Raw genomic sequence first — 56,151 nt, forward strand, 5'->3', positions numbered from 1 at the left:
CGAACGGCGCTGTGCTGGAGATTGCCAGCATTATGGGATCCGCCGTCGCTTTCACCGCCCTGACCAATGCGAAGCCGCCGGTCGCTGCTTCTGTAGGGCACAGCATCGAAAACGGCGATGTTTTGCTGGTCGACTCCGGTTGGGCGCTGATCAATGACCGCGCAGTAAAGGCGTCCGGCGTTACCGCCGATGCATTTGCGTTGGCCGGTCTCAATACCACCAACACCGACAAATTCACGGTAGGTGCAGGGTCTGGCTCCGTGATCCCGGTGTCCGGATGGACGCAGATCTCGAAAGTCACTTCTTTCACATCCTCTGGCGGCGAGCAGCAATATCAAACTGTCGGCTATCTGGAAGATGACGACGACAAGCAATTTCCAACCAACCGAAACCCGACCACGATCACTATCGTGGTGGAGGATCAGCCGACCGCTCAATACGTCGAGACTGTCGAAGGCTTCGATGACACCAAAGAGCTGGCCGTCGTGCGCATGAAGTTGCGCAATGGCGATCAAATCCTCTACCCAGGCTATGTGAGCATCACTCCTGATCCGACGATGGAGCGAAACAACGTCATGACGCGAACCATCAGTATCGGGCTTTCGGCTCGCTCGCTCCGTTACCTCGCCGGCGCATAAGGATTTCCCATGGCAAAGATCAGGATCGCTCAGAACCCTACGTTCAAGGCTCTCGTGCACATACCCATCGTTGGGTGTGAGCCCGAGGCAATCGAGTTCACCTTCAAGTATCGCGATCGCCCGGCTCTCGCCGCGCTGTTCGACGAGTGGAACCTCAAGGCGAAAGAAATGCGCGAGGGATTCGGGGAAGGCACCACATTGTCGGATGTCGTTGCTGCCGAAACCGAGTATCAGGTGCAGCAGATCAAGGATCTGGTCGCGGGCTGGGGCTTCGATGACAAGTTCGACGACAAGAGCATCCTCGCCCTTGTGAAGTCATGCCAAGGAACTGCTGAAGCGGTGGTGAATGCCTACCAGAGCGCATTCAATCAGGCCCGGCTGGGAAACTGAGGGCGGCAGCCGCAGCGTTGTACGAAAGCGGACCATCTGCTGAGCAGTTGGCAATCCTCGGGCTGACGGCTGCCGATTTGTCCGGTGACGACGTAGAGGTCTGGCCATGCAACTGGCCGGCCTTCCTCCTGTTCAACCGAATGTCCACGCAGTGGCGGGTCGGCGCCGGTGGCGCAATCGGCCTCGATTACAACTGCATTCGCGACGTCGCCGAATTCCTCGGCATCAAGAAACAGAAACTCGCTGAAATCTTTCCTGACCTTCAAGTGCTGGAAGGCGAAGCCCTGCGCGTCATGGCGGATGAAAGGGAAAACAGCCCGTAATCACGGGCACTTATTCAAGGTGAGTCGATGAACATTGCAGAACTCGGCGTCAAGATCGACTCGGCCGATGCGATCGAGGCCAAAACGAGCCTGGATGAGATGGCGAAGGCCGGCGGCCGGGCCGAGCAGTCCGCCGTTTCGCTGATGAACGAAATGCAGGCGCTGGAGAAGTCGCTCTCTACCAGCGCCAAGACTACGCAGGAGCTTGCCAACCAACGCGATGCGTTGGCGAAGCTGACCAAAACTGGCGCCTATGGCGAGGCTGAGGCCGCGAAGATCTCGGCGCAGCTCGACAAGCAGCAGGTCGCTCTGGCCAAGTCGGCCATGGATGAACAGAAGGCACTGAACAGCCTGCTGGGCGCCATTGACCCGGCTCGCGCTGCGCTGGCGAAGCTTGATACCCAGGTGGAGCAATTGGGCAAGCACCTGGATGCCGGTCGGATCAGTCAGGACGAGTACAACACCGCCCTGAGCAAGATCGACAAGGACTACGACAAGCTCAACAGAACCACCACCGGTTTCGACAAATTGCGACTCGGCACGCGCCAGGCGCAGGAAAACGTCGTGCAACTGGGGAATGCGCTGTCTTCGGGAGACTGGGGTAGCGGCGTTCGCGCAGTCGCACAATTGGGCGCTGGTGCAGGTGAGGGTGCGGCGGGACTGCTTGCCATTCTTGGCCCGCTTGCGCTGGCCACCGCTGCCGTGGGTGGACTGGCATACGCTTTTTACAAGGGCAGCGAGGAGCAGGACAGCTACAACAAATCGCTGATTCTTACCGGCAACTACGCCGGCGTGAGTGCTGGACAGCTTGGCGACATGGCGCGCCAAGTGAGCGCCACAGTTGGTACCACCGGCCAAGCGGCTGAAGTTCTGTCGCTGCTGGCGGGCAACGGCAAGATCGCCGGCGAGAGTTTCACCGGCATCACGCAGGCCGCCGTGTCGATGCAGGAAGCAACCGGCAAGGCCGTTAGCGAGACTGTCGCCGAGTTCTCCAAGCTCGCAGACGACCCGGTGAAGGCGTCTGCCGCGCTGAATGAGCAGTATCACTACCTTACTGCTTCGGTTTACTCGCAAATCACCGCGCTGGAGAAGCAGGGCGATCATGCTGGCGCTGTGAAGCTGGCAACCGAATCTTTCGCCGACGCAATCAACGAGCGCACCCCGCGCATCCTGGAAAACCTGAGTTTCTGGGAGAAGGGCTACAACGCTGTTGCTCGGGCTGCTGATGGCTTGAAGAATATTGGGCGTAGCGATATCGGCGCCGATATCGAGCAAGCTCAACGAGACTTGGCGGGCGCTCAGGCAGGCAATGTCGGCCTGTTCCAGAACAAGCAGGAGATGATTGATCTCTACCAGAATCGTCTCAACATGCTTGAGGACCAGAAGGCTGCGGAAGCCGATATCGCCAAATGGGAGGGCGAGCAGGCGAAAGCCCAAGGGGCTGCTGTTTCGTCGATGGCGAAGATTGACGCTCTTACCAAATCCGCATGGACGAATGAGCAGAAGCGCACCGAGGCGATCAAGGATTACAAGCGGCAGCTCGAAGACATCCGCAAGGTCGCACCAAACGACCCGCGACTGCATCAGGCGGCGATCGACAAGAATCTGGCGAATATCAATGACCAGTTCAAAGATGCGAAAACGGCAGGCACTCAGGTCGATCTGACCGGCTTCAACAACGCCAAGAATAACTTGGCAGCCATCAGCGAAGAGTACAAAAACGCCCAGAAGGAACTGGACGCCGCGCAGAAGGCCGGACTCGTTTCTCAAGCCGACTATGCCCTGAAACGCGAAGCGCTGATCGGCAACGAGCGCGACGAAGTGACCGCAGCCTACGAGGCTGAGATCTCCGCGCTAGAAGCCGCGAAGGCGAAAAAGACCACCTCTGCCGCCCAAAGCATCCAGCTTGATCAGAAGATCGCCGATGCGCGCGCCGGCATGGTCAAAGCGCAGAAGGACGCGGACACCCAGCTCGAGGTTCTTGCCTCGAACGAGACCGGCCGTCTCGCCCGACAAGAGCGTGCGATCACGACCTACGTTCAGGCGTTGGCTCAGCAGCAGCGAGCGCTGGAACTGGCAGGGCAGCGAGCCGTTCTCGGCGTCGGGCAGGGCGATCGCCAGAAAGCACTCAACAATGAGCTGAACAGCCAGCAGGATCGGTTCGCACAGCAGTCGCTGGAGCTGGCAAATCAGAAGTCCGACCCGTCGCGGAATATGTCGGAGGAGGAGTTCGCCCGTAAGTCGCAGGCTCTCGCCGATGCGAACAAGGCCGCAACCGATCAGATCCGGCAGAACTACGCCGATGTCGAGAAAGCTCAAGGGGACTGGACCAAGGGCGCAACGTCGGCTTGGGCCAATTACCTTGATTCGGCGAGCAACATCGCCGGCCAGACAAAGACCCTGTTCGGCAAAGCCTTCAGCTCGATGGAAGACGCTGTCGTCAACTTCGCTATGACCGGGAAGTTGTCGTTTGCGGATTTCACCAAGTCGATTCTGGCGGACATGGCACGGATCGCGACCCGTCAGGCCAGTTCTGCGTTGCTTAGCAGCCTCGTCGGCGCTGCCACCAGTTACTTCACTGGCGGTGGTGGCGGTAATGGGCTGGCGGCTAGATCAGCAGGTGCGACGTCGTCGAACCTCGGGGCGTCCTCGGCGGGTTACTCCAGCAGCTATTTCCCGCAGGCGCTCGGTGGTGCCTGGTCGTCGGGCGTGCAAATGTTTGCCAATGGCGGCGCCTTCACCAACAGCATCGTCAGCACGCCGACCGCCTTCGGGATGGCCGGCGGCCGGGCGGGCGTCATGGGGGAGTCAGGACCGGAGGCAATCATGCCGTTGACCCGGACTTCCAGCGGCAAGCTTGGTGTTCTCGCGGCCGGCGGTGGCTCCGGGACTGCAATCAGCATCAGCGCACCGGTAACGGTGGTGACGCAGGATCGAGGCTCCGAAGGGATGCAGATCGACCAGCAGGCACTGTCGAGAAACCTGCAATCGCAAATGCAGGCCGTGGCCGAGAAAGCCGTCGCTGACTCTTGGCGCGCGGGCGGTACCAGCTTCCGAAATGCAAATGGGAGGGCCTGATGGCCATCGAGAAATTCACTTGGTCAACCGAGCGTGGGGAAGCGCCCGATATCAATTATCGGGTGCGCACCTCAAAGTTCGGCGGTGGCTACGCGCAGACTGTTGGCGACGGACCAAATAACAAAGAAGACTCATACCCGATCACCTGCTCAGGCCGGAAGGCCAAGGTACTGGAGATCATGGCGTTCCTTGACCGTCATGCAGGAGCGAAGGCGTTTCTGTGGACATCGCCTCTCGGCGAGCTCGGTCTCTTCACCTGCAAAAATCCCGCTCCCACTCCAATGGGCGGCGGCGTCTTTAAGCTCACCGCCACTTTCGAGCGGGCTTTTCATCCATAAGGGGGCAACCATGCCGCTGATCAGTGACATCCAGGTGCTTGAGCCTGGCAGCGAAGTGCTGCTCTTTGAATTGGACGGCACGGAATACGGTGCGGACGTGCTGCGCTTTCATGGGCACGCGATTCCGCATACGCCGGCCGAACTGATTGCGGCCGGCGCCGATGCCGACCAACTACCGGCGAAGGCGATCTACTGGCAGGGCAACGAGTACAGCGCTTGGCCAATGCAGATCGACGGCATCGAGGCAAACGGCGACGGGACTGCGGTTCGGCCCACTCTATCGGTGGGCAACGTCAACGGGCGCATCACTGCTCTCTGTCTGGCGTTCGAGGATTTGCTTGAGTTCAAGCTGACCATGCGTCACACGCTAGGCACCTACTTGGACGCAGTGAACTTCCCAGGCGGCAACCCGACGGCAGACCCAACCCAAGAGACGATCGAGGTCTGGTACATCGACCAGAAAACGAACGAGGACGGGGGGACGGTCAGCTGGGAGCTGGCCAGCCCTGGCGACGTCGGCAACGAGTCAATCGGTCGACAGGCCACAACCCTTTGCCATTGGTGTCTCACCGGCGGCTATCGCGGGCCGAACTGCGGCTACACCGGCCCGTACGTCACGAAAGACGGCGTCATCACCGATAACCCTGAACTGGACCAATGCGACGCCACGCTGGGCAAGGGTTGCATCCCACGTTTCGGCGAAGGCAACCCGCTGCCGTTCGGTGGATTTCCCGCAGTTTCTCTCATTGCCCGGAGCTGACATGCGCAAACACATTTTGAACGCGATCCAGGCGCACGCGCGGCAATGCTATCCCGCAGAATCGTGCGGTCTGCTGCTGGCCGTGGGCCGCAAACAGCAGTATTACCCGTGCCGCAACGTCTCGACCGAGCCGAACGAAGAATTCCGGATCGATCCCGAGCAATACGCAGCGGCCGAGGACGTCGGCGAGGTGATCGGTGTGGTGCACTCGCATCCGGACGCGACCAGCCGGCCGTCACCGCGCGACCTGGCCATGTGCGAAGCGACCGCGTTGCCCTGGCACATCCTGAGCTGGCCCGAAGGCGATTTGCGAACGGTCATGCCGTCCGGTGAAGTGCCGTTGCTGAAACGCCCCTTCGTGCACGGCGCCTGGGACTGCTGGCAGGTCTGTGCAGACTGGTACAAACGCGAGTGGGGGCTGGAGTTCGAAGCCTTCAAGCGCGCCGATGGCTGGTGGGAGAGCAAGGACAGCGCCAGTTTGTACGAGGCGAACTACGAGGCGGCCGGCTTCTATCGAGTCGACCAGCCGCAGCGCGGCGACATGATCGTGATGGAAGTGGGACGCACGGTTTACCCGAACCACGCCGGGATCTTCCTCGGCTCTGATCCTGCGCTGCCTGGCGAGGATGCCGCTACGTTCGGCCCCGGGCCGTTCCTGCTGCATCACCTATACGGAAGACCGTCAGAGGTCATTGTCTTCGGCGGGCCGTGGTGGGAGAAAACAAGAATAATTCTACGCCACCGAAACGCCTTATAATGTCAATGCGCGGCTAGACCGGCCAGTTGAAAAGCACTTACCTCAGTGCCTGCCGCGCTCCCATCTGAGGTATCGAATAGAGGTGTTCGATATGCCGGCAAAATTAGAGTTGAGCGGCAAAAGGTTTGGCAGGCTCGTAGTCATTGCCGAGACGGCAAGAACCGGAAACTCAAGCAAATGGACGTGCTTGTGCGATTGCGGGGTGCGAATCGACGTGATTACTCCTAGCTTAAGAAACGGTAACACTTCTTCTTGCGGATGCATTCGACGAGAAATGCTATCAAAAAGAAATTCCGACTCAGCCCCTCACAAGGTAAAAAAGAATCCGCTGTATAAAACCTGGTCGTCAATGAGGGCGAGGTGCGAGAACCCAAATGATATCGAATATGCCAATTATGGGGGCAGGGGGATTCAGGTTTGTGATCGCTGGGCGGATTTTTTGAGTTTCGTCGAAGATATGGGCGATAGGCCGGCCGGTATGACGCTTGATCGTCGCGACGTAAATGGCAATTACGAAAAAGATAATTGCCGGTGGGCAACTGGTAGCGAGCAATGCAGAAACAAGCGAAACAACAGAATCGTCGAGCACCTTGGCGAGACTCTGTGTATCGCCGAATGGGCCGATCGGACAGGCATTAATAAAACAACCCTGAATGATCGTCTGAATGCCGGATGGACAACGTCCGAGGCGCTGACGATAAGGCCCGGGGAAAGAAAGTCCGCGGCTCGGCAAGCTCCAGCGCTCAATGCTACATTGCCAGCTTTCCCACAGGAGTGACCTGAGATGCGTGCCCATTCAGCTCAACGCAAATCTTCGCTCTCAGCTTGGGCATCGGAGCAGTCAAACAGCTCAAGAAGCATCTGATCATGGGTCTTCTGAGAAACTGAGTAGAGCATGCATCGGTCTAGAAGGATTGTCTTCATGCTGCGAGCCGAGCCCATGTGTTTGGGGTCGACTGAGATCGTCGCAGTCTTGCCGCTCCGGGTATCGGTGACTTGCAGGTTGTAACGTGCAATCAAACCGTCATCACGTTTGATGTGACCAAGGCATTTGAAGGTGAGGGCTGCTTCGGGCACATTTTTCTCCAAGTGGATGTAGGGTCTGCGTCAAAGTATCTTCTCTAAAGTACCGACATCAGTATTTACGCGAACATATCCTTTACTCTCGTACCAGCAGGCTAATTCTTCGTGAGTTCGTTCGCTCCAATCAAGAGATCTAGCGTCTAATCTGATCTTTGTATTACCAAGTTCAGCCGCAATACCCTCCGCTTGTGACAAGAGCCAGTTCCCGATACCCCGTTTTCTGAAATTACTCAGTACGAAGATCTCGTGGATGAAGCCCTCGGGATGTCCCCAATCTTCGTAGATTAGGAGCCCTGCTTCTGCGTCACCTGAAAGCGCAATGAAGTCGTGAGTCTTCGGACTTGAGCCCTTGTGGTAGCGCTCTTGAAGCGCGGCGCTGTAGATTTCTTGTTGAATACTGATTTCCTTTAATTCGAACATACCTTGTCCTAGTGCGGGCGGGGGGCAAGAGGCTACTATCCGAGAACGGCGGGGTGTTACTGAGGATTCGTACAGGCCGTGATATCGTTATGCATTTAACATTGGAAGCAAACGATGAAGGTGACGAGTTGGGAAGGCTGGGAGCCTGAATGGCTCAAATTGACAGAGCATTTTCAAAATGCTCCGTCATTGCCGGGTGTCTACATTATCTGTACCTGCAAGAACATTCAGCGGGCAGTGGGCAGTGATGAATATGGTGTTTTGACCATCGGCGAGTCAGACAACCTACGGCGCCGTCTAAGCGCCTTCATGCGTTGCGCTAGTCACTCTGGCAAGGCCGGTCATATGGCGGGCTGGAGATTCAATTACTTTTCCTTTGAAAAAGTTTTTCCACTTGAGACGCTGTGGGTCAGTTGGTTCCCGACTGCGAATAAGGCTGCTGCTTACGCAAAGGAGGGAGAAATGCTCGCACTCTATCTGGCTGAGCATTTCGAACTGCCGCCTCTTAATTACAAGTTCAACTGGCCGAAACTGGAAGCCTGAGAGCGCTGGCCTTACAGCGCGTCCTTTCCCACAGGAGTGACCTGCATGAAATTGATCGTAGGAGCTGTTTTGTCCATGGCGTTGGTCGGGTGTCTCGACCAGAGCAAGCGGCCAGAAGGGCTTGTTAACGCAACGAAGCAGGCAGAAGGAATCGTGATAGCTGCCAAATCCCCTGATGCAGCTGTTAAGTCGTGGTGGGCAGTCAGAGACGCGGGCATAGCCCTTGATCGTGAGGCTTGTTATGAATTCGAGAAGATGAAAAGCCCTACGATCAAGAAACTAAAAGCACTGGCTTCGAAAGATCTCCTAGTCCCGGAAGTATGCATCGTCGACGATCCATTGTCGTTTGACCGAAAAATCACCAAGGTTGAAATTGAGTCTGATACTAGATCAGTGGTCATGGCGGTGATTAAAAACTCCACCCCTCCGGACCCTGGAGCAGAATTTGACGATAGCGATAGAGAGGCCAAAGAGTCTGGGGAGAAATACCGGTATACGCTTGAGCGGAAAGACACATCAGGCAACTGGCAAATCTCAAGGATTGAGAATTTCCCCTCCTATGCTCGGGATTGGGAAGATGCATATACAGAGCCTAAACCATCAATCAACCGGTACGTTTACGATCAGTACCAGTAATTAAGGGAGTGACCTGCATGAAATTGATCGTAGGAGCGCTGACGGTAGCGCTGTTGGCGGGGCGTTACTAAGGATTTCTACAGTCTTAAAAAAGGCGGCAGAACCTAGACTACTCTTGGAGTACAGCAGGCGGCGGATCAAGAGGCTCGAGCAGCATCTAGTTGTTTGACGCCCGCGTTGTTCTGTAGAACATGCACCGGTCTAGAAGGCAGCCGCGGTGATAGATGCTCGGTAAGTTGAAGCTGGCTGGGTTGCTACTTACGATCAAAAGGTTTTTTTATGCTCAAGTCGATCAAGGCAGGTTGAAATCAAACCGGAAGGCCGCTGGGTTCGTGAGCGCAACAGTGGGATTATTTATGTGCCAAACGGTCGTAGGGTGTCTGTTGTCCGCGTGCAACACATACCCGTCGGGCCTTGCATGACCGTTTGCAGGCACGAAATTTACAGTGGCCGATAGGATGATATGAACGTGTACCTTGGCCTGGTTGTCATTGCGCAGCACGCCGACACCATGGTCGAGACAGATTTCCAAGCCGAAGGTCAGCTCCCTTGGCGTTGGTCCGCTGGTGGTGATGCTGAAACGGCCTGGAAGGACACCCGGAGTGAAGGTCGTATTGCTGGCGCCCAAGGTTTCGTGGAAGTCGCCGTGCTTGTTATATTTGTGAATCAAGCGGCCGTTGTAGAACACATACGCGGTGTTACGTCCGATACCTCCAACAGGCTCATTAAAATAACCAGCGACAACCATGTCATCTATTTTTTCTTGGTGAAGCTTCGGGTCTCTACCGTCGAAAGCCCCCACCGTCCCTGGAAAGGCATTCGCGTACCGTTCCACGGCCTCCTGCGCTTTTTGGGGGCGGCTCTTCGTTTTGAGTTGACCGGCGTTCAATTTGCCTGCTCCGTGCTGAAGTTTTGCCCCCGTCCGCGCAAGTGGTTTATCCCAAGCGACCGTGCCAGGAATGATGATCCAGCGTGGGAAATGTTGGCTAATCCGGCTTAAATCTTCGAGCAACCTGGTTTTCATCGCTTCATTAAGATATCGGTCGTTGACTGCTCGGTGGATACCGCCTTGCACAGGTGAGCAGAACAGGTACTCCGGTGCTATCAGCAAACCCTTTGGGTCCAAATCGTCTAGCGCAGCGTATGCTTCCACCTGTTGTAGAGCCTGAACCAGCAAATTCAGCCGGTCAGGCAAGCTCAACTGTTGTTGAGCAAATGTATCGATGTGCATCGCACACGCCAAGAGTGATTTTTGGACCATCGGATGTTGCCTCCATGGACTTTAACGGCGCTGCCTGTGTGGGTTTCGAGGTTACGTAAGCAGCTCGTCAAGTCGTTTGCCAATACGGCTTCCAAGCCGTTCGGATAATCTGCTAAAACCGAAAACAACAAAAAGTAGGGCTGTGTTGTAGCATCTCTCGAATTTCTTCTTGCAATTTTGGAAATTTAATCAGGTTTTTTGTACTCTAGGCTCCAAGCTTAGCCTTTAACGGATCACTGTCCACCCGACGTCGAGGGCTGTTGTGCGCGCAAAATGGGCGGACACCATCGCTTTTAATGCTGGGGTTCAGAAAGTGTGTTCGCCGAGCACTTACTGATATCTCTAAAAGGAAACGATATGACGCTGATCGTTGATCGTAGGGCGATGTGGGGCTGAGGGCTGCACCTGATTGTCATCGGGGTTGTAAATGGAGCTATTTCGCTTGAACGAACTCTTTTTTCGAGCACAATTGCGTAGCTTCGATGAAGCTCGAATTGGTGGATTTCGAATACAATCTCACGTTGACTAGGTCGTCCACCAAACGCCCAGAAATAGAGGGCGTGACGGCTGTTTTTCGTAACTTTAACGCACTGAATCTAAGCAGCTTCGGTGGCGAACTAACCCAATTCATGGACCTCGTCGTGACTCGCATCGACGATGGTCTGGATAGAATCCGGCACGAATTGAGGAATATTGAGGAAGTAGAAAAATTTCGTTCTATTTTTTCACCGTCAGCGTGCGAGACCACAAGGAGTAAATATGCGGATTTTTATAGGAGCGTTGGCGGTAGTGCTGTTGGCGGGGTGTGCGACTTCTCCAACGCCTTCCAGTGAAGCCAAGCAGGCGCCGGTCAGTCAGCTGTCGGCATATCAGGCGAAACCATTAGGGGCATACGGGACACTGCAAGTGATCCGAGACTCTGGGCAGACCGGGAGCCTTTGCGCGATGGCGGTTTTTATCAATGGCAAACAGGCTGCCAAGCTCGAGCCGGGTCAGAAGGCATCGTTCTACCTGCCGCCTGATTCGGTTTCAGTCGGCGCGGCTTACACCGGCTCTGGCATTTGCTCCATGGGCGCGGCCCGAGTGGAGCGGGAAGCGATCGTGAAAGACGGTGCAGTCAAGAAATACCGAGTTTTCACCGGAGGCGATGGGCAGATCGACATACTGCCCACGACTCTCTGAACAGACCGCCTCCGGGCGGTTTTTTATTGCCTGGAGAATGGCATGTGCTCAGCAATTACCTACACGCCAATGACGAAAGTCATGTTGTCCGGCTCGCTTGCAAAGAAGTTTTTTCGAAGCAAGCCTTTCCTTCTAGACGGCGGATCGGCCGTGGAGGTGTTCCGTGCGCTCAATGCGACCATTGATGGTTTCGCCGAGGAAATTAAACGACTGGAGCGCCTTGGACTGAAGTTTGCGATCTTCCGGAATCGCGCAAACATCGGAATGGACGGATTCGATCTCGGCGGTACACGGGAAATCCGCATTGTTCCAGTGATTGGTGGCAGTAAGCGTGCTGGGGGGTTACAGACCATTATCGGCACAGTGATGATCGCCGCAGCCTATGTACTGTCATTCACTCCGTTTGCAGCCGCATCGCCGTTTTTGTATGCGGCCGGCGCGTCCATGGCGATCGGCGGCGTCATTCAAATGCTCAGCCCCCAGGCCTCAGGCCTGAAGCAAAGTGCATCCCCTGAAAACTCACCGTCTTACGCATTCGGCAGCGCCAAGAACACCACAGCCAGCGGCAACCCGGTACCAATCTGCATCGGAGAGCGCCGGTGGGGCGGGATGATCATTTCGGCCTCAATTTACGCAGAAGATAAAATGTAGCACCATCCATTTTTTTGCTGTTTTGGAGCGAGCAATGAATGGTAAGCAGGGATGGTTAAGCAAAATCGCAAACATGCCATATAAATGGTTTGAGGAGTTAGTGCTCCCAGGTGAAGAGGACGGTGTTAAGAAGCTTTATCGGGTTTTCATATTTGCATTGGCGGTTATTTTTGTAACGTTTTTTTTCGATATTTCGATTGCTTTCTATAAAAGAGAGAGCGGTTTTGATCATGGTGTGTTCGGGGATTTTTTTGGTGGGGTTACAAATCCGATTTTGACATTTTTTGCGTTCGTTGGACTTTTGATAACAATAACTATACAGCGAGTTGAGCTGAAAGAGTCGCGTGCGGAGCTGGCTAAGTCAGCTGCAGCGCTGGAGTTGCAATCGGAGTATTTTAGGTTGCAAAATGCGGTGGCTACATTCTATAAAATGGTTGATACCCATATATCTACTCTCAGTGCGATTGACTTGGTGGATAAAGATCATCATGTCACAAGAGGGCGTGATTGCATGAGAGTCTTCTGTCATAGGCTCACTCAGCATTTTAAAAATTGTACTCAACCACCTGCTTCTGGAATTGGACAAGTAAAAGGTAATTTTATAAGTGTTCTTCCTTCTCGAGACAGTCCAAAAGGTGCCGTTTCTGCTTTCATGAGTTTTTGGGAGAAAGATGGAGAAGAGCTTCAGCAGTATATGGCTGGAATACATATCTCTCTTTCGTACATAGATGGGTCTTTAAACGGTGAGGATTTGTATGTCGGGATGTACAAGTCTTTATTTTCTGACTCCGAGAGGGTTTTGGTGTTCTATTATGCAATAGCGGTCGGTAACGTAGATTTTAGAGAGCTTTTGGTAAAATACTCTTTTTGTACCGGTATTCCCCAGCATAAATTGCTTAATCAAATTCATGTTCTTGGGCTGCCATTATTGTCACTGTAATTGAAACTAAAAAAACCGCTTCGGCGGTTTTTTTATGCCTGGAGGAAAGCATGGGCGCAGCAGCACAGATCGATATCCACGGCGAGAAGGGCGGTAGCAGTAAGCCGAAGTCGCCGACCGAAGCCAGCGACAGCCTGCGCTCGACCAACTTGGCAAAGCTGCTGATCGCCGTGGGCGAGGGCGAGTTCGATAGCGTCCCGTCTGATTACGACATCTACTTGGACAACACGCCGATTCGCGATGCCAGCGGCAACTACAACTTCCCGAACGTGAAGTGGGACTGGCGCCCGGGATCGGTGGATCAGACCTACATACCGGGCATTCCATCCGTTGAGAACGAGACTTCGCTGAACATCGAGTTGCGCAGCGATACCGCGTGGGTGCGGTCCATCACTAACACCCAGCTTTCCGCCGTGCGCATACGTTTGGCGTGGCCAGCGCTGCAACGCTCCGATGATCAGGGCAACGTTGGCGGCTACCGCATCGAATACGCGATCGACGTGGCCACCGATGGCGGCGCCTATCAGCAGGTGCTGGTGGACGCCGTCGACGGCAAGACCACTACGCGCTACGAGCGCTCTCGCCGTATCGATCTGCCTGATGCCACCACCGGCTGGCAGATCCGCGTGCGCCGCCTGACGCCGAACCAGAACACCAACAAGATCGCCGACACCATGCTGGTGGCCGGTTACACCGAAGTGATTGACGCCAAGCTGCGCTATCCAAACACCGCGCTGCTCTACATCGAATTCGACGCCGAGCAGTTCACCAACATTCCAGCCGTGACCGTAAAGTGCAAGGCCCGGCGCTGGATGGTGCCGAGCAATTACGACCCGATCGCGCGCACCTACACTGGGACATGGGATGGCTCGATGAAGTCGGCCTGGACCAATAATCCGGCGTGGATCACCTACGGCATCTGCACCGAGGATCGCTTCGGCCTGGGCAAACGCATCAAACCGTTTATGGTCGACAAGTGGGAGCTGTACCGGATCGCGCAGTACTGCGATCAGTTAGTGCCGAACGGAATTGGCGGTACCGAGCCACGTTTCCTTTGCGACATGAACCTGCAGGGCAAGGCCGATGCCTGGTCGCTGCTGCGCGACATCTCTGCGATTTACCGAGGCATGACGTACTGGGCGCAAGGCCAGTTGGTGATGCAAGCCGACATGCCGCGTGCGCAGGACATCGATTACGTCTTCACCCGATCGAACGTCATCGACGGCAAGTTCTCCTATGGCAGTGCCTCGGCTAAAACCCGTTACACCCGGGCACTGGTCAGTTACGACAACCCGGCCAACAACTACGACACCGACGTCATCCCATTCGCTGATCTGAATCTGCAGCGCCGCTACGGCGACCGGCCGACGGAGCTGAGTGCCATCGGCTGCACTCGCGCATCTGAGGCTCAGCGCCGCGGTAAGTGGGCGATTCTCAGCAACAACCAAGACCGAACCGTCTCGTTCAAGACCGGTATGGAAGGCGTGATTCCACTGCCGGGCCACATCATCCCTGTGGCGGATTCTCTGCTCGCCGGTCGCGAAGTCGGCGGCCGGATCTCGGCGGTGGCGGGGCGGGTTGTAACCCTAGATCGCGACACCCAGGCTAAGGCCGGTGACCGGCTGATCATCAACCTTCCTGGCGGCCGTGCCGAAGGTCGCACCGTGCAAAGCGTCAATGGGCGGGCTGTCACCGTAACGGTCGCTTACAGCGAGCCACCGGTTGCGCAGCTGCAATGGGCGATTGATGCCGATGACCTAGCGATCCCGCTTTATCGGGTGTTGCGCACAAAGCGCACCACCGAAGGTGACTACGAAATCAGTGCGCTCCAGTTCGAGCCGAGCAAGTTTGCTTACATCGACACGGGCGCCCGACTGGAGGAGCGCCCGATCAGCGTAATCCCGATCACCGTAGTTCCGGCGCCGGCGAGTGTCACTGTCTCGTCGACATCCTCAATCGTTCAGGGGATGGCCGTGGCCACCATGACGATCAGCTGGCCTGTCGTGGATGGCGCAGTCGGCTATGACGTCGAGTGGCGTAAGGACAGCGGCAATTGGATCAAGGTGCAGCGTACTGGCATGACCAACGTGGACGTCGTAGGCATTTATGCCGGCGCCTACGTGGCCAGGGTTCGTGCGGCGAGCGCGTTCGACATCACGTCCCCGTGGCGCAACTCGATCCTGACCAACCTCAGCGGTAAGCAGGGGTTGCCGCCGGCGGTGTCGTTCCTGCGTACTGTCAACAAGGTATACGGCATCGGCCTTGAGTGGGGGTTTCCATCTGGTGCTGAAGATACTCAGCGCACCGAGATTTGGAATAGCAAGACCAACGACCTCGCCGCTGCTGCGAAGTTGGCAGACTTTGCCTATCCACAGGCGAATCACGAAATGCAGAACGTCGTTCCCGGTACCAGCCTGTTTTTCTGGGCGCGGCTTGTAGATCGAACTGGAAACGTTGGCCCATGGTTCCCCGCGGTAAACGGGGTCAACGGGCAGGTAAGCATCGACCAGTCCGAGTACGAGCAATACTTCCTCGGCAAGATCCAGGAGTCGGCGCTCGGCCAAAAGCTGTTTGAGGAAATCGGGAAGATTTCTGGTGACGGTGAAGGCTCGGTGAATGAGCGGCTTGAGCAGGCCAAGCAGGAACTGCAAGACCTAATCAGCGAAATCACCGACGCCATGGCGTATGACCCGACCAAGCCGTACAGCAAAGGCGAGGTGGTCCGGCTTGATGGACGATTGTTCTCGGCGGTGAAGGCGGTGCCAGTCGGCACTGCTCCTCCGAATGCAGAGTTCTGGTACGACATGGGCACGATTGCCGAGACCACCAACGCGATGGCGCTGCAGATCCAGCAGCATTCGACCAAAATTGAAGACATCGACGGCAAGGTCACCGCGCAGGCGTCAACGATGCAGGCCCTGCAAGCGGCGTGGCGAGAGGATGACGGCACCGGCGCAATGAGCGAGGCGCTGAAGGCGTATCAGAACACGGCCAGCATCGTGACGAATGAGAAGGTGGTAGCGGAGGAGAAGCTTGCGTCAGCGACGCGCTTCACGTCCCTCGATGCCGCTGTGGGGAAGAATGCCGCCAATCTCTCAGCGCTAGAATCTGCGGTTGCAACGGACAAGGAAGCTACTGCGCAGCGAATCGAGACCATCTCGGCCACCGCCAACAACGCCACCGCAAAAGCAGAAACCGCGAGCACTGCTGTTTCCGGCTTGAACGGCAAAGTGTCTGCGCTCACCACCATCAAAACATCCACTACCGTCGGTAACAGGACGGTGATGGCCGGACTCGCCATCGGCGTGGAAGGTGAGCAGCAAGAGTCGCAGATCCTTGCGTTCGCTCAACGGTTCGCGATCCTCGATGAGGTGAGCGGCCAAATGATTGCGCCATTTGTTGTACAGGGCGGCCAGGTGTTCATGAACACCGCAATCATCAGCCAAGCCTTCATCAAGGAGCTGGTCTTGGGTATGACGCTTCGATCGGCGGCTCTCAACTCGCAAGGGTTGCCATTGCTGGAGATCGACATACCGGCGGGTACGTTCACGCTTCGTGGCCAGTCCAGCACCGGTTATACGTTGCTGAACAACAACGGCATCTATGTCTATGACTTGAACTACATCGAACGCGCAGCGCTCGGGAAGATGACGTAATGGACTATTACGGTGCGAGAACGAAAGACGCCATGGGGCGGGTAACGCTTGAGTCGTCAACGATGACAGTCCGGTCGATTGTGACCAGGCAAGTCACCGTTCCGCCCATCACCAGTAACTTCACGAGTTTTATCAGCATGCCGGAGATTACTGCGCAGTCGTTTGTGTGCGTGACCCTTGCCAGTCAGGCGAATGAGTTTGCCGCATTGCCCGCTGTGTTCTGGTCGGCAGGACAGCTCAGAGTTCGGCGTGGCCAAGGGCTGGTGCTCAACGTGTTTATTCTGACTTACCAATAGGAGGTGGCATGGACTACGGGTTCAGGTCGCGCAACGGCCAGAATTTCTTCCAGATTGACAGTGACAACAAAGTCTTGAACGTTGCGGCGTCAGGGAGCTACGCCATAGGAAAAACTCCAACATCATCGACAACCATTACCACGGCAGTCATCACCTACCCGACACCAATAACAACTACCGAAGCGCCGCATGTTTTCTTGAATCCGAAAAATCACGGCATGTATCACACGCTGATGCAGATGGGCGGGCCGGGCAACTGGACCGGCTTCTATTTCAAATTGCATTTGATGGCACCTTTCAACAGCACCGACTGTAGCGGGCGGTGGCTGGTCGCTACATTCCGTTCAACGTCACCACCCAATGAATACGATCTGCGTTTACGCAATGCCGCTAATGAACAGATCTTTGTTGGCGCAGACAACCTTCTGCTCATGACAGGCTTCCCAATCAATGAGGGCTGGTCGTTGGACAACCGCGGGGGCGAGGTATCCGGGGTCTATTGGAGCGGATACCAAATGCCTTGGACTGGCTCGTACGATGATTACTTTCTGGCGTCGACATTGCTCGGAGGGAAGATTTACAACGGCAACACAACACTGGACACGCCCTGCGGTTTCCACGCCGGAGTCCGCACGACATTGAATGGATACGTCGGGGCTATGGTGAGTTCGGAGGGCGGCACTGCCAAAAACGGCAGAACTACTTTTGCTGCACGACCCATGCGTCCGTTATGAAAATCCGAGCCCGCCCAGTGCGGGCTTTTTATTGACCAGAATTAGGATACTTCCATGCCTTGGCTTAGAGGTGGGACTGTTGCCGTCACCAATGGATCAACGACTGTTGTCGGCACAAATGCAGATTTTGCCGCGAATGCAAAAAACGGTGACGCGTTTGTCGGTCCTGACGGTGCGAACTATGAGATTGGCAACGTCGCCAGCGCGACTGTCATCTCGATTATTCCGGCTTATAAAGGGCCAACAGCCAGTGGCGTGGCGTACGCGATTATGCCCGTTCAAGGTTATCCGAAAGCGCTTGCTGATGCTTTCAGCGATATCAATCGTCAGTGGGGAGCGAAGCTTTCCGCGCTCGGCACCACCGGCAATTACGAAGTGCTGCCCGTATCGAAAGGAGGAACGGGGACTTCAAATTTGAATACTGATGTAGTCGCCGAAGGGTCTACCAACAAATACTTTTCCGGCAGCAGAGTGCTAGCGTCCTTGTTGGAGGGATTGAGTACAGCCAGCGCAGCCGTAATCGTTGCGGGTGATAATGTTCTTTCAGCACTTGGGAAGCTTCAGGCGCAAATAACCGGTAGAGCGCTCAAGGGCAATAATAATGATATTACGGGTCTTTTAGCGACTGCCTACGTTCGTACAAGCGGCACAACCAATGTGGCGCAAGGTCAGGGGCTTTATCAGCTTTGGAATACCGGCGCGGGTGGTTTGGTCGGATCGGGTGATTGGGTTTGCAACCAAGGTGGTGGCACGGGCGGCTTCAGTTGGCGCTCTGTGAATCTAAACAATACCGCAACCGGTCCCACCATGACCTACACCTATGTCGGCAACTTGAATGTTCCTGGTACGGTAAGCCAAGGTTCGGACCGTCGCCTGAAGACAAACGACGTCGAAATTCTCGATGGACTTGATCGAATCATGCAAATCCGCCCGGTCGAGTTTGACCGTCGTGACTTCCTTGACTCCACTGAATACCCCCACCATGAAGTGGGGGTAATCGCTCAGGAGCTTTTCGAGATCACACCGTTGCTGGTCACTCCGGCGGATTCGCAAAATGAGCAGGACATCTGGCGCGTGAATTACACCGGCCTGATTCCCTACCTAGTATCGGCTATTAAAACTCTAAAGGCCGAACTCGATGAGCTGAAGGCGAACGCTCAATAGATGGATCCAAACGGCACAGATCCCGCCGTTGCGCCTTCGCACTAACGGCAGAGAAAAAGTGAGGCTTGCACTGACGGAACATAGACTATGAACGGTTCATTCAGCATTGGATTGATGAGGTTGTTCAGGTAAGTTGTCGCGCAAATCCGATATCTAGAAGATTTACGCCTGATGAATGTTGCCCAGCCGGAAGGCCGTTTTACCGTCTCAAAGAAATCTCATGCTTCGATTCATCCAAAATATCGTGCCGACATTGATGGTCTGCGGGCCATCGCTGTCTTGGCCGTTGTTGGGTTTCATGCGTTCCCCTCGTTCATTCGAGGAGGATTTGTTGGCGTCGACGTTTTCTTTGTCATTTCTGGGTTTCTGATCTCCGGCATCATATTCGGCAGCCTCGACCACGCGACGTTCAGTTTTGCAGAGTTCTATAGCCGTCGTATTCGCAGGATCTTTCCGGCGCTGATCATCGTGCTGCTTTTCACGTTGCTTGCAGGTTGGTTTCTGCTGTTTGTCGATGAGTATTCGCAGCTTGGCAAACACACCGCTGCGGGCGCCGGGTTCGTTTCAAACCTCGTCCTATGGGGAGAAAGCGGATACTTCGACAATTCCGCCGAAACAAAACCGCTGCTTCACCTCTGGTCTTTGGGTATAGAAGAGCAGTTCTATATCGTGTGGCCGATCCTACTTTGGGCTTTTCACAAAGCACGGCTGAACTTCCTGTGGGTGCTGGTCGGGGTGGCTTGTGCCTCGTTCCTGCTAAACATCATCGGGGTTGAAAAAGATCAGGTAGCGACCTTTTATTCTCCTCAGACCCGATTCTGGGAACTGTTGGCCGGATCTGCTTTGGCCTACCTCTTGATGTATCGTCCTTCGGGGAGCGAAGCTGTAAATGGCAAGCTCCTGCGGAATTTGAAGGCGCTGCTTGGTGCTTTTCTGGTTGGTTCTGCGTTAGTTCTGGCGAGCAAGGACAGGGCTTTCCCGGGCTGGTGGGCAACACTTCCTGTGCTCGGCTCGGCTTTGCTTATCTCGGCCGGACCGCATGCGTGGCTAAACCGCGTCGTGCTTTCCAATCGAGTTCTGGTCTGGGTCGGCCTGATCAGCTTCCCTTTGTACCTCTGGCATTGGCCGTTGCTGTCATTTGCCCGAATTGTTCAAGGTGGAGAGCCGTCTTTCGCCATGCGTACAGCCTTGGTTGCGGCATCAATTGCTTTGGCCTGGGCGACTTACGTTGTTATCGAGCGCCGCACGAAGCATGTTCGTTCGCTCGCCCCAGTGCTGGTTTTCATGATGCTTGTAATAGGTGCTACTGGCTTCGCTATCTTCACAAATGGCGGGGCGCCGGCGCGCGCTATTGCCGTCAAGTCGACCGACCTGCAGCCCGCAAAGGACATTCCTGATTATAGGGCGTGTACAGGTGCTGGTTTGTCTGGTTTGGATATGTGTAAGGAGCCAGGCACAGTCGCACCGAATATCGCTCTTGTGGGTGATAGCCACGCCGACGACAAGTTCCCGGGCATCGTGGCGCGCGACACACAACGGTCGTGGATATTGCTCGCCAACAACAGTTGCCCGCCAGTGCTTGGCGTTTCAGTAGTCGGTAGTCAGCCAGATTGCAGTCGCCGTATGGAGGCGATTTTCGGCTGGCTGCAACAACAGGAGGGCGTCCGCGTCGTTGTGCTGTCGTTCTTCGGTGGGTACTTCCTGCCAACCAAATACGCAGCGGATCACGTCAAGAGCGGTCTGGGGCCGGGCTTTGTGAAAATCAGCATGGATGGAGTAGAAGGCCTGTCTTATGCCGATATGTTCAAAGCGGGGCTGGATAACGCGATTTCAAGACTGGAGGGATCCGGTAAGCGAGTGGTCGTGAATATCGACGCCCCCGAACTCCCTTGGTTTCCCCGGGACTGCTTGAGAAATCCATTGATGAATTGCACGCTGACGCGGCCCGATGTTCTCGCCCGACAGGGTGAGCTTCGGCGCATGCTTGAAGCGCTGCAAGCTAAACACCCGAAACTGGAAGTGTACGACCCGCTGGGCGTCTTCTGCGAGAATGACGTTTGCAGCATCAGCAAGGGTGGGGTTTTGCTTTATCGAGACTCCCACCACCTTTCCGAAAGGGGGAGTCGCATCTATGCCGAAGATTTCCTTCGCATATTGAAATAGCCCTGATCTAAAGCCGAGCCGGCCATTGCGCCGGCTTTTTTTCGCCTGGAGAAAAGTATGACTGTCACTGAAAGAGAGCGCGACATTCTTGCCCGCACGCTTTGGGGTGAGGCGCGCGGCGAAGGAACGGCCGGCCAAGTGGCCGTGGCGTGGACGATCCGCAATCGTGTGTTCGACGGAAAGGAGAAGTCATGGTGGGGAGAAGGCTACGCGGGCGTTTGCCAGAAGCCGTACCAGTTCAGTTGTTGGAACAAGACCGACCCGAACTATCAGTTCCTGATCGGCGTGAAACAGATCCCGTTCCGCGAACTGTCGCAATGTCGGGTCGCGGCTGACCAGGTAATCGACGGAAAGGTCGCCGACCCAACCGGCGGCGCCACTCACTATTACGCCACCTCTATGCCAAAGGTTCCGACTTGGGCCAAGGAAGCGACTCAGACGCTAAAGCTCGGTTACCACATCTTTTTCAGAGACGTCCCGTAAGCGAGATTCCCTGCAAGAATTTGAATCTAGGTGATATTCCCACGGTATAAGTTACAAATATCGCGTCGATAGATGCGCAGTAAATCTACATAATGACCACAAGCTTTTTAGACTGACATACATACATTGCATTACCTTTTGGAATCTCTAGGGCGATTGCGTAAGCTCCCGGTACAAGCGCTGTAGTGTCTAAAACAAAGTTATACCCTGAATTAGTAAGCTCCTTGTTATTATAGGCCTTAGCTACATCAGGACGGTCGAATCGCACAGGGTCCTTGGCAGTTGCTTCGCCTTGTGCGCCAGTTAGGCGCATTTGCAGGTTTTGCGCTGTAACTTGTGTGGCGTCGTCAAATGCCCAGCCCTGAATTTCAACTTTGCCTCGCTTAACATATACAATAGCGTCGGGTTTTCCAGAAATTACATCCACGCTGCATTTATCTGAGCCGTTCATAGTTACGGTTTTACTCGCAGTGTTGTCGTCGCAGCCTGAAAGAAAGACCGCTGTGAGAGACATAAAAGCTGCCGCACTGATTTTGCTCATGGTTTTCATGTTAACCGTCTAGGCCTGAAATTGGCGCATTCTACGTCAATCCATCCCATTTGGTTATCTTTGGCTACGCCTTTTTGACGACCTATCCCCTCCAGGATTCTTGCGACTAACAGCCTTGAAAGAGCTTTAATCGTACGCTAGCTCTGTCAGCTAATCCCCTGCGTTGCGTGAGCGCAGTCTGCTTATCCGGATTCTGTACGCTATTCTCGCTCCGCCTGCTCATTGAGCAGTCGCTGGTTCTCATGGAGCGGACGGTCACACTGATCTGCGACCTGCGTGAGGTTCCTGACTTGGCTGAGCAACTCCGTGCTCTCGCTTTGTATGCAGGCAATTTCAGACCTTCGGTCAGCCAGTTGCGAGCGCAGCGCATCTCGCTCGCCGGCAACCTCGTTATTCATCTCCAACAATCTGAAAATTTTGTCCCGAGCCTGGCGCAGTTGCAGGTTCCGCTCCGCAAATTCGTTCTCGTAGAGCAGGATTTGATGCCGGCAGGTTTCGATTAGCGTTGGGCTTCCGAGCCAATCGTCGGTGTCTTCTAATTAAAGGGGGTCCACGCGAATGCCTTTCTGAAAACTGTTTTTATATACAACAATAGACCCGCGGCGGGTGGGCGAGGGTGACGCGACGAGCTGCATTGAGAGGCGGGTGTCGGCCATAAGCAGCCGCTCGGGAGTGGTGTCTTTTGACCGGACGCTGCCGCACCCCGAACCGTTGCATAGGCTGATAGAGAACATCTGCTTTAACGCTTCCAGCCTCAGCAAAAGGCCGACACCTTGATGAACTCATGTACTGAGCAAGTTGCCAGTTTGACGTCTTTTTCTCACACAATTGATCATCAAAAGCACACCGGCTGCAATACCTTGTGTACCGCACATAAACCAGATTAGGCCTATGTGAAAAAGGGCCCAGGCACTCAAACCTAAAATCAGGGTTGATAATATCCCAAGTACAAGTAGTGGCAGGTGTTGCACAGAAGGGCTGTCCTCCAGCGAGTCGGAAAAAATGCTCCAGCATGCCCATTGCGAAAACAGCGACAACAGAAGCAAGAACATGATCACCCCCCAACCCGAAAAGGATTGTGAGGTGAACAGGTTGATCGTCGAGGTGATGGTGAACCAAAGAGTGAATACGAATGTAGTGCTTGAAGGTACGGTATAGGCTGGAAGGGCAATAGCTATCTGAATCAACTTGAGTGTTTGCAATCGAGTCATTGATACGCTCCCTGCGAGTTGAATTTTACCGCGCCCTATGGAATCTTCAGTGACTATAGATCAGGAGTTCTTTGAGGGGGAGTATGCTGACGGTCAGCTATTGGCCGATCTCTGCCTGTCGTGAGGCCTTAATCGGCCCAAAACGGAGCCTCCAAGCAAGAATGTTTGCGTCAGCTACGCTATTCCACCAAGCACGATACTGAAAGCGAGGATTGGGATGACAGTTGGCCGCAGAGATGATCTAGCCTATTCCATCCTGTTGATCACTCCGGTTCTCCTTTACGCCAGTATAGGTGCGAACCCGCTGTATACAGGCAGTGGTTACCTTGTTGCAGTCCCCGCGGCCGTGTTCGTACTGGCCTCGATTTTTCGAACGCCTGCCCTGTTTCTGACTGGTACGACAGCCGCGGCGGTGGCCACACTGTTGATCTACATGAACATCATCGCCAGCCTCGACCACCCCGAAGGGTTGTTTGGGCTCGGGCATGTGTTCTCAATGCCCGGCATGTTGGTTGGTGCATCAGCGTCGGCCTGGCTGTTGAGATACCGCGTGAAAGCAAGTTTGCCGTGGATCGTCGCGGGCATTGGCTTTCTGGGAACTGCCTCGGGATTCATGGTCGCCCAGATGGTTATGTGCAACACCCTGATGTATTGCGGACCGCTTTCATTTGGGGGTTAACGCAGGAACCGAACTTCCCCTTCTGGCTGATAGCAGTTAGTCGGGCGTCATCAAAACCGCTAGCGTCATCTTGATGAATTCTTCGTTCTTGTCGATTACCCATAGTGCGCCGCGGACGTTCTCCGCGACGTCGGCAGATCCGCGCTGTTCGACCCAGTTCGTCAATTCCATGATGGCGGCTTCGAGCGCGAGTTGGTTTTCGTTGATCTTGAAGAGTAGGGAAGGGAGCAGATCAGAGTTCGGCATTTTGGTTTCCTCCGTGGACGAAACCAGAGTAGCAGGGAGATTGATTGTTGGCAGAGCGCCGGGGAGAGCGCCAAATAGGCGCGGGGACTTTTTCGGGGATTCGTAAATTTCAGTGAAGGTCAGTGCGGCACCGTTTGCAGCGAGCGCCGATAGAAGACTCAACAAATACTGGGGTTTCATCCCGTTTTCAAGCATGGGGTGCTAGGGGTCGAGTGTTCGAATCACTCCGTCCAGACCATATTTGCTGAATAAAATCAGACACCTAAGTAGATCACATAGGTCGGCTTTTTTGTACCCGCGCAAAACTGCCCGTTGTCTTCTCAGATCCTTAAGAAGGTCGGGCCACCCAACAAGCTCGACAAGCCCCCTAAACATCTCCCAAGCCCCATCCCCCCATTTGTCACCAAATGAAAAGCCATTGTCGTCTGATGAGAAGCGGTTCGTCAGGCTGCGTCCTACAGTCCAGTCAGCGTTAATCGACGCTGCACGCCAAACTGGCAGACTGGAGAATAAGAAAACATGGCCAAAGCCGTACGCTTTTACGAAACCGGTGGTCCCGAAGTCCTTCGTTATGAGGAGGTCGACGTTGGCGACCCCGGTCCGGGCCAGGTTCGGCTGCGTCATGTGGCGGTTGGCCTGAACTATGCCGATACATACTTTCGCAATGGTACTTACCCGATCCCGATGCCAAATGGCATGGGGGTTGAAGCCTCCGGTGTGGTTCAGGCTATTGGCGAAGGGGTTACCCATGTACAAGTGGGTGATCGTGTCACTTACACCGGTTTTCTCAATACCCTGGGTGCCTATAGCACTGAGCGTTTGATCCCCGCCGCGCCGCTGATCAAGCTGCCGGAAACCATCAGTTTCGAGACTGCCGCCGCCATGACGATGCGCGGCCTGACGTCGGCGTATCTGATGCGGCGCATTTATGATTTCAAGGCCGGCGACAGCATTTTGCTGCATGCCGCTGCTGGTGGCGTGGGCCTGATCGTTTCGCAGTGGGCCAAGCTGCTTGGCCTGACTGTCATCGGTACGGTGTCCACCGAGGCCAAAGGTGAAGTCGCTCGGGCCCATGGCTGTGACCATGTCATCAATTACAGCCATGAAGATGTCGCCTCGCGCGTTCGCGAGCTGACCGATGGCGTCGGCGTCAACGTGGTGTTCGACAGCGTCGGCAAGAACACCTTCATGGGCTCGCTCGATTCGCTCAAGCGCCGTGGTCTGATGGTTTGCGTCGGCACGGCGTCTGGTCCGATTCCGGCTCTCGATCCGGTGATGCTGGCGATGAAAGGTTCGCTTTTCCTGACGCGTCCGGCCCTGGCCGATTACATCGCCGACCCGGCGGAAAAAGCCGCGTTGGCGGGTGAGTTGTTCGACCATGTTGGCAGTGGTCGGATCAAGATTGGGATTAACCAGCACTACGCTTTGCAGGACGCTGTCCAGGCTCATCGCGACCTGGAATCACGCAAGACCACAGGCTCGTCGATTTTCGTCATTTAAGGGAGTCGCCTGCCATGAAAGTCGAACAATTGACCTGCAGCATTGGCGCCGAACTGGTCGGCGTGAACCTCGCCGATGCGGTGCATGACGACGGTCTTTTTGCCGAGATTCGTGCCCAGTTGCTCAAGCATCGGGTGGTGTTCCTGCGTGATCAGGACATTACTCGCGCCGAGCACGTAGCGTTCGCCCGTCGCTTCGGCGAGCTGGAAGGTCATCCGGTGGCGGGCAGTGATCCGGAGCATCCCGGGCTGGTGCGCATCTACAAGAACCCCGATCAGCCGATGGATCGCTACGAAAATGCCTGGCACACCGACGCAACCTGGCGCGAGGCGCCACCGATGGGGTGCGTGCTGCGTTGCGTTGAGTGCCCACCGGTGGGCGGCGACACGATGTGGGCCAACATGGTCGAGGCTTACGCGCGTTTGCCGGAGGACGTGAAGGTGAAGATTGCCGACCTGCGTGCCCGTCACAGCATCGAAGCGAGCTTTGGCGCCGCCATGCCGATCGAGAAGCGTCTGGCGCTCAAGGATATGTACCCGGATGCCGAGCACCCGGTCGTGCGCACCCACCCGGAAACCGGGGAAAAGGTGCTGTTTGTCAACGCGTTCACCACGCACTTGAGCAACTACCACACCCCCGACCGAGTGCGCTTTGGTCAGGACGCCAACCCCGGCGCGAGCGAGTTGCTGCGATACCTGATCAGCCAGGCCTATATCCCCGAGTATCAGGTGCGCTGGCGCTGGAAGCCCAACAGCATCGCCATTTGGGACAACCGTAGCACCCAGCACTATGCCGTCATGGATTACTCGCCGTGCCATCGCAAGATGGAGCGTGCCGGAATCATCGGCGACAAGACTTACTGATCGACCTCTTTTGCATCGCACTCGTAAACACGTCTGCCCGGCATGATCGAGGGTGGGCGCGACAATCATAAGAACAGGAGTAACCCATGCAATTCTTCGACGATTCCCTGCACCCGGAAAACATGGAAAAGGTGGTCATCACCGTGGCCCCGTACGGCCCGGAATGGATGCCGGAAGACTTCCCCGAAGACATCCCGCTGACCATGGACGAGCAGGTGCAAAAAGCGGTCGAGTGTTATGAGGCCGGTGCCACGGTCTTGCACTTGCACGTGCGCGAATTGGACGGCAAGGGCTCCAAGCGTTTGTCCAAGTTCAACGAGTTGATTGCCGGCGTGCGTGAAGCCGTGCCGGACATGATCATCCAGGTCGGTGGTTCGATTTCCTTTGCCCCAGAAAGCGATGGTGAAGCCGCCAAGTGGCTGTCGGACGATACGCGACATATGCTCGCCGAACTGACGCCAAAACCGGATCAGGTCACGGTGGCGATCAACACCACTCAGATGAACATCATGGAGCTGCTCTATCCGCAATATCTGGAAGGCACGTCCCTGGCCAACCCGCTGGTTCAGGCCGCCTACAGCGAAATGACCGTGCCGGCCGGCCCGGCCTGGGTTGCCGAGCACCTCAAGCGTCTGATGGACAACGGCATCCAGCCGCATTTCCAGCTAACGGGCATGCATGCCATGGAAACCCTTGAGCGTCTGGTGCGCAAGGGCGTCTACAAGGGCCCGTTGAACCTGACCTGGATCGGCATCGGCGGCGGTTTCGATGGCCCCAACCCGTTCAACTTCTTCAACTTCATCCACCGCGCGCCGGACGGTTGCACCCTGACCTCAGAGTCGCTGCTCAAGAATGTGATGCCGTTCAACACGATGTCGATGGCCATGGGTCTGCACCCGCGTGTGGGCAATGAGGACACTATCATTGATCACAAGGGTGATCGTTTCGGCTCGGTTGCGCAGATCAAACAGACCGTGCGGATCGCGCATGAACTGGGTCGCGACATCGCCACCGGCAAAGAAGCGCGTGAGATCTACCGCATCGGCGTGCAGTACCAGAGCATCGAAGAAACCCTGTTGGCCAACGGTATGGCGCCCAACCGCAAGGCTGGGCAAAAAGGTGTGCCGCAACGCGGCTGATTGGCAGTAGAGGCGGAAGGTCCATGGCCTCCCGCCCGCTGCACTGCAACACGCTTGATAACAACAATAAGACAAAGCTTTGAGGAGGCTGAATGGCCTTTCACCCAATCGCCGCAGACGATGACGACGATGCTGTCGGCGTCGCGCGCCCGTATGCCTGGATCGTCTTTGCACTGACGTTCGGGCTGTTGATTTCCGATTACATGTCCCGCCAGGTGTTGAATGCGGTGTTCCCGCTGCTCAAGGGCGAATGGGCGCTGAGCGACGGCCAGCTCGGCCTGCTCAGTGGCATCGTCGCCCTTATGGTGGGGCTGCTGACTTTCCCTCTGTCGTTGCTGGCGGACCGCTTTGGCCGGGTCAAGAGCCTGGCGCTGATGGCATTGCTGTGGAGTCTGGCCACATTGGGTTGCGCCTTCGCGCAGGACTATCAACAGATGTTCATTGCGCGATTCATGGTTGGCGTCGGCGAAGCGGCGTACGGCAGCGTCGGCATCGCGGTGGTGATCTCGGTGTTTCCCAAACACCTGCGGGCAACGCTGGCCAGTGCCTTCATGGCGGGCGGGATGTTCGGTTCGGTATTGGGTATGGCGCTGGGCGGGGCAATCGCGAGCAAGCTTGGCTGGCGCTGGTCGTTTGCCGGTATGGCGCTGTTCGGCCTGCTGCTGGCAGTGCTTTACCCGATCATCGTCAAGGAAGCACGCATTGCTCCGCAGCGTGCATCCCTTGCGGCGAACAAAGCGGCGGCAGCAATCAAGCGGCCATTGCGCACGCTGTTTTCCAGCCGCTCGGTGATCGCGGCCTATATCGGCAGTGGCCTGCAACTGTTCGTCGCCGGCACCGTCATTGTGTGGATGCCCAGTTATCTCAATCGCTATTACCACATGGCCACGGACAAGGCGGGCGGGGTCGCGGCGATCATCGTGCTGTGCAGCGGCGCGGGAATGATTCTGTGTGGCGTGCTCAGCGATCGACTGTGTCGCCATTCGCCGGAACGCAAAGTCGCCCTGGCCATCGCCTACTGCCTGGGCAGTTGCCTGTTGTTGTCGGCAGCGTTCGCCCTGCCGGCGGGGCCGGTGCAATTGGCGCTGATCGGCCTCGGCATGTTGATCGCGGCCGGCACCACTGGGCCTTGCGGCGCCATGGTCGCCAACCTCACGCATTACTCGGTCCATGGCACGGCTTTCGCCACGTTGACCCTGGCCAACAACATGCTCGGGCTGGCGCCTGGGCCGTTCATCACCGGCAGGCTGTCCGATGTGATCGGCTTGCAGGCAGCTTTCCAGTTTGTGCCATTGCTCAGCATCGCGGCGGCCGCCGTGTTCTTTTATGCCAAGTGTCATTACCACAAGGACATTGCCCGGCTTCAGGGTGAGCGGATCGATGATCTGGTGGACGAATCCGTCGTAGGGGTGAAGTTGTGAGTGGTCGTTTACGTATTGATGTGTTCTTCGATTTCATCTGTCCCTGGTGCCTGATCGGCAAGCGTCAACTGGAACATGCGCAGGTACAGTTTCGCAGTCGCCATCCGGGTGTGCAGATCACCACGGTGTGGCATGGCATGCAGTTGTTGCCGCAGTTGCCGGTACAAGGTGAGCCCTTCGCTGATTTTTATCGCAAGCGCCTGGGCAATGCCGATGCAGTACTCATGCGTCAAACCCAGGTGCAGCAGGCTGCCGCAGCGGTTGGGTTGGCCATCGATTTCAGCCATATCGCGACAATGCCTAACACCGCAGACGCGCATCGTTTGTTCCAGCGCGCCAGTGAGCTGGGCAATCTTGCCCATCGTGACATCTTGCTTGAGCGCCTCTTCGCCGCTTATTTCCAGAGAGGCGAAGACCTTGGATGCCGCGAGACCTTGCTCGCGATTGTCCGCTCCTGCGGCATGAATGCGGAGGCCTTCGCCGATTGCCTGACGGGCGATGGCACGGCATTTGGCGGATCACCCGGAGCGAGCAGTGGCGTGCCGAGTTTTCAGTTCGACCGCCGCATGACGGTGGTAGGCGCGCAACCTGCTGCGGCATTGCTTGGGGCCATGAGTCAGTCACTGAAAGAAAGTGATCGCGAGCGGCAGCCGACATGAGTCTTCGTATCCCTGTGCCTGCCGGAAAACTCCCGCGCGTGGGCGCTCGTGCACTGTTCGAATTCGATGACAAAAGCCTGGCGATTTTCAACGTCGAGGGCGATCTGTTCGCCATCGACGACAGTTGCCCGCACCAAGGCGCCTCGTTGTGTGGCGGGCGCCTTGATGGGCGAGTGATTCAGTGCTGCGCCCACGGTCTGCGCTTCGATCTGCGCAGCGGTTACTTGCTCAATTCCAGCGCAGTCAAAGTTGCCAGCTACCCGGTCGAACTCATCGACGGTCAGGCATACATCGTTGTCGTTGCCGAGGAGTCCGCGCCATGAGCGCCATTGCTCTGACTCGTATTCACAGCCGAACACGGGAGCTGGCGCCAGGTTTTGTCGTCAGCTTGATCGTTGCCGCCGCAGCCTCTTTTTTGTCCGAGCATTACGCTGCGCCGGTGATGCTGTTCGCTTTGTTGCTGGGCATGGCGCTCAATTTTCTTGCCGGTGATGGTGTCTGCAAGGCCGGCATTGAGTTCACTGCGCGCACGGTGTTGCGCATCGGCGTGGCGCTGCTGGGCATGCGCATCACCCTCGAGCAAATGGCGGCGTTAGGCTGGAAGCCTGTGGTGCTGGTGGTGATTTTGGTGGTGGTGACCATCGGCGTCTCGGTGATCGCGGCCAAGGCGCTGGGCTTTCAGCGTTTGTTCGGCATGCTCACCGGTGGCGCCACGGCGATTTGCGGTGCCTCGGCCGCGTTGGCGCTGGCGGCGGCATTGCCGAACCATCCGCAGAAAGAACGCGCGACATTATTCACGGTGATCGGGGTGTCGGCGCTGTCGACCCTGGCGATGATCGTTTACCCGATGATTGCCAATTGGCTGTCGTTGTCACCGCAAGTGGCAGGCGTATTCCTCGGGGCGACCATCCACGATGTCGCCCAGGTCGTCGGCGCCGGTTACAGCATGTCGACCGAAACCGGTGATACGGCAACGGTGGTCAAGTTGATGCGGGTCGCCATGCTGCTGCCGGTGATCGTGTGCGCGGCGATGATTACTCGCATGCAGGGCGCTGACCCCACCGGCAAACGGCCGCCGCTGCTGCCTTGGTTCGCCGTCGGGTTTCTGATTCTGGCCTGCATCAATAGCACTGGATGGATAGCCCCGGTGGTACAGGGATCGGTCAATGAGTTGTCGCGCTGGTGCCTGGTGGTTTCCATCAGTGCCTTGGGCATGAAAACCCAGCTCAAGGAGCTGGCGGCTGTCGGCATCAAGCCGATCCTGCTGATGGTCGGGGAGACGATGTTCCTTGTTGTGCTGGTGCTGTTGTTGCTGCGTTGGGGCCTCTAGAGCCTGACGCGAACGCTTATGGCAGGGCTGCACTGCGTTTGACTCTGATCGCAGTGGGGCTTCGACCGGAGTGATGAACACCGGTCTTTTGCGGCGATTGCACCAACAATTGCCGTTTTTTTTGTCAGTTGCGCGAGGGGTTTTCAGTCGTCTCAGGGTTCCGTGTGGCCGGGCAGGGGGCTCGGCGTACTGGCTGGCTTGGGTTGTTTTTGCGCGCTGCGCCAAGCTGCCGGCGGCATGCCGAACTGGGTGATGAACCAACGTGTGAAGGAACTTGCCATTGAATAGCCGAGCATGTCCGCGATCCGGCCCAGCGAGTAATTCGGGTTTTCCAGATAGCGCAGCACCAGGTCACGGCGCACGTCGTTGATCACGTCATTGAAGGCGCAGCCGTCATCTTTGAGACGGCGCTGCAACGTTCGAACGTTCATGCCGTGGGTCTGGGCGATTTGCTCGATGGTGGCGCGTCCCATCGGCAACAAAAGGTAGATGGCTTTGCGCACCTCGAACAGCATCGAAGGGCCTTCGTGGTTCAGCAATGAGTCGAGGTAGCTCTGGGCATAGCGCGCCATTGCCGGGTCAGCCAAGGGGTTGGGCACGTCAAGGCTGGTATTGGGGCAGACAATGCCATTGAACTCGCTACCGAACTCCAGCTTGCAGCCGAACAGGCGACGATGCAGTTGCAGGTTGTCGGGGGGCTGATGCGTGAAATTGACACTGTAGGGATGCCAGTGGGCGCCGAGCAGGGCCGCGCACAAGCGAAACATCACCCCGATTGCCAGTTCATTGGCTTGTCGGCAGGGCATCGGCGATTCAGTCACCACCTCTTCGCGAATGATCACCATCTTGCCGGCCTCCTCGATGAAGAGGGCCAGCGAATCGTTCATCAGATGGCGGTAGTGCACCAACACTTGCAACGTGTCGCGCAGCGTCCGCTGATGGCTGAGCAGCAGGCTGACCACGCCAAAGTCCGAGAGCTGGCGTGACTCGGCCATGCTCAGCCCGAAGCTCTGGCAGCCACTGGCCGCTGCCGAATCCTCAAGCAGACGCACGGCGGCGTCGATCGGGATGCGATGTTCCGGCGCTTGCAGTTTGGCCTTGCTCAAGCCGACGCCGGCCAGCACATCACCCGGATTGAATCCCAGGTATTGAGTGACCTCCAGGTAGTTGGTCAAGACGGCGGCGCGAACAAGCTTGGGCATGCGAAGGTCTTTCCTGAGCCGGTTGCGATTCAAATTTGCGTGGCGACTATAGCCAGCACATCAGCAATTGAACAGTTGTGACGTTGTCGAAAACCGTCGCCCGATGCTGTCCAGAATCACCCCGCCGTTGTGCCGCAGTCGACGCTCACCCATTGATTACAGTGAGCTGTGGAGAACCTGCGGGGATATTCGACCAATGGTCGCTTCGCGCCAATACCTGAAACTTTGTCATGAAAAGAAAAGAGCCTGACGTCCAATGAAAAGCGCTTCGGGCGGGCGCTATCTAATGTCGGATCTATAAAAAGCCCCTGGCGAACAGAGCCAGTCGAGTCATCGAGAAAGCGAAGGTGTTGAAGTGGACAAACTGCAAACTGTCGCAACCGTTCTGATCGTCCCGGGTCTGCGCGAGCACGTTGCCGAACATTGGCAGACGTTGCTGCACACCCGACTGTACAAGGTGCGCAGTGTGCCGCCGCTGGAAGCCGACAAACTCGATTGCAGCAAGCGGGTCGAAGCGATTCAACACACATTGGCGCAGATTGACGGGCCGGTGATTCTGGTCGCTCACAGCGCCGGCGTGTTGATGGTTGCGCACTGGGCTGCCCGACACAGTCGGTCGATCAAGGGCGCGCTGCTGGTCGCGCCGCCGGATCTTGATGCCGAGTGGCCGCAAGGTTACCCATCCGCCGCAACCCTGCGCAGCCAAGGCTGGGCTCCTCTGCCCAACGGTCGATTGCCGTTCCGCAGTCTGCTGGTCGCCAGTACCAACGACCACCTCGCCAGCCTGGAAGCTGCCACGCACATGGCCGAAGGCTGGGGCAGCGAACTGCTCAATTTCGGCGAAGTCGGTCATCTCAATCCTGCTGCCGGTTATGGGCACTGGCCACAAGCCGAAGCACTCATCCTCGAGCTGGATCGCTAGTTCAGGCGCCGGTTGGCCCGCGCCATCCGGCATTTGCCCTCACTCCTGAAAATGTAAATCCCTGGAACAAGGGGTTGCACGAGGGCGGCTGCGCTTAAAACAAATACAAAAAGGCGGAGACAACGCAATGCATAACAATAAGAGTCACGGGTTTGCACCCTCGCGTTACACCCTGTTGGCCTCGGCGATTCTGGCTGCCGCCATGCCGGTCGCGCAGGCCGTCGAGCTCGACACCGGTAACCCGGACTGGACCGTGCGCCTGGATAACACGGTGAAGTACAACTACGGCGTGCGCACCGAAAGCGCCGACAAACGCATGCTGGCGACGCCGAACAACAACGATGGCGACTACAACTTCCGCAAGGCCGGGACCAACATCACCCAGCGTGTCGACCTGCTGACCGAGATGGATGTGGTCTATCAGAACCACATGGGCTTTCGCGTCAGCGCGGCCAGTTGGTACGACAAGGCCTACGAGAACACCGGCTCCAATTCCAATCCGTTCGTTAACGGCAACGACGCAAGATCGGGTCTGGTCGCCAATGATCCGCGCCTGGCCGGGGTCACCGCTGACAACGTCGGCAATGGCAGCCCGCACCTGAACAACTACGCCCAGCGTTACTACGCAGGTCCGTCCGGCGAAATACTTGATGCCTTCGTGTTCTACAGCACCGAAGTCGGCGAGGAGTCGTTGCTGAGCGTCAAGGCCGGACAGCACAACGTGTTCTGGGGCGAGACCATTCTCAACCCGGTTCATTCGATCAGTTACGGCCAGTCCGGCCTCGATCTGGCCAAACTCGCGGCCTCGCCCGGTACCGAAGCCAAGGAACTGTTCGTGCCGCGCAACCAGTTGTCGATGTCGTTCACGGTCAATCCCGAATTGACCGTGGGCGCGCAGTATTTCCTCGACTGGGACGCCGCGCGCCTGCCGGAAGCAGGCACTTATTACGGTGGTTCCGATCTGGTCGGTTTCGGTGGGCAATCGTTCCTGTTGGGCAACACCAATAGCGTGGTGCCGGGCAGTCCGCTGGGTTGTGGTCTGGCGCCGTGCAACGGCTTGACCAATGTGCGTCGCGGTCATGACCTGACGCCGGACAAGCGCGGGGACTGGGGCGTCATGGCCAAGTGGTCGCCAGCCTGGCTCGACGGAACACTCGGCGTTTACTACCGCGAAACCTCGGAAATCCTGCCGCAAGCCTGGCTGGATGCCAGAGGCCTGAGTTCGGCCAACCCCAACGGCACTCGTCCGGCAGGGCAAGTGCCTGCGGTGATCAATACGCTCAACTCGCTGAGCACCGCCACCTATCAAATGGCCTATGCCGACAGCATCAAGATCGTTGGCCTGAGCCTGTCCAAGGACTTCGGCGGGGTTAGCGTCGGTTCGGACCTGAATATCCGCCACAACATGCCGCTGGCGAGTATTCCGGCGGTTGTCAGCACTAACAGTCCGCTGGGCCTGGGCGCGGGGCTTGGCCTGTTGCCGGCGCGTACGGCGGCCACCGGTGTGATTTACGACACGCCGCACAAGGGCGACAGCATGGCCGCCACTGGCGACACCTTGCACTGGACGCTCAACGGTTTGATGACCTTTGCCAAAACCCCGGTGTTCGATTCGGCAGCCCTGCTGGGTGAGCTGTATTACAGCAACCTGCTCAAACTCGATAGCCAGAACGAAGCGCTCTACAAAGGCAAGGACACCTATCGCGGTATCGATCAGCCGACCCGCGACAACTGGGGCATAGCGGTCAACTTCACGCCGACCTGGTACCAGGTGTTTCCCGGAGTCGACCTCAATGCACCGATGTCCATCAACGTCGGGCTCGACGGCGTCTCGCCGGTCTCCGGGGGTGGCGCCAAAGACACCGGTAACTACGCCGTTGGCCTCGGGGCCGTTGTGTACAACAAATACTTTGTCGACCTGAAGTACGTGGACGCTTTCGGCAAGGCCGACAAGTGCGGTGTCAGCGGCGTGAGTACCGGCCCGACCGGAGGTGACGGCGCTGCGCCGAACGCCTTTAGCGGTAACGAAAACTACGCCTGTTACGCCGGTGGCTACTCAGCCTTTTCCGGTGGTGGTGCCACGACTGAAGATCGTGGCGCCGTGTACCTGACGATGAAAACCACTTTTTGATTCACCACTGATTTGCTCAATGCAAGCAGGAGAATAACAAGATGACATTCGCCAAAACCGTGTTGGCCGCTTCGCTGGCCATGGTCCTTGTCGCCCAGGCACAGGCCGCTGTTTCAACTCAGGACGCTGCCAGACTGGGCAACAACCTGACCCTGGTCGGTGCTGAAAAGGCCGGCAATGCTGACGGCTCCATCCCTGCCTATGACGGCGGCCTGACTACGCCGCCGGCCAGTTTCAAGTCCGGTGACAGCATGCGTCCGGATCCTTTCGCCAACGAGAAACCGTTGCTGGTGATCGACGGCAAAAACGTTGATCAGTACAAAGGCTTGCTCAGTGCGACCACGGCGGAACTGGCCAGGCGTTTCCCGACTTTTCGTGTCGATGTATACCCGACGCATCGCACCGTTTCTCTGCCCAAAGCCATCCTCGATAACGGCGTGAAGAATGCCAGCGGGGCCAAGTCCCTTGAAGGTGGCTTGGCCATCGATAACGTGCTGCCGGGCGTGCCGTTCCCGATCCCGCAATCGGGCAATGAAGCGATGTGGAACTTCCTGCTGCGCTATCAGGGCGTGAGCATCAATTCCAAGTACGACTCCTGGAACGTCGACTCCGCCGGCGTGCCGAGCCTGGCGACCACCGGGCAGGCGTTCATTTCGTATCCGATCTACGAAAACCTCGCGCAGCCGATCAGCAGCGCCGACGTGTACTACCAGATGAAATTGTCTTACACCGGCCCCGCACGCCGGGCCGGTGAAGCGGTGATGCTCAAGGATGCCGCCAACCCGTTGCAACAGCCGCGCCGAGCCTGGCAATACTTGCCAGGCCAGCGTCGGGTCAAGCTGGCGCCGAACCTGGCCTACGACACGCCTAACCCCGGCACTGCCGGTGCGGGCACCTACGACGATGTTTTCGTGTTCAACGGTGCACTCGATCGCTACGACTGGAAGCTGGTCGGCAAGCAGGAAATGATCGTCCCCTACAACACCTACAAACTGACTTACGCCCAGGATCCGAAGTCGCTGACCACCGCCAATCACTTGGCTCCGGACTTCGTGCGCTGGGAAAAACACCGCGTCTGGGTAGTGGAAGGCAATCTCAAGGCCGGTGCGCGACACATCTATCAGAAACGCCGCTTCTACCTCGACGAAGACAGCTGGACCGCTCTGGCCTCTGATCAATACGACGCCCGTGGCCAACTGTACCGTGGCTCCTTCGCGTTCCTCAGCCAGAGCTACGACAAGCAGATCCCGGATTCCACGCCTTTCATGATCTACGACCTGGTGGGGGGCTCGTACAACATCAACGGCGTGGTCGGGCCTTACGGCGGCATCAAGTACATCGATCCGCTCTCCAAGGCGCAATGGTCGTCGGAATCCCTCGCCGGCAGCGGCATTCGCTAAGCCGGCCGCAAGCAAGCGCTCGCAAGGTCCACTGCTCACCAGCATGGGCCGTGTGGCGGTCGGTGCACGCCGACCGTCGCGGCGTCAGGTGTGAACGCCAGGCACACGCAAGTGTGCCCCCGGCGCGGTTTTTCGAAGAGGACGCGGTATGTGTTCGTACAAGAATTATTTACAGGTGGCATTGGGTGTCGTGCTCGGCCTGTTGCAGGGCGTCACCTGCGCGGCTGATTATTTCGATGTCCTGGACCTGCCCGCCAAGGTCAGCGCCTTGGCCATCCACAGTCCGTTGTCCGGCACGGCCCGTGCGGGCGAACGCGTGATTGCCGTCGGTCAGCGTGGCCACATTCTGTTTTCCGATGACGTCGGTCAGCACTGGCAGCAGGCCGCGGTGCCTGTCAGTGCCGACCTCAATGCCGTGAGTTTTCCTTCGGCCACCCAAGGCTGGGCGGTGGGTGGCGACGGCGTGATATTGCACAGCAACGACGCCGGTGCGACCTGGCGCAAGCAACTCGACGGCCGCGAGATCGGTACCTTGCTGGTCAAGCACTACAGCGCGTTGGCCAGTGCAGAACCGGCCAACGAGCAATGGTCATTTCTCGTTGCTGAAGGTCAGCGCCTGTTGGCGCAGGGTGCCGACAAACCCTTGCTCGATGTCTGGTTCGCCAATGATCGCCTCGGCTATGTGGTCGGCGTGTTCAACCTGATCCTGCGTACCGAGGATGGCGGCCAGAGCTGGACACCGTTCCAGGACCGCACCGACAACCCACAGGGTTTTCACCTCAATGCCATCGCCTCTACCGGCGATGCGCTGTACATCGCCGGCGAGCAGGGCTTGTTGCTGAAATGGGACGAGGCACAACAGCGCTTCGCCGCTGTGCCAACGCCTTATCAGGGCAGTTTTTTCGGCGTGCTCGGTAAGCCCGGGGAAGTGCTCGTCTACGGCTTGCGCGGCAATGTTCTGCGCAGTACCGATGGCGGTTTCAGCTGGGTTGCGCAGAACACAGGCCTGCAAGTCAGTATCACCGCCGGCCTCGTCGATGCGCAGGGTAATTACCGCTTGTTCACCCAGGGCGGGCAGAGGCTGGTAAGCCAGGGCGCCGCTGCGCAAATGCATTGGGTGCGGCAAGCCGAGCCGTTCCCCGTGACGGGCATCACGCGCGCCGCCGACGGTGCGCTGATGGCGGTTGGCAGCCGTGGTGCACGGACGCTGTCCATTGAATAAGCCCTCGAACCCTTAGAGCGAGACCCCAGACATGGGCAATATCAAACAAGAAACCATGCCGGTGATCCGCGACCTGCGCGACTTCGACCGACAGTCCGGCAATCTGCTGGAACGGTGGGTGTTCAACTATCGTCCGCTGTTCATGCTGCTGATGGCGTTGGTCACCGTGGTGTTGGGCTACATGGCAGCGACTCGGCTGGAGCTGCGTCCAAGCTTCGAAAAGATGATTCCGCAGAGCCAGCCGTACATTCAGAACTTCCTCGAAAACCGCCAGTCGTTGCGCGGCTTGGGCAACTCGGTGCGGGTGGTGGTAGAGAACACTCAGGGCGATATTTTCGACCCCGGTTATCTGGACGTGCTCAAGCAGGTCAACGACAAACTGTTCCTCACCGAAGGCGTCGACCGCGCCTGGATGAAGTCGCTGTGGAGCCCGGCGGTGCGCTGGACCGAAGTCACCGAGGAAGGTTTTCAGGGTGGTCCGGTGATGCCCGATACCTATGAAGGCAAGCCTGAGCAGATCGAACAGCTGCGCCAGAATATTTCCCGCGCCGGTATCGTCGGCAGTCTGGTGGCCAGCGACTACCGATCGAGCATGCTGATCGTGCCGCTGCTGGACAAGGCCACTGCCAGCGGTCAACGCATCGACTACCACGCTTTTTCGCAGATGCTCGAAGAGCAGTTGCGCGACAAGATCGAGTTCGCCGGTGACACCGCTGCACGCAAGGCCGGGGAGGAGGGCAAGGGTCAGTACAAAGTCCGGGTCATCGGTTTTGCCAAATTGATGGGCGACCTGATCGACGGGCTGATTCAGGTGATGATGTTTTTCGGCCTGGCCGTCGTCACTTCGCTGATCATCATTTATGCCTACACCCGTTGCGTTCGCAGCACCTTGCTGGTGGTCGGCTGCTCGCTGATCGCAGTGGTCTGGCAACTCGGCATCGTCGCCTGGCTCGGCTATGCCATCGACCCGTACTCGGTGCTGGTGCCGTTTCTGATTTTCGCCATCGGTGTGTCCCATGCGGCGCAGAAGATGAACGGAATCATGCAGGACATCGCCCGCGGCACGCACAAACTGATCGCCGCACGCTACACCTTCCGTCGTCTGTTTATTGCCGGCGTCACCGCGCTGCTGGCCGACGCCGTAGGGTTCGCGGTGCTGATGCTGATCGATATTCCAGTGATCCGCGACCTGGCGATCACTGCCAGTATCGGTGTGGCGGTGCTGATCTTTACCTCGCTCTTGCTGATGCCGGTGTCGCTGTCTTATGTCGGCGTTGGCCACAAGGCTGCCGAGCGTGCGCTGAAAATCGACACGCGCGCAGAAGGGCACAAAGGCTTTGGCAAACTGTGGGACCTGCTCGACCGTTTCACTACACGCAAGTGGGCTACCGGCGCGGTGTTGGTCGCGGGGCTGATGGGCATCGGCGGCTTTGTCGTCAGCCTGCAACTGAAGATAGGCGATCTGCAAAGTGGCGCGCCGGAGTTGCGTGCCGACTCGCGCTACAACCGTGACAACGCCTACATCACCAGCCATTACGCGCTGTCCAGCGACCTGTTCGCGGTGATGATCAAGACCGCACCGGAAGGCTGCCTGAACTACAAGACGTTAATACTCGCCGACCGTCTGGCTTGGGAGCTGCAGCAGTATCCGGGCGTACAGGCGACGGCGTCGTTGGTTAACGCGGTGCGCCAGATCACCGCCGGCACTTACGAAGGCAACCCCAAACTCAACAGCATCCAGCGCAATCAGGACGTGTTGAACTACGCCGCGCAGCAAGCCTCGGTCAACTCCCCGGAGCTGTTCAATACCGATTGCTCGCTGATGCCGGTGATCACTTTCCTCAAGGATCACAAGGCCGAGACGCTCGATGCCGTGGTGGGAATCGCCGAAAAATTCGCGCGGGAAAACACCAGCGAAGATCGACAGTTCCTGCTGGCGGCCGGGTCGGCCGGGATTGAGGCGGCGACCAACATTGTTGTGCGCGAGGCAAATCGTACGATGCTGCTTTACGTCTACGCGGCGGTGACGTTGTTCTGCCTGATCACGTTCCGCAGCTGGCGCGCTACCCTGGTCGCCCTGTTGCCACTGGTACTGACTTCGATTCTTTGCGAGGCATTGATGGTGATCATGGGCATTGGCGTGAAAGTCGCGACCTTGCCAGTGATCGCGTTGGGTGTGGGCATCGGCGTGGATTACGCGTTGTACCTGCTCAGCGTCCAGTTGCATTACCAGCGCCAGGGTCTGCCGTTGTCCCAGGCTTACCGCAACGCCGTGTCGTTTACCGGGCGGGTCGTAGGTCTGGTAGGCATCACCCTGGCGGCCGGCGTGGTGTGCTGGGTCTGGTCGCCGATAAAGTTTCAGGCCGACATGGGCATCCTGCTGACCTTTATGTTCCTGTGGAACATGCTCGGCGCGCTGGTGCTGATTCCTGCCCTGTCTTATTTCCTGCTGCGCGAGCGGGCGCTCCAGCCGGAACCTGATACGCCGCTCTTAAGCACGGAGATCTCTCAACCTCCGGGCATTTCCCAGGCCCTGACCACTTCCGCTCCGGGCACGGCGCGAATGTCAGTCAATGAGCCCTAAGGTTTCGGCGCCTTCTTGATGTCTTCTGAATCACTCGAAGTCGCCGCATCCTTCTCGGTCTCATGCGACTCTGCGCCCGCATTACCTCCGGAAGATTCTTCGCCCTTCTTGTCGGCCTTGTCATCGTGGGCGCTCGAGCTCTTCGAGTGATTGACGCCCGGCAGGGCATTCGGCGGGGCGGCAGATTCAGCAGTGTTTTGCTCTGTCGCCATGGCGCTCATCGGACCAATAATGAGCAGGCTGGCAAACGATAGCGCCGCAATGTTCTTGTTCATCATCTAAGCCTTCACGCGAGGGGATGTACTGGCTTGGAGGTGCGAGAGAAGCAAAGGTGCAGGGTGCTGGACGAGTGGTAGGGCAAACTGCTGGCCCCCGAGTGCCATTTTCATCGTCAAACTCGCCTTTTTTCAAAAGGTTAGGTTGGCTATATGCGGACGATTGTCATCACCGTGGCAGCGCTTTCCCTGGCTGTCTTTGCTTCTGGAGCCCAGGCGAAAGAGTTGAGCAAAGGTCATCGTTTTGCCTGTACCTGGGGTTCGGATATCGCCGCAGGTGCGCAGCATTCCAAACTGTCGGGAGTTTCTTTGTATGGGGCGCGCAAGCAGTTGCAGGTGCGCAAATTCCAGCAGCCGTGGATGCGCATGACCGCGATGGGGATTATCGAGCAGACTTATAACAGCACCTCGAAGCTCAAGCCGGCGGCGGTCAAGCAGACCTACTATGAGCAATGTGTGCGCCACGAGCTGGCTCAGCGCTAGGGACGAATCAGCGCGGCCAACGACTGCGGGCATCCCGATCTACTATCCTGTGAATAACGCCATCGTCTGAGAGCACGGATATGTTCAGATCAACTCGATGCATTGCAGGTGTGATGTCGCTGGTTCTGGTCGCCGGCCCGATGGCCGCGCTCGCGGATCCCGGCAACGGTAAGGGACAGGGACAGGGACAGGGGCAGGGCAATAGCAAAGGCAACCCGCACAATGCACAAGGGGCAGGAAACAAAGGCAAAAACGCTAACCACGGGGATTACAGCCATGGCCCGAGCGTCGACCGCAGCCACGTCATCGGACTGGTCGGTGGATATCGTGACTATTGGCAACCCGGCCCTGCATTGCCCCCCGGAGTCCAGAAAAATCTCGCGCGTGGCAAACCGTTACCTCCGGGCATTGCGAAAAAACTCGACAATCGTCTGCTCGGCCACCTTCCGCACTACGACGGTTATGAATGGCAGCAAGCCGGTACGGATCTGATACTGGTCGCCCTCGCCACTGGCCTCATTTATGAAGTCCTCAACGGCGCGTTCGATTAAGCGCTTGCGGCATCGAGCCCGACTTTTTCAAGTCGGGCTTTTTCTTGCCTCGAAGATTCGTAACGTCGGCGCTGGAGTACCATGACGCACTCTCATCCTTTGCCGAGCTCAATGCCCTATGCCTGTTTTATCGCGCGTCATTTCGTTGCTCGACCAGGCGCAGCGTGCCTTACGCCTGGTTTGGGGCACATCGCGCAGTTTGTTTCTGGGGCTGGTGCTGGCGACATTGGTTGCCGGTGTGTTGCCGGCGCTGGCGGCGTGGCTGGGCCAACGGATTGTCGATGCGGTGGTGACGGCGATGCAGTTGCATGCGCAGCAGGGCGATGCGCCGCTGTGGCCGGTGTTGCGTTACGTGCTGATGGAGGCCGGGGTGCTGGCGTTGTTGTCTGCGACACAACGGGCGCTGTCGGTGCAGCAGTCGTTGTTGCGGGTGCAGCTGGGGCAGAAGGTCAATACGTTGATTCTGGAGAAGGCGCAGACCCTGTCACTGGTGCAGTTCGAGAACTCCGAGTTCTACGACAAGCTGGTGCGTGTACGCCGCGAAGCCTCGACACGGCCCCTGGCATTGGTCATGAAGTCACTGGGGCTGGTCCAGAACCTGATCATGTTGATCAGCTTCGGTGTGCTGCTGGTGCATTTTTCGCCATGGGCGCTAGCCTTGCTGGTGATCGGCGCGCTACCGGTCTTCTTTGCCGAGGCGCACTTTTCCGGCGATGCTTTTCGGCTGTTCACCCGTCGGGCGCCGGAGAGCCGCCAGCAAAGTTACATCGAAACCTTGCTGTCCCACGAGGCGTACATCAAAGAGGTCAAACTGTTCGGGTTCGCGCCGCTGCTGTTGCAGCGCTACCGGGACACCTTCGCCAGACTGTACGCCGAAGACCGGCAATTGACGTTGCGTCGCGATGGTTGGGGCTTCGGTCTAGGATTGCTCGGCACGGCGGCGTTTTACGTGGCGTACGCCTGGGTGGTGATCGATGCCGTGCACGGCAATATCAGTCTGGGCCAGATGACCATGTATCTGGTGCTGTTCAAGCAGGGGCAGGGCGCGGTCAGCAGTAGCTTGAGTGCGATCAGTGGGCTGTACGAAGACGGCCTCTACCTGTCGAATCTTTACGAATACCTGGCTGAGCCGGTGTTGGCCGATAGTGGTCATCTAACCGCTGGCGTGCGACCGGGCGATGGTCTGCGTTTTGAGAACGTCGGCTTCCGTTATCCGGGGGCTACCCGTGCGGCACTGGAGGGCATCGACCTGCATCTGGTGCCCGGCAAAAGCATGGCACTGGTCGGTGAAAATGGCTCAGGCAAGACCACACTGATCAAATTGCTGACGCGACTTTATCGGCCTGATCAGGGGCGCATTCTGCTCGATGGCAGCGATTTGCAGGATTGGGAGGAGAACACGTTGCGTCGGCGCATCGGGGTGATCTTCCAGGATTACATCCGTTACCAGTTCACCGTCGGTGAAAACATTGGTGTTGGCGACACTTCGGCATTCAGTGATGAACAGCGCTGGAAAGACGCTGCTGCCGAAGGCATGGCTGCGCGCTTCATTGAGGGGCTGGAACGCGGTTATGCCACACAACTCGGCCGCTGGTTTGCCGGTGGTCAGGAGTTGTCGGGCGGGCAATGGCAGAAGATCGCCTTGTCTCGGGCATACATGCGCCGTGAGGCCGATATCCTGATCCTCGACGAGCCGACCTCAGCCCTTGATCCGGCAGCGGAGGCGGCGGTATTTGAGCATTTCAGCCAGCACACCGAAGGGCGCATGACGTTACTGATCTCGCACCGGTTTTCCAGTGTGCGCAATGCCGATCACATCATTGTGTTGGAACAGGGCCGGATTCTGGAGCAGGGCGACCACGATGATTTGATTGAGACTGCCGGGCATTACGCGCAGCTCTTCGATTTACAGGCTCGCGGTTACCGTTAGGAGTCGCGCGCATTGCGCAGCGGCGCCGGCCCCGCGACACGTGGCAACGGTTTGGTCTGCATCAAGGCATCGAGCGCCTTGCGATAATTTTGCCCGCCCAGCGCCATGCTGTTGTTGTGCGTCGCGCCGGGTACCAACAACAAGCGTTTAGGTTGTTGAGCAGCGTTGAACAGTTGCTCGCTGAAACGCGGCGGCACGAACGCATCGGCCATGCCATGCACCACCAGCAACGGCATGTGAATCTCGGCAATCTTGTCGATGGAATCGAATTTCTGTGACAGCAGCCAGCGCACCGGCAACGAGGTGTTGGCCACGGCGGCAGCCACATCCGCCAGCGAGGTGAAGGTGGATTCGATCACCAAACCGCGCACCGCAAGCGGCGTCTTGTTACGCGTGGCGTCCTGGCCAAGTTCGGCCGCCAGATCAACCGCCACGGCACCACCCAGGGAGTGGCCGTAGATCAGGCGTTTGTTCGGATCCGGTTGCAGCAGTTTGAAGCGCTCCCACGCCACCCGCGCGTCTTCGTAAACGCTGCTTTCCGAGGGCAGATCGCCCTTGCTCTGGCCGAATCCGCGGTAATCGATGGCCAGCACCGAGTAACCTGCCGCACGCAATTGCTCGATGCGGAACAACTGCCCGGTGAGGTTCCAGCGCACGCCATGCAGATAGAGGATCGCCGGGGCGTTGGCTTTTTCCGCCGGCCACCACCAGGCATGAATGTTTTGTCCGGCCTTGAAACTCTTGGGTTGCAGATCGAGTTCCTGCACGCTGCCCGGCAAACCGCGATACCAGCCGGCATTGCCCGGCTCGATGCGAAACAACAGTTTGCGCTCGGTATGTTCCAGCACGGCACAACTCGTCGGCACGCCGATAATCAAAGCGGCCATGCAGGCAAACGCCAAGCGGCGACGGCGCAGACGAGTCATGAAGGACAGGAACATTAAACGTTTCACCACGGCGCAGACAAAGAACGCTTTTTACCAGATGCCTCGGTCTGCGCGCGATATTTTCGACCACCGCCCGTACGCAACGATTACAAAATGCTGCAACGGCTCAGTTCACCTTCAGCACGATCTTGCCGATATGATCGCCGGCCTCCATGTGTGCATGGGCCTGTGCCGCCTCTTCAAGTGCATAGACCTTGTCGATGATCGGCAGGCAGCGACCGGCACTCAGCACCGGCCAAACGTGCTCGCGCAATTGATCGGCAATGGCCGATTTCTCCGCCGCAGTGCGTGCGCGCAACAGCGAACCGGTGACCACCGCGCGTTTACCTAGGATCGCCAGCAGATCGACGTCGTTTGCCTTGCCGCCACCAAGGAAGCCCAGCATCACCAATCGCCCATCCATCGCCAGAGCGCTGACGTTACTGTTGAAGTAGGACCCGCCCATGATGTCGAGAATCACGTTCACGCCCTGGCCGGCGGTTTTCTCGGCGATCACCGCAGCGAAATCCTCTTCGCGGTAGTTGATCGGTTGGCCGCCGAACTCGCTGATCGCTGCGCATTTTGCCGGGCTACCGGCCGTGGCAAAGGCTTCGATGGCGAATTCGCGACAAAGCATCAGCGCCGTGGTGCCGATGCCGCTGGTACCGCCATGGATGAGCGCGCGCTGCCCTCGGCTGGCGCCACCGAGACCGAACAGGTTGGCCCACACGGTAAAGAAGGTTTCCGGAATCGCGGCGGCCTGCACCCAGTCGATTCCATCCGGAATGGGCAGGGTCTGGCCGGCCGGAACGCTGCAGTATTCGGCGTAGCCGCCACCATTGGTCAGCGCGCACACGCGATCGCCGAGGGCAAACTGGCTGACACCAGCGCCGAGTGCCACGACTTCGCCGGCCACTTCCAGGCCGGGAATCGGGTTCATCCCGGGTTTCATCGGGTACTTTCCGGCGCGCTGCAAGGCATCCGGCCGGTTGATGCCGGCAGCGTGCACGCGGATCAGCACTTCGCCTTCGGCGGCCACCGGCAACGGCACGCGCTTGGGTTGCAGAACGTCCGGGCCACCAGGTTGGGTAATTTCGATTCGGGTCATTTCATTGGGTAACGTCATGTCGACTCCTGTGATTAAAGGTTCTGTAGATGGGAGCGTGGTTTAAAGGCAATGATTCCCTTCAGTGAGTGCAAACACGCGATTCAATGGAAGAGGGCAGCCACCTCATTGCCTGCTCCAGCAACAACGCCACTGCAATCGCGCCGGCGGCAATCACGAACAACAACGAGTGATGCCCACCCGAGGCATTGAACAACGCCGAGTAGGCAAACCCGGCCAGTGCCTGGAACGTGGCAAACGATACGGTGGCCCGGCTCCAGGCGATTTGCTGGCGATGATGTTCAGGAATCAATTCATGCACGCGGGCCAGAGCCAGTGGCACGATGCCGGGCGGGAATGAACCGAGAATCACCGCCAGCAATGCCAAGGCTATAAATGAATGGGAAGTCGCCAGCAGCCCGAGCGTGATCGCCTGCACCACCAAGACCAGACGAATGCTCGTCCGCGCGCCCAACTTGTCCGCCAGAAAGCCATAACTCACCGGCCCGACAATCGCGCCCAACCCGTACATCACCCATACCAGCGCGCCGACGTGCGCTCCGGCTCCGAGCCCGCGCGCCACGTAATCCACCAGAAACACCATCGCTGGCACCAGACCTGCGGCCATGAAGGCGTATTGCGCGAACAGCAAATACACGCCCGGCGGGGTTGGCTGAGCCGCCGCGCTCGCTTGGGGCGCAACCGGATGCGGCAAGTCGGCAGGCCAGCCGAACCAGCTCATCGCAGTCAACAGCAACGACAATGCGCCCAAGCCCAACCAGGTTGATTGCAGACCCAAGGTCAACAATGGCGGGACAATTGTCCCGGAGCCGGCAATCCCCAGGCCGATGCCCAGGAAGATCGCGCCGCTGGCCAGCCCTTTTCGGGTTGCCGGCACATGCGGCAACACCGTCGCTGCCACCAACACCATGATCGCGCCACCGGTAATTCCCGATAGCAACCGCCAACCAAAAAACCAACTCACCGACAAAGGAAACGCACAGGCAAAAAACGCAGCGGTGACCAGCAGCATCATCAGCCGCAACGCGTTTTTATTGCCGAGGTAGCGTGCGATTGGCCGCCCGAGCAGGGCGCCGATCAGGTAGCCGACCAGATTGGCCGCGCCGAGATAGACCACGTCGTTGGCGGAAAACCACTGCGCCTGAATCAGCGCGGGAATCAGCGGAGTGTAAGCAAAGCGTGCCAGGCCGATGCTGACCAGACTGGCGCAGAGTCCGGCGAAGATTGCAGATGCAGAGGATGAAGTACGCATGAGCGCGATCTCGAGAAGGTTTATGGCGCCCAGCATATCGGCTATGTTTGCTGCATTCGCGCAGCGAATCGGCTGCGCAGCGATGCAAATCTGCATCACAAGGGGGGCAAGATGAATTGGGACGATGCACGGGTATTTCTCGCGGTTTGTCGTGAATCGACATTACGTGGCGCGGCGCGGGTTCTGGGTGTGGATCAGGCCACCGTCGGGCGGCGGATCACAGCGCTGGAAAAGTCCCTCAGCGCGACGCTGTTCTTGCGTACCTCTGAAGGCTACGCGTTGACGGCAGTTGGCGAGGCGGCGCTCAAAAACGTAGAGAAAATGGAGCACTCGGCGCTGGAGCTGGAGCGGCAGATTCAGGGCCTGGATGATCGCCTGACCGGTAACGTGCGGGTCAGTACCACCGACTCGCTGGCCATCGACTTTCTGATCCCGGCTATCGCCCGTTTGCACCAGCGGCATCCAGACGTGCGCGTGCAACTCGATGCCTCCACCCAGATCCTCAGCCTGGCCAAGCGCGAGGTGGACATCGCCGTGCGTAATACCCGACCTGACAATCCAGACCTGATCGCACGGCGGATTGCCCGGTGGCCCGTGGGGTTGTTCGCTTCACAGGCCTATATCGACACTCATGGCATTCCTGCTCAGGGCGCGGCTTTCGAGGGCCATGACCTGGTGGTTTACCAGCCGTATTTGCAGAACAACAAGGACATGACGCTGGTCGCCGAGCCGCTGCATCGCGGGCGTATCGTCGCCAGCCTCAGTTCCAGCCTGTTGGTGCGCCGCTCGATTGCGGCAGGTCTGGGTGTAGGAGAAATCCCGGTGTACATGGGCGAACGCGATGGCTTGGTCAGGCTCTGGCCGGAGCGTAATCGCCCGCAGCCCTATGAAGTGTGGCTGGTGACCCACGCGGATTTGCGCCATACCGCAAGGGTTCGGGCGGTAATCGAGCAGATTGTCGAAGGGTTTGCGCTGGAGAATGAGTGAGTGTCTGGCCTGCTTTGGAGAAGCTACGTTGCCTGACGAAACGGCCTACAACTCAGGCAGAATCCGCTGGCTTGCGGGCTTGGTTGATGGGCTCTATTGTTGCTGCAGCTCGCAGCGATGGAAATCACGCTTGTGAGTGATAAACCAGAGACGGGTATCGGTAACCATGGAAGGGGATCGGATTGAAAGCCAGTGAGTTACATCAATATCCAGTCAGTGAGACATCGAGCAAAGGTCGGAATACTCAAGTCATGAGCACGGTAAGCCGCGAAGAATTCAATGCCAGGATCGAGACCATTGAAACCAGAATGGATGCTCGAATCGACGGTGTACGCGCAGAAATCCTCGAGTTCCTTGCGATTCAGAGCGAGCGGGACAAGGCGCGAGATCAGACTCAAATTGAACGAGACAAGACTCAAGTTGAAAGAGACAAACGCTACGACCTGATTTCGCAGGAGATGCGAAAAATTTCCCGGGGAGCTGAGGAAGCCGCGAGGCAAGGGGCTACCGTCAAGGCTAATGTCTGGGCAGCCACTGTCGTCCAGTTGCTTGGAATTGTTGCCATCGTCGCAGGGGCCTATTACGCGAATCAAGCCAACATGTATGTCGCGATACAAACCACCCTGGCGGCGGTTCAAGCGGGCAAGGATATACATGCACCGTCACCGCTGGCATTACCCTCACTTACACCACCGCCATAAAAAACGGCCTTCAAAAGAAGGCCGTTTTTTGTGGTCGTCAAGCAACCTCATGGCATCTGCGGCAACTCCTGCGGCCGCAAGTCAAACACCAGCACCTCGGCGTCCACGCCATTGCTCAACGTCAGCGCCTGTTCTTCGCGAACCCGCACGCCGTCACCTTCCTGCAATCGCTGGCCGTTCAGTTCAACGCTGCCGCTCGCCACATGCACGTAGGCGTAACGATTGGCGGGCAGTTCCAGCGTAGCGCTCTCTTTGCCGTCGAACAGCCCGGCGAACACTCGCGCATCCTGGCGTACTTTCAACGAACCGTTGCTGCCGTCAGGCGAAATGATCAATTGCAGCCGACCGCGTTTTTTCTGGGTGCTGAAGTGCTCCTGTTGATAGCGCGGTTTGGCGCCGCTGACTTCCGGCACGATCCAGATTTGCAGGAAGTGCACAGGTTTGGTGGCCGAATGGTTGAACTCACTGTGCGCCACGCCACTGCCGGCGCTCATCAGTTGTACGTCGCCGGGGCGGATTACGGAACCGGTGCCCAGGGTATCTTTATGTTCCAGCGCGCCTTCGAGTACGTAGGAGAAGATCTCCATGTCGCGATGCGGATGCTGGCCGAAACCTTTGCCGGCGGCAACGCGGTCATCGTTGATTACCAGCAGGTCGGAAAAGCCCTGTTCACGCGGATCGCGATAGCTGGCAAAGGAAAAGGTGTGGAACGACTTCAACCAGCCATGATTGGCGAGGCCACGATCGGAGGCTTTGCGAAGAGTCAGCATGATGAAATCTCCTGGCGGGACGTGAATTCGTCCGAGTGAGGAGAAGCTTACTGTTAACCGTTTGAAGCAATAAGTAGATGGAAACTGAAACACTGTCGCGATGAGGTTGACAGTTCTGCTCGCCAGTTCACGCATTCTTTTCCGACGTTCAGCGCTCGCTTGGCCATAATGCTCAGCCTGACTGTTGTGTTTATTTTTTTTGATCAGTGACGTAAACCCATGAAAACCGTGGCAATGGTGTTGTTCCCCGACTTTCTGCTGCTTGATATGGCCGGGCCGATGGAAGTGTTTTCGGTTGCCAATCGTTTCCTCAAGGCAGAATCACATTATCAATTGATCACCCTTGGGACCGAGCGCGGCCCGCTGCGCGCCTCCAATGGCGTATGCGTGCACGCTGACCTGCCTATCGGTGACAACGACGAGCGCTACGACTTGCTGCTGGTGCCGGGTGGCCCGGGTGCCTATAACGAAAAATTCCCGACACTGTTCGCCTGGTTGCCCGGTGCCGTGCAGCGTGCCGAGCGGTATGGCTCGATCTGCACGGGCGCCTTCGTGCTTGGCCATGCCGGATTGCTCGACGGTTACCGCGTGACCACGCACTGGAATTACACCGAACGCCTGATCAAGGGATTCCCGAAAGCCAATGTGACGACCGATCAGATCTACGTCGAAGACCGCAAGCTGATTACCTCGGGCGGCGTTACTGCGGGTATCGATATGGCGTTGGCCTTGGTCGCCCGGGATCATGGCAAGAAACTCGCCCAGGATGTGGCCAAAGTGTTGTTGGTGGTGATGAAGCGCCAAGGCGGTCAAGCCCAGTTCAGTCCGTTGATGGCGGCTGTGGCACCGCAGGAAACCCCCGTCACCCGGGCGCAGAACTATGTGCTGGAACACCTCGATGAGGCGTTCACCGTCGAGCGCATGGCGGGGCTGGCAAATATGAGTGCGCGGCATTTCGCCAGGGTGTTTGCCCGCGACGTCAACATGACGCCGATGGAGTTTCTGCAAAGTGCGCGCATCGACTGCGCACGTAACTTGCTCGAAACCAGCGATCTGCCGCTGAAAACCGTGGCCTATAAAAGCGGTTTCGGCAGCGTGCGGCACATGCGTTCGCTGTTCGCTGAAAAGCTTGGCCTGACGCCTGCGCAGTACCGCGAACAGTTCAGCTAGAGCGGTTCTGTCCGTCCAGAGCACCCGGATGTCCGTGCGGCGTCCTGTGTGGCGGTTGTGCCGTCACCTGAGGCTGCCAAGATAGTTGGCATGGACAATCTCAACGATGTGAACTCGGCGGCGGTGCTGCGTTTCGGCCCTTACGCGTTTCATTTGCGCCAGCGGCTGATCCTCGAAGGGGATCGGCAGTTGCGCATGGGCGGTCGTGCGCTGGATATTCTCCAGGTGCTGGTCGAGCGGGCCGGCCGGGTGGTCAGCAAGGAGCAATTGATTGCTCAGGTCTGGCCGACGTCGGTGGTTGAAGAAATCAACTTGCGCGTGCACATCGCTGCGCTGCGGCGGGCGTTGGGCGATGGTGAGAATGGGCAGCGTTACATCGTCAATGTGCCGCAATGCGGGTATAGCTTTGTCGCCCCGGTGCATTACGACAGCGTGCCGCCAGTAGTCTTCGAACGGCTGCAAGCACCGCAACACAATTTGCCCGCGCGGCTGACCCCGATCACTGGCCGTGATGCGCTGGTTGGCGGTATGGTGCGGCGCCTGCCCCTGTGTCGGTTGATGACGGTGACCGGGCCCGCCGGTGTCGGCAAGACCACCGTGGCGCTGCGCGTGGCAGAACTCCTGCTGCAACATTTTCGTGATGGCGTGTGGTTGGTCGATCTGGCACAGGTCGATGTCGAAACACCTTTGCTGGAGCATCTGCTGCACGCCCTGAATTGCGATTTCGCCACGCTGCGCGCGCGTCATGCATTGCTGGTACTGGACAATTGCGAACACCGGCGCGAGGCCTGCAAGGCAGTGGTCGAGACACTGCTGGACGCCGCGCCGCAACTGACGATTCTTGCCACCAGTCGTGAGGCCTTGCAGGCCAGTCTGGAAACCGTTCAACCGTTGTTACCGCTGACTTTTCCTAACAGTTCGGCTGTCGATTGCGTCGCGCAAGCCATGGGCTATCCGGCGGTGCAGCTATTTGTCAGCCGTGCCCGCGCTCGACAGCATGATTTCAGCTTGCGCGAACAGGATCTGCCCACCGTGCGCGAGATCTGTCGTCAGCTAGACGGCCTGCCGCTGGCGATCGAGCTGGCGGCGGCGCAGATCGACGCATTGGCATTGGTTGGACTGCACTCGCAACTGACCAATGGCCTGCAATTGCTCAACCACGGCCGGCGCACGGCGGTGCCGCGTCATCAATCCATGCAGGCTGCACTCGACTGGAGTTATCAGCGCTTGACCGAGCAGGAGCAGCGCGTGCTGCAACGCTTATCGGTGTTCAAACTGGCCTTCACTTTGGAAGCGGCGCTGGGCGTGATCAGCTGCCCGCAACTGCCTTCGTCGCGACTCACGGCGGTCATCGAGCAGTTGGTACACAAGTCATTGCTGGCGGTGGAGCAGGGCGCTGGCGCGGGCAGATACCGGATGCTCAATACCACCCGGCGTTATGGCCGCGAACAACTTGAGCGCAGCGGTGAAGGCATTGATCTGGAGCGCCGACATGCGCGCTTTATCAGTCGTGTGCGTCATGCATCAAGCGAGTACGGGATCGCGCAACTCGTCGAGTAGCTGGCGCACTTTGCACAGGTCCGGCGTGGCGTAGCCTTCGGTGAAACGTTGGTAGATCGGCGTTAGCAGATCCAGCGCCTCATGATGGCGGGATTGACGTTGCCAGAGCTGGGCGAGCGAGGTGGCGCTGCGCAATTCCCAGGCCAGGGCACCTTGGGTGCGAGCGATGGACAGGGCTTGTTGCAGGATGGCTTCGGCTTCCTGAATATTTGCGGCGTCCAGACGGGCCTCATCGCGGGCAAGCCCGCTCCCACAGGATTTCAGGGTATACCGATATTTCGGGTTCAATATAGATCCACTGTGGGAGCGGGCTTGCCCGCGATGAGGCCCGCCCAGATGATTCAAATCTCCAATCAATAACGCATTCGCCCGAGCCCGCAAAATCTCCGCCGTGCTCCACCCCGCATCACCGGCCAGCGCCCGATTCAGCAAATCATCATCAACAAAGCGCTCATCCAGCGTCACCATGATTTCCCGGACCAGCCCGCTGCCATCCGCCGGTACGGGCATAGCGGCTTCAGCGTCGATCACCTGCGCGTAATGCAGCGCCCAGCGATAAAACAACAGCACCGAATGCTTCTGTGCTTGCTCAAGCAACAGATGCAATAGCGCCCGGGCGTTCTGCTTGTCGCCGTTGTAATGGGCGATCAGGCAACTGGCCAATGCCAGGGTGTAGCAGATCGAGGTGCCGTGATTGATCTGCACGGCAATGTCCAGCGCCTGTCGCGCCGTGCGCCACGCTTGCTCGGGAAATCCTTGCAGCCACAGCACCCGGGCGAGCACGGTCAGCGAGGCGACGCTCTGGTCGTACTGCACGCCAAAACCGTGGGTAAAGCGGTTGAGATGGCCACTGTGCGCCATGCGCTCAAGCACTTGCTCGGCATGAATACGCGCCTGTGGCTGGTCGCCAGCGTAATGCAGGGCCAGCACCCGCAAGCGGTGCGTGCTCAGCGACAGCAACGGGTCGCCATGCAGGCCGAGGCGGTCGAATTGTTCGCTCTGCTCCAGCGCCATCCGGTAATGGCCGCAACTGAGATTGACCGCCAGATGCCCGGATATTGCGCGCAGTTGGCCGGCGATATCCGCGTGGGCGTGGGCCAGTTGGCGGGCGTCGACAAAAGCCTCGATGGTCTCCGGGGTGGCGCCCCAAGTGTGATAACAGGCACTGCCCAGAGCCAGTTTCAAAGCGATTTTCAGGTGTGGGCAGGGGTCGTCGAGTTCATCCAGCAAATGCAACGCCCGGCGCACGTAGCCGCCGTATTCCTTGAGTAGCGACAACTCTTGCCACAACGGCGCCGAGGCCGCGGTCAGCTGAATGCCCAGATCATCCGCCCCGTCTCTGGCCAGGCTCCACTCCAGCGCTGCGCGCAAATCCTCCAGACCTCGGGCATAGCGCTCGATCCACAACGTAGTGGGAGTGTTTTCCCAGTGCGATTGCGCCTGCTGCATCAGGGTCAGGCAACGTTCGGCGTGGCGCTGGCGGGTCTCATCGAGTTCAGCCGCGACATCGAGTTTTTCCAGGGCATAGCGGCGTGTCGTATCGAGCAGGCGATAGAACACCTCTTCATCACCCACCTCGACACTGAGCAGGGATTTGGCCACCAATTGCGTGATCGAGGCGAACACCGCAGCGGGGTCGATCTGCTGACCGACGATGACGGCCGCCGCCGACTCCAGAGTAAACCCGCCGCGAAACACACCGAGTCGACGCAAGCAGGTTTGCTCGCAGCGATCGAGCAGGTTGAAACTCCAGTCCAGCGTGGCGCGCAAAGTCAGATGGCGCTCGGCGCTACTCTGGTTACCCGCCGCCAAGGGTGGCAAGCGGCCCTGCAACTGCGTCAGCAAGCCGTCCAGCCCCAGTTCGGCGACTTGCGCTGCTGCCAGTTCCAGCGCCAGTGGGATACCGTCCAGTCGGTGGCAAATCTCGATGGCTTGCGGCAACTGGGCGTCGCTCAACTCGAAACTTTCCTGCGCGGCCATCGCCCGTTCGACAAACAGCTGCAAGGCGGAAAAGCCCAGCGCCTCGGTCCGATCCAGTTCACCAGGCAACGGTGGGTAGTCGAGGGATTCCAGACGCTGCACGAATTCGCCTTCCGCGCGCAGGCTTTCGCGGCTGGTGGCAAGAATATGCACCTGCGCGGCGCCGCGCAGGATGCTTTCACTGAGCGCTGCAACGGCGTCGATCAGGTGTTCGCAGTTGTCGAGCACCAGCAGCATCTGGCGCTCGCGCAAACCATTGACCAGACACACCAGCGGATCGCCTTCGAGCAGTGACAGGTCCAGCAGCGCTGCCAGATGCGAGCAAATCAGCTGTGGGTCGTTGAGCGGCGCCAGATCCACCAGCCGAATGCCGTCGCGATAATGCCCGATCAACTGTTCCGCCACGCGCAAGGCCACCGTGGTTTTACCGATGCCTCCGGGGCCGACCAGGGTGATGCAGCGTCGGCGCGGCAGTTGCGTCATCAACTGGTCGACCAGCGGCTGACGGCCAATCATTCGCGTGCGCCGCAGGGGCAGATTGTGCCGGCCGACGGCATCGCCCGCCGGTCGCTGCTCGATAGACTCGTGCAGGATCGGCGCGACAAAACTGTAACCGCGTTGCGCCACGGTCACGATATAGCGCTGGCCTGCCTGACCGTCGCCCAAGGCCTTGCGCAGCGCTGCCATGTGCACGCGCAGATTGATGTCTTCGACGACGCTGTCCGGCCAGACTGTGGCCATCAAGTGCTGCTTGCTCACCACCTCGCCGGCGTGGCCCAGCAGAGTCAGGAGAATGTCCATCGCTCGCCGACCCAGGCGCAATGGCTGATCGCCCTCGAGCAGCAGCCGTTGCCCGGGATGAATCCGATAGGGGCCGAAACCGAGGGCCTGATTCGGGGGAAGACTCAACAACTCACTCCTGCGGTGCTGCGACGGGCATGCCGGAACAGGGCTTGGCATACGCGCAGGCCGTCTATTCCGGAGTGTCCGGGCATAATCCTCAGGTTTGAGCGTCAGTGCAACGGGCAAGGCAGGCGTCAAGATCAAAACGTGGTGGGTTGTGGGCGCTGGTTTTTCAGTTCACGCATGGCCTGACAGCGCCAGGCAAAAGGGTTGATGCCTTCGCTGCGGGTGAACATATGGCAGAAATGCGCCTGATCGCAGAAACCGCATTCCAGGCTGATTTGCGTCAGACTCAGGCCAGTGTGCTGGATCAGCAGTTTGGCGCGGGCGATGCGTTGGGTGCGGATCCAGTCTTGCGGCGAGAGCCCGGTGCTGCACTTGAATGCCCGGGAGAAGTGGCTGCGTGACAGTGAGCAGGCTTGCGCCAGTTCGGTGACTTCCAGGCTTTCGCCGAGGCGTTCGAGGATGAGTTGCTTGACGCGTCGTTCGCGTTGCGGGCTGAGTCCGCCGATCCCGCTTTTGCGCGGTTCGCTGGCAGGGGCGAGGGCGACGGTGGGGTGTAATTGAGCCATGGCCAATGTCCGTGTCGGTGGGGAAGGCACGGTCAGCGCTCTCCCTCAATCAAAAAAACAACGCTGCGCAGAGGCATTCATTGTTGAGTGGGGCGCTGTGACTGACGAGTTAATCGTTGTTAATTTCGCGCTGGCGCGGCGTTTACAGCGCCATTGATCGGGTAAAGTGCGTAGCACTTGCGTGTGGCTGGCCATAGAAGGAAACCGAGCCGATGAACCGTAACGATCTGCGTCGCGTCGACATGAACCTGTTGGTGATTTTCGAAGCGCTGATGTTCGAAAAGAACCTGACCCGCGTCGCCGAAAAACTGTTCATGGGCCAACCGGCGGTGAGTGCGGCGCTCGGGCGTCTGCGTGATCTGTTCGATGATCCGTTGCTGCTGCGCAACGGTCGCGGCATGGAACCGACC

General features: G+C 58.0%; 56 protein-coding genes (2 of these 56 cut by a window edge). 41 read left to right on the forward strand and 15 right to left on the reverse strand.

Annotation, left to right across the window (positions count from 1 at the left end):
- The 7 genes in view from ICA16_RS22965 to ICA16_RS22995 are tightly spaced (at most 53 nt apart) and all read left to right on the forward strand, a layout consistent with a single transcriptional unit that may run on beyond the window.
- On the forward strand, positions 1-638 hold the 3' portion of the coding sequence (locus tag ICA16_RS22965; RefSeq protein ID WP_210701682.1) for a phage tail protein. Its footprint begins 22 nt before the window's first position; the window shows 638 of its 660 coding nt (coding positions 23-660); the start codon falls outside the window, past its left edge; its stop codon occupies positions 636-638.
- A gap of 9 nt (positions 639-647) precedes the next feature.
- On the forward strand, positions 648-1,028 hold the full coding sequence (locus tag ICA16_RS22970; protein WP_210701683.1) for a phage tail assembly chaperone: 381 nt from the start codon (positions 648-650) through the stop codon (positions 1,026-1,028).
- A 53-nt stretch (positions 1,029-1,081) separates the two neighbouring features.
- Entirely contained in the window at positions 1,082-1,351 is a 270-nt protein-coding gene (locus ICA16_RS22975) for a DUF1799 domain-containing protein (RefSeq protein ID WP_210701779.1), read from the forward strand.
- Positions 1,352-1,378: 27 nt separating this feature from the next.
- Entirely contained in the window at positions 1,379-4,429 is a 3,051-nt protein-coding gene (locus ICA16_RS22980) for a phage tail tape measure protein (RefSeq protein ID WP_210701684.1), read from the forward strand.
- A complete protein-coding gene (locus tag ICA16_RS22985; protein ID WP_210701685.1) occupies positions 4,429-4,767 on the forward strand; it encodes a phage tail protein in 339 nt (112 codons plus the stop codon). The genes ICA16_RS22980 and ICA16_RS22985 overlap by 1 nt, the downstream gene beginning before the upstream one ends.
- A gap of 10 nt (positions 4,768-4,777) precedes the next feature.
- Positions 4,778-5,527 carry a phage minor tail protein L gene (locus ICA16_RS22990; RefSeq protein WP_210701686.1) on the forward strand — a complete coding sequence of 250 codons (750 nt, stop codon included), beginning with the start codon at positions 4,778-4,780 and terminating at the stop codon, positions 5,525-5,527.
- 1 nt (position 5,528) lies between these two features.
- Positions 5,529-6,284, forward strand: a complete 756-nt coding sequence (locus tag ICA16_RS22995; RefSeq protein ID WP_210701687.1) for a C40 family peptidase — start codon at positions 5,529-5,531, stop codon at positions 6,282-6,284.
- Between the two features lie 346 nt (positions 6,285-6,630).
- On the opposite strand, the gene ICA16_RS23000 is transcribed toward ICA16_RS22995, so the two are convergent.
- The 3 genes from ICA16_RS23000 to ICA16_RS23010 are packed head-to-tail and all read right to left on the reverse strand — an operon-like array spanning position 6,631 to position 7,787.
- A complete protein-coding gene (locus ICA16_RS23000) occupies positions 6,631-7,080 on the reverse strand; it encodes a hypothetical protein (RefSeq protein WP_210701689.1) in 450 nt (149 codons plus the stop codon).
- Positions 7,081-7,085: 5 nt separating this feature from the next.
- Positions 7,086-7,361, reverse strand: a complete 276-nt coding sequence (locus ICA16_RS23005; protein WP_210701690.1) for a hypothetical protein — start codon at positions 7,359-7,361, stop codon at positions 7,086-7,088.
- Between the two features lie 30 nt (positions 7,362-7,391).
- A complete protein-coding gene (locus ICA16_RS23010) occupies positions 7,392-7,787 on the reverse strand; it encodes a GNAT family N-acetyltransferase (protein WP_210701692.1) in 396 nt (131 codons plus the stop codon).
- A 114-nt stretch (positions 7,788-7,901) separates the two neighbouring features.
- On the opposite strand from ICA16_RS23010, the gene ICA16_RS23015 reads away from it, so the two are divergent.
- On the forward strand, positions 7,902-8,330 hold the full coding sequence (locus ICA16_RS23015) for a GIY-YIG nuclease family protein (RefSeq protein ID WP_210701694.1): 429 nt from the start codon (positions 7,902-7,904) through the stop codon (positions 8,328-8,330).
- A 45-nt stretch (positions 8,331-8,375) separates the two neighbouring features.
- Entirely contained in the window at positions 8,376-8,966 is a 591-nt protein-coding gene (locus ICA16_RS23020) for a hypothetical protein (RefSeq protein ID WP_210701695.1), read from the forward strand.
- A 292-nt stretch (positions 8,967-9,258) separates the two neighbouring features.
- Here the strand turns inward: ICA16_RS23020 and ICA16_RS23025 are convergent, their stop codons facing one another.
- Complete coding sequence (locus ICA16_RS23025) at positions 9,259-10,197, reverse strand: carbon-nitrogen hydrolase family protein (RefSeq protein WP_210701697.1); 939 nt, start codon at positions 10,195-10,197, stop codon at positions 9,259-9,261.
- A 512-nt stretch (positions 10,198-10,709) separates the two neighbouring features.
- Here ICA16_RS23025 and ICA16_RS23030 point away from each other — a divergent pair.
- From ICA16_RS23030 to ICA16_RS23075, 10 genes are all read left to right on the forward strand, one after another.
- Positions 10,710-11,060: a hypothetical protein gene (locus ICA16_RS23030; protein WP_228734216.1), complete on the forward strand. Its 351-nt coding sequence runs from the start codon at positions 10,710-10,712 to the stop codon at positions 11,058-11,060.
- Between the two features lie 112 nt (positions 11,061-11,172).
- A complete protein-coding gene (locus ICA16_RS28250; RefSeq protein ID WP_228734217.1) occupies positions 11,173-11,409 on the forward strand; it encodes a hypothetical protein in 237 nt (78 codons plus the stop codon).
- Between the two features lie 42 nt (positions 11,410-11,451).
- Positions 11,452-12,060, forward strand: coding sequence for a tail assembly protein (locus ICA16_RS23040; RefSeq protein WP_210701699.1), 609 nt, complete (start codon positions 11,452-11,454; stop codon positions 12,058-12,060).
- Between the two features lie 34 nt (positions 12,061-12,094).
- Entirely contained in the window at positions 12,095-13,000 is a 906-nt protein-coding gene (locus tag ICA16_RS23045; RefSeq protein WP_210701700.1) for a hypothetical protein, read from the forward strand.
- A gap of 50 nt (positions 13,001-13,050) precedes the next feature.
- Positions 13,051-16,656, forward strand: a complete 3,606-nt coding sequence (locus tag ICA16_RS23050; RefSeq protein WP_210701701.1) for a TipJ family phage tail tip protein — start codon at positions 13,051-13,053, stop codon at positions 16,654-16,656.
- Positions 16,656-16,952 (forward strand): hypothetical protein, encoded by a 297-nt coding sequence (locus tag ICA16_RS23055; RefSeq protein ID WP_210701702.1) that lies wholly within the window; start codon positions 16,656-16,658, stop codon positions 16,950-16,952. Before ICA16_RS23050 ends, ICA16_RS23055 begins: the two co-directional genes overlap by 1 nt.
- A gap of 8 nt (positions 16,953-16,960) precedes the next feature.
- Entirely contained in the window at positions 16,961-17,686 is a 726-nt protein-coding gene (locus tag ICA16_RS23060) for a hypothetical protein (protein WP_210701703.1), read from the forward strand.
- Positions 17,687-17,740: 54 nt separating this feature from the next.
- Positions 17,741-18,850, forward strand: coding sequence for a tail fiber domain-containing protein (locus ICA16_RS23065; protein WP_210701704.1), 1,110 nt, complete (start codon positions 17,741-17,743; stop codon positions 18,848-18,850).
- 171 nt (positions 18,851-19,021) lie between these two features.
- Positions 19,022-21,013 carry an acyltransferase family protein gene (locus tag ICA16_RS23070; protein WP_210701705.1) on the forward strand — a complete coding sequence of 664 codons (1,992 nt, stop codon included), beginning with the start codon at positions 19,022-19,024 and terminating at the stop codon, positions 21,011-21,013.
- Between the two features lie 57 nt (positions 21,014-21,070).
- Positions 21,071-21,496, forward strand: a complete 426-nt coding sequence (locus ICA16_RS23075; protein ID WP_210701706.1) for a cell wall hydrolase — start codon at positions 21,071-21,073, stop codon at positions 21,494-21,496.
- A gap of 85 nt (positions 21,497-21,581) precedes the next feature.
- Here ICA16_RS23075 and ICA16_RS23080 read toward each other — a convergent pair whose 3' ends face one another.
- A complete protein-coding gene (locus ICA16_RS23080) occupies positions 21,582-22,046 on the reverse strand; it encodes a hypothetical protein (protein WP_210555495.1) in 465 nt (154 codons plus the stop codon).
- Between the two features lie 242 nt (positions 22,047-22,288).
- Here ICA16_RS23080 and ICA16_RS23085 point away from each other — a divergent pair, with 242 nt between their 5' ends.
- Complete coding sequence (locus ICA16_RS23085; RefSeq protein ID WP_210701707.1) at positions 22,289-22,549, forward strand: hypothetical protein; 261 nt, start codon at positions 22,289-22,291, stop codon at positions 22,547-22,549.
- Positions 22,550-22,828: 279 nt separating this feature from the next.
- Here ICA16_RS23085 and ICA16_RS23090 read toward each other — a convergent pair whose 3' ends face one another.
- Positions 22,829-23,257, reverse strand: a complete 429-nt coding sequence (locus ICA16_RS23090; RefSeq protein WP_210701708.1) for a hypothetical protein — start codon at positions 23,255-23,257, stop codon at positions 22,829-22,831.
- 217 nt (positions 23,258-23,474) lie between these two features.
- On the opposite strand from ICA16_RS23090, the gene ICA16_RS23095 reads away from it, so the two are divergent.
- Positions 23,475-23,936, forward strand: a complete 462-nt coding sequence (locus tag ICA16_RS23095; RefSeq protein WP_210701709.1) for a hypothetical protein — start codon at positions 23,475-23,477, stop codon at positions 23,934-23,936.
- A gap of 36 nt (positions 23,937-23,972) precedes the next feature.
- On the opposite strand, the gene ICA16_RS23100 is transcribed toward ICA16_RS23095, so the two are convergent.
- Positions 23,973-24,182 carry a hypothetical protein gene (locus ICA16_RS23100; RefSeq protein WP_210555498.1) on the reverse strand — a complete coding sequence of 70 codons (210 nt, stop codon included), beginning with the start codon at positions 24,180-24,182 and terminating at the stop codon, positions 23,973-23,975.
- Positions 24,183-24,701: 519 nt separating this feature from the next.
- Here ICA16_RS23100 and ICA16_RS23105 point away from each other — a divergent pair.
- From ICA16_RS23105 to ICA16_RS23135, 7 genes are all read left to right on the forward strand, one after another.
- Positions 24,702-25,682: a quinone oxidoreductase family protein gene (locus ICA16_RS23105; RefSeq protein WP_210701710.1), complete on the forward strand. Its 981-nt coding sequence runs from the start codon at positions 24,702-24,704 to the stop codon at positions 25,680-25,682.
- A gap of 14 nt (positions 25,683-25,696) precedes the next feature.
- Entirely contained in the window at positions 25,697-26,545 is an 849-nt protein-coding gene (locus ICA16_RS23110) for a TauD/TfdA dioxygenase family protein (RefSeq protein ID WP_150616582.1), read from the forward strand.
- 86 nt (positions 26,546-26,631) lie between these two features.
- Positions 26,632-27,684: a beta-keto acid cleavage family enzyme gene (locus ICA16_RS23115; protein WP_150602347.1), complete on the forward strand. Its 1,053-nt coding sequence runs from the start codon at positions 26,632-26,634 to the stop codon at positions 27,682-27,684.
- Between the two features lie 92 nt (positions 27,685-27,776).
- Positions 27,777-29,105, forward strand: coding sequence for an MFS transporter (locus tag ICA16_RS23120; protein ID WP_210701711.1), 1,329 nt, complete (start codon positions 27,777-27,779; stop codon positions 29,103-29,105).
- Positions 29,102-29,764: a DsbA family oxidoreductase gene (locus tag ICA16_RS23125; protein ID WP_210701712.1), complete on the forward strand. Its 663-nt coding sequence runs from the start codon at positions 29,102-29,104 to the stop codon at positions 29,762-29,764. Before ICA16_RS23120 ends, ICA16_RS23125 begins: the two co-directional genes overlap by 4 nt.
- Entirely contained in the window at positions 29,761-30,087 is a 327-nt protein-coding gene (locus ICA16_RS23130; RefSeq protein ID WP_150616579.1) for a Rieske (2Fe-2S) protein, read from the forward strand. Before ICA16_RS23125 ends, ICA16_RS23130 begins: the two co-directional genes overlap by 4 nt.
- Positions 30,084-31,094: a YeiH family protein gene (locus ICA16_RS23135; RefSeq protein ID WP_210701713.1), complete on the forward strand. Its 1,011-nt coding sequence runs from the start codon at positions 30,084-30,086 to the stop codon at positions 31,092-31,094. The genes ICA16_RS23130 and ICA16_RS23135 overlap by 4 nt, the downstream gene beginning before the upstream one ends.
- Before the next feature lie 152 nt (positions 31,095-31,246).
- On the opposite strand, the gene ICA16_RS23140 is transcribed toward ICA16_RS23135, so the two are convergent.
- Positions 31,247-32,296 (reverse strand): AraC family transcriptional regulator, encoded by a 1,050-nt coding sequence (locus ICA16_RS23140; RefSeq protein ID WP_150616577.1) that lies wholly within the window; start codon positions 32,294-32,296, stop codon positions 31,247-31,249.
- Between the two features lie 355 nt (positions 32,297-32,651).
- Here ICA16_RS23140 and ICA16_RS23145 point away from each other — a divergent pair, with 355 nt between their 5' ends.
- The 5 genes from ICA16_RS23145 to ICA16_RS23165 all read left to right on the forward strand — a co-directional run bounded on the left by ICA16_RS23145 (position 32,652) and on the right by ICA16_RS23165 (position 40,555).
- Positions 32,652-33,218 (forward strand): RBBP9/YdeN family alpha/beta hydrolase, encoded by a 567-nt coding sequence (locus tag ICA16_RS23145; RefSeq protein WP_210555506.1) that lies wholly within the window; start codon positions 32,652-32,654, stop codon positions 33,216-33,218.
- A gap of 127 nt (positions 33,219-33,345) precedes the next feature.
- On the forward strand, positions 33,346-35,349 hold the full coding sequence (locus ICA16_RS23150) for a DUF1302 domain-containing protein (RefSeq protein ID WP_210701714.1): 2,004 nt from the start codon (positions 33,346-33,348) through the stop codon (positions 35,347-35,349).
- 41 nt (positions 35,350-35,390) lie between these two features.
- A complete protein-coding gene (locus ICA16_RS23155) occupies positions 35,391-36,749 on the forward strand; it encodes a DUF1329 domain-containing protein (RefSeq protein ID WP_150616574.1) in 1,359 nt (452 codons plus the stop codon).
- A gap of 148 nt (positions 36,750-36,897) precedes the next feature.
- On the forward strand, positions 36,898-37,971 hold the full coding sequence (locus ICA16_RS23160; protein WP_210701715.1) for a WD40/YVTN/BNR-like repeat-containing protein: 1,074 nt from the start codon (positions 36,898-36,900) through the stop codon (positions 37,969-37,971).
- 31 nt (positions 37,972-38,002) lie between these two features.
- Positions 38,003-40,555: an efflux RND transporter permease subunit gene (locus ICA16_RS23165; RefSeq protein WP_210701716.1), complete on the forward strand. Its 2,553-nt coding sequence runs from the start codon at positions 38,003-38,005 to the stop codon at positions 40,553-40,555.
- On the opposite strand, the gene ICA16_RS23170 is transcribed toward ICA16_RS23165, so the two are convergent.
- A complete protein-coding gene (locus tag ICA16_RS23170; RefSeq protein ID WP_210701717.1) occupies positions 40,552-40,830 on the reverse strand; it encodes a hypothetical protein in 279 nt (92 codons plus the stop codon). The two genes, ICA16_RS23165 and ICA16_RS23170, sit on opposite strands and share 4 nt — an antisense overlap.
- A 153-nt stretch (positions 40,831-40,983) precedes the next feature.
- On the opposite strand from ICA16_RS23170, the gene ICA16_RS23175 reads away from it, so the two are divergent.
- From ICA16_RS23175 to ICA16_RS23185, 3 genes are all read left to right on the forward strand, one after another.
- On the forward strand, positions 40,984-41,313 hold the full coding sequence (locus ICA16_RS23175) for a hypothetical protein (protein ID WP_210701718.1): 330 nt from the start codon (positions 40,984-40,986) through the stop codon (positions 41,311-41,313).
- An 80-nt stretch (positions 41,314-41,393) separates the two neighbouring features.
- On the forward strand, positions 41,394-41,864 hold the full coding sequence (locus ICA16_RS23180) for an anti-virulence regulator CigR family protein (protein ID WP_210555511.1): 471 nt from the start codon (positions 41,394-41,396) through the stop codon (positions 41,862-41,864).
- 118 nt (positions 41,865-41,982) lie between these two features.
- Positions 41,983-43,794: an ABC transporter ATP-binding protein gene (locus tag ICA16_RS23185; RefSeq protein ID WP_210701719.1), complete on the forward strand. Its 1,812-nt coding sequence runs from the start codon at positions 41,983-41,985 to the stop codon at positions 43,792-43,794.
- Here the strand turns inward: ICA16_RS23185 and ICA16_RS23190 are convergent.
- The 3 genes from ICA16_RS23190 to ICA16_RS23200 all read right to left on the reverse strand — a co-directional run bounded on the left by ICA16_RS23190 (position 43,791) and on the right by ICA16_RS23200 (position 47,098).
- Positions 43,791-44,735, reverse strand: a complete 945-nt coding sequence (locus ICA16_RS23190; RefSeq protein WP_210555513.1) for an alpha/beta hydrolase — start codon at positions 44,733-44,735, stop codon at positions 43,791-43,793. The genes ICA16_RS23185 and ICA16_RS23190 overlap by 4 nt on opposite strands.
- A 112-nt stretch (positions 44,736-44,847) precedes the next feature.
- Positions 44,848-45,846, reverse strand: a complete 999-nt coding sequence (locus ICA16_RS23195; RefSeq protein WP_210701720.1) for an NAD(P)H-quinone oxidoreductase — start codon at positions 45,844-45,846, stop codon at positions 44,848-44,850.
- A gap of 61 nt (positions 45,847-45,907) precedes the next feature.
- Positions 45,908-47,098 carry a YbfB/YjiJ family MFS transporter gene (locus tag ICA16_RS23200; RefSeq protein WP_210555515.1) on the reverse strand — a complete coding sequence of 397 codons (1,191 nt, stop codon included), beginning with the start codon at positions 47,096-47,098 and terminating at the stop codon, positions 45,908-45,910.
- A 111-nt stretch (positions 47,099-47,209) separates the two neighbouring features.
- On the opposite strand from ICA16_RS23200, the gene ICA16_RS23205 reads away from it, so the two are divergent.
- On the forward strand, positions 47,210-48,085 hold the full coding sequence (locus ICA16_RS23205) for a LysR family transcriptional regulator (RefSeq protein WP_210701721.1): 876 nt from the start codon (positions 47,210-47,212) through the stop codon (positions 48,083-48,085).
- A gap of 251 nt (positions 48,086-48,336) precedes the next feature.
- Positions 48,337-48,786 (forward strand): hypothetical protein, encoded by a 450-nt coding sequence (locus ICA16_RS23210; RefSeq protein ID WP_210701722.1) that lies wholly within the window; start codon positions 48,337-48,339, stop codon positions 48,784-48,786.
- Positions 48,787-48,833: 47 nt separating this feature from the next.
- Here ICA16_RS23210 and ICA16_RS23215 read toward each other — a convergent pair whose 3' ends face one another.
- The gene (locus ICA16_RS23215; protein ID WP_150616564.1) at positions 48,834-49,556 is read right to left on the reverse strand and encodes a pirin family protein; all 723 of its coding nucleotides are present in this window, start codon (positions 49,554-49,556) and stop codon (positions 48,834-48,836) included.
- A gap of 219 nt (positions 49,557-49,775) precedes the next feature.
- Between ICA16_RS23215 and ICA16_RS23220 the strand changes: the two genes are divergently transcribed.
- Positions 49,776-50,726, forward strand: coding sequence for a GlxA family transcriptional regulator (locus tag ICA16_RS23220; RefSeq protein ID WP_210701723.1), 951 nt, complete (start codon positions 49,776-49,778; stop codon positions 50,724-50,726).
- Between the two features lie 90 nt (positions 50,727-50,816).
- Complete coding sequence (locus ICA16_RS23225; protein WP_210701724.1) at positions 50,817-52,286, forward strand: ATP-binding protein; 1,470 nt, start codon at positions 50,817-50,819, stop codon at positions 52,284-52,286.
- Here ICA16_RS23225 and ICA16_RS23230 read toward each other — a convergent pair.
- Together ICA16_RS23230 and ICA16_RS23235 are read right to left on the reverse strand one after the other, a co-directional pair.
- Complete coding sequence (locus ICA16_RS23230; RefSeq protein WP_210701725.1) at positions 52,251-55,175, reverse strand: ATP-binding protein; 2,925 nt, start codon at positions 55,173-55,175, stop codon at positions 52,251-52,253. The two genes, ICA16_RS23225 and ICA16_RS23230, sit on opposite strands and share 36 nt — an antisense overlap.
- 134 nt (positions 55,176-55,309) lie before the next feature.
- A complete protein-coding gene (locus ICA16_RS23235; protein WP_210555518.1) occupies positions 55,310-55,741 on the reverse strand; it encodes a helix-turn-helix domain-containing protein in 432 nt (143 codons plus the stop codon).
- 212 nt (positions 55,742-55,953) lie between these two features.
- Between ICA16_RS23235 and ICA16_RS23240 the strand changes: the two genes are divergently transcribed.
- On the forward strand, positions 55,954-56,151 hold the start of the coding sequence (locus tag ICA16_RS23240) for a LysR family transcriptional regulator (RefSeq protein ID WP_150616559.1). 726 nt of this gene lie beyond the right edge of the window; 198 of the gene's 924 nt are visible here — the first part of the coding sequence; it begins with the start codon at positions 55,954-55,956; the stop codon falls past the right edge of the window.

The organism is Pseudomonas anatoliensis (genome assembly GCF_017976235.1).
GTDB lineage: Bacteria > Pseudomonadota > Gammaproteobacteria > Pseudomonadales > Pseudomonadaceae > Aquipseudomonas > Aquipseudomonas anatoliensis.

Excerpts from the sequence above, each read along its gene's own strand:
- ICA16_RS22970 (WP_210701683.1), top strand. The coding sequence starts at position 648 with ATGGCAAAGATCAGGATCGCTCAGAACCCTACGTTCAAGGCTCTCGTG.
- ICA16_RS22980 (WP_210701684.1), top strand. The coding sequence starts at position 1,379 with ATGAACATTGCAGAACTCGGCGTCAAGATCGACTCGGCCGATGCGATC.
- ICA16_RS22985 (WP_210701685.1), top strand. The coding sequence starts at position 4,429 with ATGGCCATCGAGAAATTCACTTGGTCAACCGAGCGTGGGGAAGCGCCC.
- ICA16_RS22990 (WP_210701686.1), top strand. The coding sequence starts at position 4,778 with ATGCCGCTGATCAGTGACATCCAGGTGCTTGAGCCTGGCAGCGAAGTG.
- ICA16_RS22995 (WP_210701687.1), top strand. The coding sequence starts at position 5,529 with ATGCGCAAACACATTTTGAACGCGATCCAGGCGCACGCGCGGCAATGC.
- ICA16_RS23000 (WP_210701689.1), bottom strand. The coding sequence starts at position 7,080 with ATGGGCACGCATCTCAGGTCACTCCTGTGGGAAAGCTGGCAATGTAGC.
- ICA16_RS23010 (WP_210701692.1), bottom strand. The coding sequence starts at position 7,787 with ATGTTCGAATTAAAGGAAATCAGTATTCAACAAGAAATCTACAGCGCC.
- ICA16_RS23015 (WP_210701694.1), top strand. The coding sequence starts at position 7,902 with ATGAAGGTGACGAGTTGGGAAGGCTGGGAGCCTGAATGGCTCAAATTG.
- ICA16_RS23020 (WP_210701695.1), top strand. The coding sequence starts at position 8,376 with ATGAAATTGATCGTAGGAGCTGTTTTGTCCATGGCGTTGGTCGGGTGT.
- ICA16_RS23025 (WP_210701697.1), bottom strand. The coding sequence starts at position 10,197 with ATGCACATCGATACATTTGCTCAACAACAGTTGAGCTTGCCTGACCGG.
- ICA16_RS23030 (WP_228734216.1), top strand. The coding sequence starts at position 10,710 with ATGAAGCTCGAATTGGTGGATTTCGAATACAATCTCACGTTGACTAGG.
- ICA16_RS28250 (WP_228734217.1), top strand. The coding sequence starts at position 11,173 with ATGGCGGTTTTTATCAATGGCAAACAGGCTGCCAAGCTCGAGCCGGGT.
- ICA16_RS23040 (WP_210701699.1), top strand. The coding sequence starts at position 11,452 with ATGTGCTCAGCAATTACCTACACGCCAATGACGAAAGTCATGTTGTCC.
- ICA16_RS23045 (WP_210701700.1), top strand. The coding sequence starts at position 12,095 with ATGAATGGTAAGCAGGGATGGTTAAGCAAAATCGCAAACATGCCATAT.
- ICA16_RS23050 (WP_210701701.1), top strand. The coding sequence starts at position 13,051 with ATGGGCGCAGCAGCACAGATCGATATCCACGGCGAGAAGGGCGGTAGC.
- ICA16_RS23055 (WP_210701702.1), top strand. The coding sequence starts at position 16,656 with ATGGACTATTACGGTGCGAGAACGAAAGACGCCATGGGGCGGGTAACG.
- ICA16_RS23060 (WP_210701703.1), top strand. The coding sequence starts at position 16,961 with ATGGACTACGGGTTCAGGTCGCGCAACGGCCAGAATTTCTTCCAGATT.
- ICA16_RS23065 (WP_210701704.1), top strand. The coding sequence starts at position 17,741 with ATGCCTTGGCTTAGAGGTGGGACTGTTGCCGTCACCAATGGATCAACG.
- ICA16_RS23070 (WP_210701705.1), top strand. The coding sequence starts at position 19,022 with ATGAATGTTGCCCAGCCGGAAGGCCGTTTTACCGTCTCAAAGAAATCT.
- ICA16_RS23075 (WP_210701706.1), top strand. The coding sequence starts at position 21,071 with ATGACTGTCACTGAAAGAGAGCGCGACATTCTTGCCCGCACGCTTTGG.
- ICA16_RS23080 (WP_210555495.1), bottom strand. The coding sequence starts at position 22,046 with ATGAAAACCATGAGCAAAATCAGTGCGGCAGCTTTTATGTCTCTCACA.
- ICA16_RS23085 (WP_210701707.1), top strand. The coding sequence starts at position 22,289 with ATGGAGCGGACGGTCACACTGATCTGCGACCTGCGTGAGGTTCCTGAC.
- ICA16_RS23090 (WP_210701708.1), bottom strand. The coding sequence starts at position 23,257 with ATGACTCGATTGCAAACACTCAAGTTGATTCAGATAGCTATTGCCCTT.
- ICA16_RS23095 (WP_210701709.1), top strand. The coding sequence starts at position 23,475 with ATGACAGTTGGCCGCAGAGATGATCTAGCCTATTCCATCCTGTTGATC.
- ICA16_RS23100 (WP_210555498.1), bottom strand. The coding sequence starts at position 24,182 with ATGCCGAACTCTGATCTGCTCCCTTCCCTACTCTTCAAGATCAACGAA.
- ICA16_RS23105 (WP_210701710.1), top strand. The coding sequence starts at position 24,702 with ATGGCCAAAGCCGTACGCTTTTACGAAACCGGTGGTCCCGAAGTCCTT.
- ICA16_RS23110 (WP_150616582.1), top strand. The coding sequence starts at position 25,697 with ATGAAAGTCGAACAATTGACCTGCAGCATTGGCGCCGAACTGGTCGGC.
- ICA16_RS23115 (WP_150602347.1), top strand. The coding sequence starts at position 26,632 with ATGCAATTCTTCGACGATTCCCTGCACCCGGAAAACATGGAAAAGGTG.
- ICA16_RS23120 (WP_210701711.1), top strand. The coding sequence starts at position 27,777 with ATGGCCTTTCACCCAATCGCCGCAGACGATGACGACGATGCTGTCGGC.
- ICA16_RS23130 (WP_150616579.1), top strand. The coding sequence starts at position 29,761 with ATGAGTCTTCGTATCCCTGTGCCTGCCGGAAAACTCCCGCGCGTGGGC.
- ICA16_RS23135 (WP_210701713.1), top strand. The coding sequence starts at position 30,084 with ATGAGCGCCATTGCTCTGACTCGTATTCACAGCCGAACACGGGAGCTG.
- ICA16_RS23140 (WP_150616577.1), bottom strand. The coding sequence starts at position 32,296 with ATGCCCAAGCTTGTTCGCGCCGCCGTCTTGACCAACTACCTGGAGGTC.
- ICA16_RS23150 (WP_210701714.1), top strand. The coding sequence starts at position 33,346 with ATGCATAACAATAAGAGTCACGGGTTTGCACCCTCGCGTTACACCCTG.
- ICA16_RS23155 (WP_150616574.1), top strand. The coding sequence starts at position 35,391 with ATGACATTCGCCAAAACCGTGTTGGCCGCTTCGCTGGCCATGGTCCTT.
- ICA16_RS23160 (WP_210701715.1), top strand. The coding sequence starts at position 36,898 with ATGTGTTCGTACAAGAATTATTTACAGGTGGCATTGGGTGTCGTGCTC.
- ICA16_RS23165 (WP_210701716.1), top strand. The coding sequence starts at position 38,003 with ATGGGCAATATCAAACAAGAAACCATGCCGGTGATCCGCGACCTGCGC.
- ICA16_RS23170 (WP_210701717.1), bottom strand. The coding sequence starts at position 40,830 with ATGAACAAGAACATTGCGGCGCTATCGTTTGCCAGCCTGCTCATTATT.
- ICA16_RS23175 (WP_210701718.1), top strand. The coding sequence starts at position 40,984 with ATGCGGACGATTGTCATCACCGTGGCAGCGCTTTCCCTGGCTGTCTTT.
- ICA16_RS23180 (WP_210555511.1), top strand. The coding sequence starts at position 41,394 with ATGTTCAGATCAACTCGATGCATTGCAGGTGTGATGTCGCTGGTTCTG.
- ICA16_RS23185 (WP_210701719.1), top strand. The coding sequence starts at position 41,983 with ATGCCTGTTTTATCGCGCGTCATTTCGTTGCTCGACCAGGCGCAGCGT.
- ICA16_RS23190 (WP_210555513.1), bottom strand. The coding sequence starts at position 44,735 with ATGTTCCTGTCCTTCATGACTCGTCTGCGCCGTCGCCGCTTGGCGTTT.
- ICA16_RS23195 (WP_210701720.1), bottom strand. The coding sequence starts at position 45,846 with ATGACGTTACCCAATGAAATGACCCGAATCGAAATTACCCAACCTGGT.
- ICA16_RS23200 (WP_210555515.1), bottom strand. The coding sequence starts at position 47,098 with ATGCGTACTTCATCCTCTGCATCTGCAATCTTCGCCGGACTCTGCGCC.
- ICA16_RS23205 (WP_210701721.1), top strand. The coding sequence starts at position 47,210 with ATGAATTGGGACGATGCACGGGTATTTCTCGCGGTTTGTCGTGAATCG.
- ICA16_RS23210 (WP_210701722.1), top strand. The coding sequence starts at position 48,337 with ATGAGCACGGTAAGCCGCGAAGAATTCAATGCCAGGATCGAGACCATT.
- ICA16_RS23215 (WP_150616564.1), bottom strand. The coding sequence starts at position 49,556 with ATGCTGACTCTTCGCAAAGCCTCCGATCGTGGCCTCGCCAATCATGGC.
- ICA16_RS23220 (WP_210701723.1), top strand. The coding sequence starts at position 49,776 with ATGAAAACCGTGGCAATGGTGTTGTTCCCCGACTTTCTGCTGCTTGAT.
- ICA16_RS23225 (WP_210701724.1), top strand. The coding sequence starts at position 50,817 with ATGGACAATCTCAACGATGTGAACTCGGCGGCGGTGCTGCGTTTCGGC.
- ICA16_RS23235 (WP_210555518.1), bottom strand. The coding sequence starts at position 55,741 with ATGGCTCAATTACACCCCACCGTCGCCCTCGCCCCTGCCAGCGAACCG.